54 protein-coding genes and 1 pseudogene are annotated in these 56,792 nt (G+C 63.5%); 21 read left to right on the top strand and 34 right to left on the bottom strand.

Translation table 11 applies throughout. The features are described 5' to 3' along the window. Positions 1–21: 21 nt before the first annotated feature. Positions 22–303 (bottom strand): DUF7696 family protein, encoded by a 282-nt coding sequence (locus tag ACTJK6_RS00275; protein WP_232040369.1) that lies wholly within the window; start codon positions 301–303, stop codon positions 22–24. 524 nt (positions 304–827) lie between these two features. Between ACTJK6_RS00275 and ACTJK6_RS00270 the strand changes: the two genes are divergently transcribed. The 4 genes from ACTJK6_RS00270 (at position 828) to ACTJK6_RS00255 (ending at position 7,056) form a co-directional block, all read left to right on the top strand. Beyond that, positions 828–2,822 (top strand): CocE/NonD family hydrolase, encoded by a 1,995-nt coding sequence (locus ACTJK6_RS00270; protein WP_440838096.1) that lies wholly within the window; start codon positions 828–830, stop codon positions 2,820–2,822. 525 nt (positions 2,823–3,347) lie between these two features. Next, positions 3,348–4,910: a methyl-accepting chemotaxis protein gene (locus tag ACTJK6_RS00265; RefSeq protein WP_440838763.1), complete on the top strand. Its 1,563-nt coding sequence runs from the start codon at positions 3,348–3,350 to the stop codon at positions 4,908–4,910. Positions 4,911–5,234: 324 nt separating this feature from the next. Then, positions 5,235–6,248: a hypothetical protein gene (locus tag ACTJK6_RS00260; RefSeq protein ID WP_232040371.1), complete on the top strand. Its 1,014-nt coding sequence runs from the start codon at positions 5,235–5,237 to the stop codon at positions 6,246–6,248. A 4-nt stretch (positions 6,249–6,252) separates the two neighbouring features. Next, the gene (locus ACTJK6_RS00255; protein ID WP_440838095.1) at positions 6,253–7,056 is read left to right on the top strand and encodes a bestrophin-like domain; all 804 of its coding nucleotides are present in this window, start codon (positions 6,253–6,255) and stop codon (positions 7,054–7,056) included. Positions 7,057–7,179: 123 nt separating this feature from the next. On the opposite strand, the gene ACTJK6_RS00250 is transcribed toward ACTJK6_RS00255, so the two are convergent. Together ACTJK6_RS00250 and acs are read right to left on the bottom strand one after the other, a co-directional pair. Next, positions 7,180–9,243 (bottom strand): sodium:solute symporter family protein, encoded by a 2,064-nt coding sequence (locus ACTJK6_RS00250; RefSeq protein WP_322016867.1) that lies wholly within the window; start codon positions 9,241–9,243, stop codon positions 7,180–7,182. 22 nt (positions 9,244–9,265) lie between these two features. Continuing rightward, positions 9,266–11,248, bottom strand: coding sequence for an acetate--CoA ligase (gene acs, locus ACTJK6_RS00245; RefSeq protein ID WP_232040374.1), 1,983 nt, complete (start codon positions 11,246–11,248; stop codon positions 9,266–9,268). A gap of 203 nt (positions 11,249–11,451) precedes the next feature. Between acs and ACTJK6_RS00240 the strand changes: the two genes are divergently transcribed. From ACTJK6_RS00240 to murI, 4 genes are all read left to right on the top strand, one after another. After that, complete coding sequence (locus tag ACTJK6_RS00240) at positions 11,452–12,423, top strand: DMT family transporter (RefSeq protein ID WP_342455351.1); 972 nt, start codon at positions 11,452–11,454, stop codon at positions 12,421–12,423. A 90-nt stretch (positions 12,424–12,513) separates the two neighbouring features. Then, positions 12,514–13,053 (top strand): TIGR00645 family protein, encoded by a 540-nt coding sequence (locus ACTJK6_RS00235; RefSeq protein ID WP_232040375.1) that lies wholly within the window; start codon positions 12,514–12,516, stop codon positions 13,051–13,053. A 189-nt stretch (positions 13,054–13,242) separates the two neighbouring features. Next, on the top strand, positions 13,243–14,766 hold the full coding sequence (locus ACTJK6_RS00230) for a fumarate hydratase (RefSeq protein WP_004634356.1): 1,524 nt from the start codon (positions 13,243–13,245) through the stop codon (positions 14,764–14,766). Positions 14,767–14,780: 14 nt separating this feature from the next. After that, positions 14,781–15,629, top strand: coding sequence for a glutamate racemase (gene murI, locus ACTJK6_RS00225; protein WP_232040376.1), 849 nt, complete (start codon positions 14,781–14,783; stop codon positions 15,627–15,629). Between the two features lie 58 nt (positions 15,630–15,687). Here murI and ACTJK6_RS00220 read toward each other — a convergent pair whose 3' ends face one another. Further along, the gene (locus ACTJK6_RS00220) at positions 15,688–16,965 is read right to left on the bottom strand and encodes a dicarboxylate/amino acid:cation symporter (RefSeq protein WP_440838094.1); all 1,278 of its coding nucleotides are present in this window, start codon (positions 16,963–16,965) and stop codon (positions 15,688–15,690) included. A 371-nt stretch (positions 16,966–17,336) separates the two neighbouring features. Between ACTJK6_RS00220 and ACTJK6_RS00215 the strand changes: the two genes are divergently transcribed. The 5 genes from ACTJK6_RS00215 to ACTJK6_RS00195 all read left to right on the top strand — a co-directional run bounded on the left by ACTJK6_RS00215 (position 17,337) and on the right by ACTJK6_RS00195 (position 21,409). After that, the gene (locus ACTJK6_RS00215) at positions 17,337–17,678 is read left to right on the top strand and encodes a DHCW motif cupin fold protein (RefSeq protein ID WP_232040378.1); all 342 of its coding nucleotides are present in this window, start codon (positions 17,337–17,339) and stop codon (positions 17,676–17,678) included. A 136-nt stretch (positions 17,679–17,814) separates the two neighbouring features. After that, on the top strand, positions 17,815–19,878 hold the full coding sequence (locus tag ACTJK6_RS00210; RefSeq protein WP_440838093.1) for a ribonucleoside triphosphate reductase: 2,064 nt from the start codon (positions 17,815–17,817) through the stop codon (positions 19,876–19,878). Then, the gene (gene nrdD, locus ACTJK6_RS00205) at positions 19,875–20,051 is read left to right on the top strand and encodes an anaerobic ribonucleoside-triphosphate reductase (RefSeq protein ID WP_316871375.1); all 177 of its coding nucleotides are present in this window, start codon (positions 19,875–19,877) and stop codon (positions 20,049–20,051) included. Before ACTJK6_RS00210 ends, nrdD begins: the two co-directional genes overlap by 4 nt. Next, positions 20,014–20,727: an anaerobic ribonucleoside-triphosphate reductase activating protein gene (locus tag ACTJK6_RS00200; protein WP_440838092.1), complete on the top strand. Its 714-nt coding sequence runs from the start codon at positions 20,014–20,016 to the stop codon at positions 20,725–20,727. The genes nrdD and ACTJK6_RS00200 overlap by 38 nt, the downstream gene beginning before the upstream one ends. Positions 20,728–20,731: 4 nt before the next feature. Further along, positions 20,732–21,409, top strand: a complete 678-nt coding sequence (locus ACTJK6_RS00195; protein WP_440838091.1) for a Crp/Fnr family transcriptional regulator — start codon at positions 20,732–20,734, stop codon at positions 21,407–21,409. A 20-nt stretch (positions 21,410–21,429) separates the two neighbouring features. Here ACTJK6_RS00195 and ACTJK6_RS00190 read toward each other — a convergent pair whose 3' ends face one another. The 6 genes from ACTJK6_RS00190 to ACTJK6_RS00165 all read right to left on the bottom strand — a co-directional run bounded on the left by ACTJK6_RS00190 (position 21,430) and on the right by ACTJK6_RS00165 (position 27,886). Continuing rightward, entirely contained in the window at positions 21,430–21,819 is a 390-nt protein-coding gene (locus ACTJK6_RS00190; protein ID WP_112184419.1) for a putative zinc-binding protein, read from the bottom strand. An 11-nt stretch (positions 21,820–21,830) separates the two neighbouring features. Next, positions 21,831–22,256, bottom strand: coding sequence for a ubiquinone anaerobic biosynthesis accessory factor UbiT (gene ubiT, locus ACTJK6_RS00185; RefSeq protein ID WP_260802276.1), 426 nt, complete (start codon positions 22,254–22,256; stop codon positions 21,831–21,833). Further along, positions 22,253–23,137, bottom strand: a complete 885-nt coding sequence (locus tag ACTJK6_RS00180) for a U32 family peptidase (protein ID WP_232040382.1) — start codon at positions 23,135–23,137, stop codon at positions 22,253–22,255. The genes ubiT and ACTJK6_RS00180 overlap by 4 nt, the downstream gene beginning before the upstream one ends. 10 nt (positions 23,138–23,147) lie before the next feature. After that, entirely contained in the window at positions 23,148–24,164 is a 1,017-nt protein-coding gene (gene ubiU / locus ACTJK6_RS00175) for a ubiquinone anaerobic biosynthesis protein UbiU (RefSeq protein ID WP_253540058.1), read from the bottom strand. A 45-nt stretch (positions 24,165–24,209) separates the two neighbouring features. Further along, the gene (locus ACTJK6_RS00170; RefSeq protein ID WP_440838090.1) at positions 24,210–25,490 is read right to left on the bottom strand and encodes a hypothetical protein; all 1,281 of its coding nucleotides are present in this window, start codon (positions 25,488–25,490) and stop codon (positions 24,210–24,212) included. A 74-nt stretch (positions 25,491–25,564) separates the two neighbouring features. Beyond that, positions 25,565–27,886 (bottom strand): AAA family ATPase, encoded by a 2,322-nt coding sequence (locus ACTJK6_RS00165; protein ID WP_440838089.1) that lies wholly within the window; start codon positions 27,884–27,886, stop codon positions 25,565–25,567. A gap of 516 nt (positions 27,887–28,402) precedes the next feature. Between ACTJK6_RS00165 and ACTJK6_RS00160 the strand changes: the two genes are divergently transcribed. From ACTJK6_RS00160 to hemP, 4 genes are all read left to right on the top strand, one after another. Continuing rightward, positions 28,403–29,059, top strand: coding sequence for an energy transducer TonB (locus tag ACTJK6_RS00160; protein WP_260802272.1), 657 nt, complete (start codon positions 28,403–28,405; stop codon positions 29,057–29,059). A gap of 49 nt (positions 29,060–29,108) precedes the next feature. Further along, positions 29,109–29,837 carry a MotA/TolQ/ExbB proton channel family protein gene (locus ACTJK6_RS00155; protein ID WP_045203291.1) on the top strand — a complete coding sequence of 243 codons (729 nt, stop codon included), beginning with the start codon at positions 29,109–29,111 and terminating at the stop codon, positions 29,835–29,837. A 9-nt stretch (positions 29,838–29,846) separates the two neighbouring features. Continuing rightward, positions 29,847–30,257 (top strand): ExbD/TolR family protein, encoded by a 411-nt coding sequence (locus tag ACTJK6_RS00150; protein ID WP_024975369.1) that lies wholly within the window; start codon positions 29,847–29,849, stop codon positions 30,255–30,257. Between the two features lie 223 nt (positions 30,258–30,480). Further along, complete coding sequence (hemP, locus tag ACTJK6_RS00145; protein ID WP_232040387.1) at positions 30,481–30,762, top strand: hemin uptake protein HemP; 282 nt, start codon at positions 30,481–30,483, stop codon at positions 30,760–30,762. A 206-nt stretch (positions 30,763–30,968) separates the two neighbouring features. Here hemP and ACTJK6_RS00140 read toward each other — a convergent pair whose 3' ends face one another. The 5 genes from ACTJK6_RS00140 to ACTJK6_RS00120 form a co-directional block, all read right to left on the bottom strand. Then, the gene (locus tag ACTJK6_RS00140; protein ID WP_024972523.1) at positions 30,969–31,382 is read right to left on the bottom strand and encodes a GlcG/HbpS family heme-binding protein; all 414 of its coding nucleotides are present in this window, start codon (positions 31,380–31,382) and stop codon (positions 30,969–30,971) included. Between the two features lie 309 nt (positions 31,383–31,691). Continuing rightward, a complete protein-coding gene (locus tag ACTJK6_RS00135; protein ID WP_414560775.1) occupies positions 31,692–31,979 on the bottom strand; it encodes a hypothetical protein in 288 nt (95 codons plus the stop codon). 245 nt (positions 31,980–32,224) lie between these two features. Beyond that, entirely contained in the window at positions 32,225–32,554 is a 330-nt protein-coding gene (locus ACTJK6_RS00130) for a hypothetical protein (RefSeq protein ID WP_440838088.1), read from the bottom strand. A 151-nt stretch (positions 32,555–32,705) separates the two neighbouring features. Next, on the bottom strand, positions 32,706–32,945 hold the full coding sequence (locus tag ACTJK6_RS00125) for a hypothetical protein (RefSeq protein ID WP_232040390.1): 240 nt from the start codon (positions 32,943–32,945) through the stop codon (positions 32,706–32,708). A 260-nt stretch (positions 32,946–33,205) separates the two neighbouring features. Then, positions 33,206–33,715 (bottom strand): phasin family protein, encoded by a 510-nt coding sequence (locus ACTJK6_RS00120; protein WP_260802269.1) that lies wholly within the window; start codon positions 33,713–33,715, stop codon positions 33,206–33,208. Positions 33,716–33,905: 190 nt separating this feature from the next. Between ACTJK6_RS00120 and ACTJK6_RS00115 the strand changes: the two genes are divergently transcribed. The 4 genes from ACTJK6_RS00115 (at position 33,906) to ACTJK6_RS00100 (ending at position 36,610) form a co-directional block, all read left to right on the top strand. Next, positions 33,906–34,316: a PRC-barrel domain-containing protein gene (locus tag ACTJK6_RS00115; protein ID WP_260802268.1), complete on the top strand. Its 411-nt coding sequence runs from the start codon at positions 33,906–33,908 to the stop codon at positions 34,314–34,316. A gap of 138 nt (positions 34,317–34,454) precedes the next feature. After that, positions 34,455–34,655: a glycine zipper 2TM domain-containing protein gene (locus ACTJK6_RS00110; RefSeq protein WP_004634401.1), complete on the top strand. Its 201-nt coding sequence runs from the start codon at positions 34,455–34,457 to the stop codon at positions 34,653–34,655. Between the two features lie 159 nt (positions 34,656–34,814). After that, positions 34,815–35,777 carry a nodulation factor ABC transporter ATP-binding protein NodI gene (gene nodI / locus ACTJK6_RS00105; RefSeq protein ID WP_260802267.1) on the top strand — a complete coding sequence of 321 codons (963 nt, stop codon included), beginning with the start codon at positions 34,815–34,817 and terminating at the stop codon, positions 35,775–35,777. 11 nt (positions 35,778–35,788) lie between these two features. Continuing rightward, the gene (locus tag ACTJK6_RS00100; protein ID WP_232040394.1) at positions 35,789–36,610 is read left to right on the top strand and encodes an ABC transporter permease; all 822 of its coding nucleotides are present in this window, start codon (positions 35,789–35,791) and stop codon (positions 36,608–36,610) included. Between the two features lie 69 nt (positions 36,611–36,679). Here ACTJK6_RS00100 and purF read toward each other — a convergent pair whose 3' ends face one another. The 19 genes and pseudogenes from purF to sdhB all read right to left on the bottom strand — a co-directional run. Further along, positions 36,680–38,215, bottom strand: coding sequence for an amidophosphoribosyltransferase (gene purF / locus ACTJK6_RS00095; protein ID WP_232040395.1), 1,536 nt, complete (start codon positions 38,213–38,215; stop codon positions 36,680–36,682). A gap of 98 nt (positions 38,216–38,313) precedes the next feature. Beyond that, the gene (locus tag ACTJK6_RS00090; RefSeq protein WP_343661024.1) at positions 38,314–38,811 is read right to left on the bottom strand and encodes a CvpA family protein; all 498 of its coding nucleotides are present in this window, start codon (positions 38,809–38,811) and stop codon (positions 38,314–38,316) included. Between the two features lie 90 nt (positions 38,812–38,901). Continuing rightward, positions 38,902–39,762 (bottom strand): SPOR domain-containing protein, encoded by an 861-nt coding sequence (locus ACTJK6_RS00085; RefSeq protein WP_232040397.1) that lies wholly within the window; start codon positions 39,760–39,762, stop codon positions 38,902–38,904. A 13-nt stretch (positions 39,763–39,775) separates the two neighbouring features. Then, a complete protein-coding gene (gene folC / locus ACTJK6_RS00080) occupies positions 39,776–41,074 on the bottom strand; it encodes a bifunctional tetrahydrofolate synthase/dihydrofolate synthase (protein ID WP_440838087.1) in 1,299 nt (432 codons plus the stop codon). A 92-nt stretch (positions 41,075–41,166) separates the two neighbouring features. Beyond that, a complete protein-coding gene (accD, locus tag ACTJK6_RS00075; protein ID WP_232040399.1) occupies positions 41,167–42,039 on the bottom strand; it encodes an acetyl-CoA carboxylase, carboxyltransferase subunit beta in 873 nt (290 codons plus the stop codon). Between the two features lie 30 nt (positions 42,040–42,069). Continuing rightward, a complete protein-coding gene (trpA, locus tag ACTJK6_RS00070) occupies positions 42,070–42,867 on the bottom strand; it encodes a tryptophan synthase subunit alpha (protein ID WP_232040400.1) in 798 nt (265 codons plus the stop codon). 14 nt (positions 42,868–42,881) lie between these two features. Beyond that, positions 42,882–43,703 carry a DNA-methyltransferase gene (locus ACTJK6_RS00065; protein WP_440838086.1) on the bottom strand — a complete coding sequence of 274 codons (822 nt, stop codon included), beginning with the start codon at positions 43,701–43,703 and terminating at the stop codon, positions 42,882–42,884. Positions 43,704–43,719: 16 nt separating this feature from the next. Beyond that, the gene (gene trpB / locus ACTJK6_RS00060; protein ID WP_440838085.1) at positions 43,720–44,913 is read right to left on the bottom strand and encodes a tryptophan synthase subunit beta; all 1,194 of its coding nucleotides are present in this window, start codon (positions 44,911–44,913) and stop codon (positions 43,720–43,722) included. Between the two features lie 95 nt (positions 44,914–45,008). Then, a complete protein-coding gene (locus ACTJK6_RS00055) occupies positions 45,009–45,728 on the bottom strand; it encodes a phosphoribosylanthranilate isomerase (RefSeq protein WP_440838084.1) in 720 nt (239 codons plus the stop codon). Beyond that, the gene (gene truA / locus ACTJK6_RS00050) at positions 45,725–46,549 is read right to left on the bottom strand and encodes a tRNA pseudouridine(38-40) synthase TruA (protein ID WP_440838083.1); all 825 of its coding nucleotides are present in this window, start codon (positions 46,547–46,549) and stop codon (positions 45,725–45,727) included. The genes ACTJK6_RS00055 and truA overlap by 4 nt, the downstream gene beginning before the upstream one ends. Before the next feature lie 83 nt (positions 46,550–46,632). Further along, the gene (gene tapV / locus ACTJK6_RS00045) at positions 46,633–49,548 is read right to left on the bottom strand and encodes a FimV/HubP family polar landmark-like protein TapV (protein WP_440838082.1); all 2,916 of its coding nucleotides are present in this window, start codon (positions 49,546–49,548) and stop codon (positions 46,633–46,635) included. Positions 49,549–49,936: 388 nt separating this feature from the next. Then, positions 49,937–51,040, bottom strand: a complete 1,104-nt coding sequence (asd, locus tag ACTJK6_RS00040; RefSeq protein WP_004634424.1) for an aspartate-semialdehyde dehydrogenase — start codon at positions 51,038–51,040, stop codon at positions 49,937–49,939. Positions 51,041–51,122: 82 nt separating this feature from the next. Next, positions 51,123–51,299: a hypothetical protein gene (locus ACTJK6_RS00035; RefSeq protein ID WP_232040405.1), complete on the bottom strand. Its 177-nt coding sequence runs from the start codon at positions 51,297–51,299 to the stop codon at positions 51,123–51,125. Between the two features lie 81 nt (positions 51,300–51,380). Next, complete coding sequence (gene leuB / locus ACTJK6_RS00030; protein ID WP_440838081.1) at positions 51,381–52,451, bottom strand: 3-isopropylmalate dehydrogenase; 1,071 nt, start codon at positions 52,449–52,451, stop codon at positions 51,381–51,383. A gap of 29 nt (positions 52,452–52,480) precedes the next feature. Further along, the gene (gene leuD / locus ACTJK6_RS00025; RefSeq protein WP_260802259.1) at positions 52,481–53,131 is read right to left on the bottom strand and encodes a 3-isopropylmalate dehydratase small subunit; all 651 of its coding nucleotides are present in this window, start codon (positions 53,129–53,131) and stop codon (positions 52,481–52,483) included. A gap of 23 nt (positions 53,132–53,154) precedes the next feature. Then, on the bottom strand, positions 53,155–54,564 hold the full coding sequence (gene leuC / locus ACTJK6_RS00020; RefSeq protein WP_260802258.1) for a 3-isopropylmalate dehydratase large subunit: 1,410 nt from the start codon (positions 54,562–54,564) through the stop codon (positions 53,155–53,157). Positions 54,565–54,781: 217 nt separating this feature from the next. Then, positions 54,782–56,083, bottom strand: a complete 1,302-nt coding sequence (gltA, locus tag ACTJK6_RS00015; protein WP_232040409.1) for a citrate synthase — start codon at positions 56,081–56,083, stop codon at positions 54,782–54,784. Between the two features lie 122 nt (positions 56,084–56,205). After that, a complete protein-coding gene (locus ACTJK6_RS00010; protein WP_232040410.1) occupies positions 56,206–56,493 on the bottom strand; it encodes an FAD assembly factor SdhE in 288 nt (95 codons plus the stop codon). A gap of 71 nt (positions 56,494–56,564) precedes the next feature. After that, positions 56,565–56,792, bottom strand: a pseudogene (sdhB, locus tag ACTJK6_RS00005) (succinate dehydrogenase iron-sulfur subunit); the annotation flags it as partial.

The raw sequence follows: 56,792 nt of genomic DNA, 5'->3' as shown, positions 1-56,792 counted from the left end.
GCCGGCATCCCCTCGCGTAACTCAATGCAGCGTGGCTGGCGTCTCGTTCGTCAGCAGCGTCTGCGTGACCTGATCGCGAATCGACTGCGCTTTGAGCAGCAGGCGCAGGGCAATATCGGCACCGCGGGCGTTGGCCACGTGCTCGATAAAGGCGTTACGTGCGCGTTCATTCAATGTGGCGACATGAGCGGCTTCTGACCACACCCGCCACGCGGCGGGCTGACCAACAAACTGCTCGCGGCGGCGGAGCAGGTCCGAGTCGATGGCAGCGGCAATTTCGACGTCTTGAACGGTGCGATTCATGATGGGCCCCTTGCTGTCTGTGCTGTTGTTGCGCTCTTCGTGTGGCGCCCTGTGCCGGGCGCGCAGCCTGAATACGCAACGTCCATGCCAACACCGATGAGCCGGTCCACACGCACTTTTTGCATGCACGCGTTGTCGTTTTGATCTGTATGAAACGCCCTGTGGACGGGGCTTGGCGGGCAGCATCCCTCCGTTGGTGGGGTGCGAATTTCTCATCTGAAAACGGCGGCATCAGGCCCCTCGTTACGCGGAACGTTACGTAACGCCGGTAGCGTTCCGAGACCCAACAGGCGTGCCACACCGCCATACAGCGCCATCTGCGGGTATCGCGCCGTGGGCATGCTTGGTGCTTTATCCGTGCGCCCAAGCCCGCTGGCGCGCGGTCGGTCGTGTCACCCACCCCTCTTCTGCGCCGGCCTCTTCGCTTGCTCCGCTTCCGAACCGGAAGCGATCGGCCGCGTGCCGCCACCCTCGGCACGCCGCCCCCCCTACACACAACAAAAGCATTCAAGAGGAGACACCCCATGCAAATGGGTAACCCACACGTGCGGCGCGGCCGCATGCTGATGTCGGCGCTGCTGTGCGCGGCCCTGTCACTGTCGGGCTGCGGCGGCGGTGACGGCTCGACCGTCGCCAACAGCATCGCCGCAGATTCAAACACCACGCAGCCGGTGCCGCCAGCCGCAGTCAACTGGACCACGCTGGGTACGCGTGCCACACCGGCGCAACCGGGAACATCCATCAAGAGCAACGCGGGCGCGAAGTGGGTCGACTACAACCCGCCCATGCTTTACGCGGGCGTCGCGCGCCAGGCCACGCAGTACATCACCATGCCCGACGGAACGAAGCTCGCGGCCTATGTCACCTTGCCGGCCGACGCATCGGGCAACGCCGCCGCCGGCCCGTTCCCCACGGTGCTGGTGCAAACCTCGTACAACGGTGGCAACGCGCAATACGAAGCCTCGATTGGCGCTGCGCTCGGCGCGGCCGATCCGTACATCGTCCAGCACGGCTACGCGACGGTGGTGGTGGACGTACGCGGCACAGGCCAGTCGCAAGGTACATGGGACGCCTTTGGCGCCGATGAGCAAAGCGACTATGGCCGCGTGGTCGACTGGGTGACCCTGCAGTCGTGGAGCAACGGCGCCATCGGCCTCTACGGCGTGTCGTACCTCGGCATCACGACGGTCATCACGGCGGCGCAGAACCATCCCGCGGTCAAGGCGGCCTTCCCTATCGTGCCGATCGGTGATGGCTACCGCGACATCGTCTTCACGGGTGGGCAGACAAACCTGACCTTTATCCCGGCGTGGTTCGGTTTGGTATCAGTGCTTAGCCTGACCGATCCGACGCTGGTGACTGACCCCACGATCGGTTTGCCGGCCGTGCTGCAGCACTTGGTGTCTGCGGTCACGACGTTCCAGTTGCCGACCATGCTGCAGGCGCTGCTCGGCACGACGGCCACAGCCTATGACGGCGCATTCTGGGCGACGCGTTCGCCGCTGGAAAACGACGGCAAGATCAAGGTGCCGACCTTCGTGGTGGGCGGCCTGCACGATCTCTTCCAGCGCAGTGAACCACTCACGTACGAGAGCATCAAGACGCAGGCACCGGCCAAGCTGCTGATCGGCCCGTGGACACATCTGCAGGCCGCGTTGGGAAGCGGGTTGCCGGTCGATGGCGTGCCGCCGCTGAACCACATTCAGTTGCAATGGTTCGACCAGTACGTCAAAGGCATGAACGTGGGCGCCGATGCGCAGCCCAACGTCACGCAATACGTGAGCGGCCTCGCCCACTACGCCACCGCTACAGACTGGCCGCATCCGCAGGTGCAGGCGCAGCAGCTCTTCCTGCGCGGCGACAAGAGCCTGTCGGCCACCGCGCCTGCGGCAAACGAAGCGTCCAACACGGTCGCACAGCTGCCACTGAACGGCGCATGTTCGATCAGCCTGTCGCAATGGACGGCTGGATTGACGGGTTTCCTCCCGCTGCCATGCCAGACCGACGACACCATCGCCGAAGCCGCCGACGTGAAGTTCGAGACGCCACCCATGCCGGCGGATGTCTACCTCAACGGGCCGATTGAGGCCGATGTTTGGATCTCGACCACCGCTCTGGATGCCGGCGTCTCGGTCCGCATTGACGACGTGGACGCGGCGGGGAACGTCACGCCACTCACCGATGCGCTTCAGACAGCCTCGCTTCGCGCGGTGGACGCCAGCCGTTCCCGCACGATGAATGGTTTGATGATCCAGCCATGGCATCCGTTCACCCCAAGCTCCGTGCAGGCACTCATGCCGGGCCAGGCCGTCATGGTGCCGGTGGAGGTGTTCCCGACGAGTGCGCTCATCGCCAAGGGCCACAAGCTGCGGGTGGCCGTGGGCGCCAGCAACCTGCCGCAAGGCGTGCCGCCACTGCCCACGCTGCTCAACTCGCTCGTCGGCGTGCTGACGATCTACAGCGATGCGGCCCATCCCTCCAAGGTTGTGCTGCCCGTGGTGCCGGCCACGGCGCTGTAGCAAGCGCCCGTCCGCGGTGATCTGACGGCCCGCTTCGCGGGCCGTTTTCTTTGGATATCGGGCACCACCAAAATATGTAATCCGCCAATTGCATCCGTAAAACCGCGCATCGCGAATACTGTAGTGAAAATATCAACATCTGAATATAAATAACGCAAATAGAGTAGGAAAACGTTGGCGCCATCCAGCCTGCATAATCCGTCTCACGATTCGAAAAAATGGCGCCCAGGCCTTGCCAGGCAAGGTTTCACCGGCAAAACAAAGGCCCACAATTTGCATTAAGTGAAAACGCTCAGAAAGAATGTTATTCAGGATTTTCTTTTCAATGCCGATAACCCGGTGAAGCTCCAAAAATCCGACGCATACAAATCGGTCATACCGTGACATAACCTGCACCTTTCTCAAGTACGCAGTCGTTGCACATAACAACGTGGTCGCCGACCGTCTTTCTTTCTAAGCCGCTCCGGTGCCCGACCACATCTCAACCCATTCAGCAAACCGGAGGACGCAGTGAACCTTTCTCAGATGACCATCAAAGCCAAGCTCACAACGGGCTTTGGCGTGCTGGCAGCCATTGTTGTCGTGGTATCGGGCATGTCGCTGCGGGCGCTGTCCGAATCGACGGAAGGGTTCTCGAACTACGTGCACGGCATCAGCGCCCGCGCAGATGTGGCAAACGACGTGCGCACGGCGGTGGATCGCCGCGCCATCGCCGCACGCAACCTGGTTCTCGTGGTCACGCAAAAAGACCTGGATCTGGAGAAGGCCGACGTCTTTCAGGCGCACGACGATGTGAAGAACAAGCTCAAGCAGCTCAACGACATGATTGCGGGCGCCAAGGACACCAGCGACCGCGCCCGTAAGCTGGTGGAAGACATCAACCGCGTGGAAGCACAGTACGGCCCGGTGGCGACCGACATCGTCGGGCTGGCACTGGCGGGCAAACGCGACGAAGCCATCCAGAAGATGGACAACGAGTGCCGCCCGCTGCTGGCCGCCCTCATCAAGACCACCGACGCGTATGCCACGTACACGCACGAGCGCCAGGAGCAGCTCGTGCAGGCGTATGAGGCGCAGTACGTCATGCAGCGCAATCTGCTGGCCGGCCTGTCGATCGGCGCGGTGCTGCTGGCGCTGATTGCCGGGATCATCATCACGCGCTCGATCACGCAGCCAATCCGCACCGCTGTGGATGTCGCGCGGACGGTGGCACGCGGCGACCTGAGCAGCCGCATCGAGGTGCAAGGCAAGGATGAGACAAGCTACCTGCTCTCTGCCCTGCGCGACATGAACGGCCGCCTGACCGAGATCGTCGACAAGGTTCGCGACAGCAGCACCAGCGTGGCCGGCGCAGCCAAACAGATCGCGGCGGGCAATGCCGACCTGAGCCAACGCACGGAAGCACAGGCATCGTCGCTGCAGGAAACGGCAGCCAGCATGGAAGAGCTGACGTCCACCGTGAAGCAGAACGCCGACAACGCCCAGCACGCCACCGCGCTCGCCTCCACTGCGTCCGAAGTGGCGCTCAAGGGCAGCACGGTCGTCAGCCAGGTCGTATCGACCATGCAGGACATCAGCGACCGTTCGAGCAAGATTGCCGACATCACCGGCATCATCGAAGGCATCGCGTTCCAGACCAACATCCTCGCGCTGAATGCCGCCGTGGAAGCCGCACGCGCAGGCGAGCAGGGCCGCGGCTTTGCAGTGGTCGCCAGCGAAGTGCGCAGCCTGGCGCAACGCTCGTCAACGGCGGCCAAGGAGATCAAGGAACTGATCGCCTCGTCGGTGGAGCGCATTCACGATGGCTCCACGCTGGCGGGCCAAGCTGGTGAGACCATGACGGAGGTCACGCAGGCCGTGGCCCGCGTCACGCACATCATGGAAGAAATTGCCGCCGCCTCGGTCGAGCAGAAGCGCGGCATTGAACAGGTCAACCAGGCGATCTCGCAAATGGATGAAGTCACGCAGCGCAATGCGGCGCTGGTGGAAGAAGCCGCAGCCGCATCGCAATCGCTGCAGGACCAGGGACAAGAGCTGAACGCTGCGATGTCCTTCTTCCGCGTCGATCCGCACGCTGCACACGCCTGAGCCAGGCACTGTCACCGTAGTAGTTGTCATCTCCAAGCTGTCATTGCGCCCGCCGCCGAAAGGCCGCGGGCGTTTTCTCTTGGTGTCCTGTGTCTTTCGTTAGGCCGTCGTTCGTGACTTCCGCTGCATTGGCGGGCTTGCATGCACGACGCAAAGTGAACTTGCTCCACTCGACATTCACGGCGGAGCAAGCCGGGGCCGCGCACGGCCCACCTTGCCGACGAAGGCCACCATGCAAGCGAAGACACCAGACTCGCGGCGCAGTCTGTCCAGCGCCGTCATGCCGCGCATGTCACCCAAGCAATGCCATGACGAGAGGCCGGCATGATCCCACTTGCCTTCACACGGCGGCTGCTGTCGCGCACGGCGCCGCAGCCGCAACCGACCCCGGCCCTCGCTGAACAGTTGCGTGAAGAGTGCGCAGCCATGGCCCGCTATGCCCTGCACCACGGCTTGCCGGTTGCGCCGGAACTCATCGCCCAGCTGGGCGCGCTCATCGACCGGCAGATGCCGCCACAGGCCACACCGCACCATGCACTGGCGGCCATCCACCGCAAGCTTGCTGCGGCCATCGCACCGGCCACGCCTCAGGCGGTCACACTGCTCGACGCGCAGCATCGCAGCGAACATCCGTTCGCGTGGCTCGGCCCTGTGCCGCTGATCCGGCTGCTGACCGGCGCTGCAATCGTCTTCCTGATCGCAGTGATTGCCACCGGCATGTCGCCCGACGTGTCGAGCGCAAACATCGACCGGGGCTTCCTGGATTCGGACGGCGCGCCCCTGCTGTGGAACACGCTGTTCCTGCTGTTCTGCGCGGGGCTGGGCGCGTCGTTTGCCACGCTGTTTCAGGCGCATCGCTATGTGGCCGCTTCTACGTACGATCCGAAGTACGACGCCTCCTACGGCGCGCGGTTGATCCTCGGCGTGATAGCCGGGCTGATCCTGGTCGAGATGCTGCCAGCGCAATTGTTCGACCACGGCAGCATGCACAACTTCGGCAAACCGGCACTGGCGATGCTGGGTGGTTTCTCTGCCACCGCTGTGCACCGGCTGCTGCAGCGGCTGGTGGATGCGCTCGAAACACTCGTACGCGGTGACCGCTCGGCAGATGCCGACGCAGCCATGCAGACCTACCGCGCGCGTGCCGCCGGCGAGCGCACGCAATGGCAGAGCGAACTCGCCGCCAACCTGATCGATCTGCAGCAGTCGTTCGACAGCAATGCCTCTCCCGAGGCGATGCGCCAACGCCTGGCCGACTTCACGCGCGCCATGCTGGCCGCCACCGATGCACCCGCCTCTGCGCCTCCCTCTGCCTCCAACCGGCCATCCAAGGAGTGACCTCATGCTGTTCCTCTACAACATCCCCGCATGGGCGATGGGCGCTGTCATCGTCTTTGCCACGCTGTTCGTGGCATTGGGCGGCTACGCGCTGTTCCGCCGCGCGTTTCCCGTCACGCTCGACGCCGAACAGCGCAACATGACCATCGCCATGATGACCGCCGTCACCACCATCAACTCGTTGCTGGTCGCCTTCTCGGCCATCTCGGTATGGGGTGCGTATCAGGCCGCCGCCGATATCGTGGCCGCCGAAGCCGCATGCGCGACGGAACTCGCACGCGATCTGTCGGCGTTCTCACACCCGAGCGCTACAAACGCGCGGAGCGAACTGATCGCCTATCTGCAGCACGTCGTCCGTGACGAATGGCCGAGCATGCAGCAACAATCGCGTCCTGATGCGGACACTGAGGCTGCGTTCGACAGCATGTTTGCCACGGCCAACCGCATCACACCCCGCGACGACCGCGAGCGGGTGCTGCTGATTGAAGTGCTCGCCCGCGTCAACGAGATGGTGAAGTACCGGGAGAAACGCCTGCAGAACCTGGAAGCCGCCATGCCCGGCACGCTCTGGGGCGTGATGCTGATCGCCAGCGGCCTGTCGTTGTTGCTGCTCTATGCGCTGCCGGCCACACGCTTTCATATGGCGCTGGTGGCGGTGTGGGCGACCACGCTGGGCCTGGCGTTCTTCTTTGTGCTGGCCGTGGACCGGCCCTTTGCAGGCGAAGTCAGCGTCAGTGCGGCGCCGCTGGAGCGGGCCATCCAAACGTTATCGAACGACAGACCGCAGACGCACCCCTCACCCGCCTGAGCCCGCGCCGCCTCGCCGCGCTGCCTCACTCGCGTTGTGGGCTGGCGGGAGAGGTCAGCCCTGGGGTCGGAGTCCCCACATTCCGGCCCCGCCCTTTGCCGGCTCGTCGGGAGCCGGTTTTTTTTACTGCGGATCGCGAATGTAGCCAACAAGTTTGTCGACCACCGGCCGGTTCGGTCTGGTGAGCAGGCTCACGACAATCGCCGCGACAAAACCCGCTGGCACGCCGAACGCACCCGATGCAATCGGGTCGACGCCGAACCACGGCTGGCCAAGCACGCCCGTCATGCGCGTGAAGAACGGGTAGTTGGCGATGATGTAGTACACGCTCACAGCCAGCCCCGTCAGCATGCCCGCGATGGCACCGGCACGATTGGTGCGCTTCCAGAACACGCCCAGCACCAATACCGGAAAGAAGCACGAGGCCGCCAATGAGAAAGCCGCCCCAACCAGGAAGAGGATGTTGCCCGGCTTCAACGACGTCACATACGCGGCCAGCAACGCTACGCCCAGCAGCACCACCTTGGCGCTCGTCACGCGCCGCTGGTGGCTGGCCGTGTTGTCGATCATGTGGAAGTACACGTCGTGCGATAAGGCGTTGGCGATGGTCAGCAAAAGACCATCGGCAGTCGACAGCGCGGCCGCCAACGCACCCGCCGCAATCAACCCGGACAACACGTACGGCAGCCCCGCAATCTCGGGCGCGGCCAGCACGACCATGTCCGGCTGCATCATCACCTCTGCCCACTGCACGATGCCGTCGCCGTTGATGTCATGCAGAGCAAACACGGCCGGATCGACCTTGCGCCACGGCACGATCCACTGCGGCAGGTCGGCAAACGGCGCTCCGACCAGATGCTGCAGCAGATCGAGCTTGACGAGCGCCGCCAGCGCTGGTGCCGAGACATACAGCAGCGCCACGAAAACCAGCGTCCAGCTCACGGAGTTGCGTGTCTCGCGCACCGACGGCGTGGTGTGAAAGCGCGTGAGGATGTGCGGCAGACTGGCCGTGCCCACCATCAGGCAAAACACCAGGAGCACGAAGTTCAGCCGCTCGGTGCCGCGCTCGTTTTCCGAAGCAGACGGAAATGGCTCGATGGATGGCGGCGCCATGCGGCTGCGCGCCAGCGCGTCTTCGCGCTGCTGGTTCCACAGGATCGACGCGGCGGTCGCATCCGGCGGAAACTCCTCGCGCTGGCGCTCCAGAGCCTTGATCTCGCGCAGCGGCGCATTGCGTTCACGTGCAAGCTTGAGCTGCGTGTTCAGTGTTTCCCGCGCCTGCTCGAACGACTGCGGAAGCTGCGAGATGCGCTCCTGCAGCGCCTGCGCCTCGCTCAGAAACTGGTCGCGCACGTGCTGCTCTGCTGGGTCGTGCGCGATGCGCTGTTCCTCTTTCTCGATTTGCAGCAGCAGGCGGCCCGTCGACAACTGCGGCACCGGATCGTGATACCGATGCCAGCCGATGATCGACACCACGCCCAGGAACGACACGATCATGATGATGTACTGCGCCACCTGGGTCCACGTCACCGCACGCATGCCACCCAGGAACGAACACACCAGAATGCCCGCCAGCCCGAAGAACACGCCCACCGAAAACTCGACGCCGATAAAGCGCGTGACCACCAACCCCACACCCTGGATCTGCGCGACGAGATAGACGAACGAACACAGCGTCGCGCCCAGCACCGCGATGCCGCGCACGACAGAACTGCCGCCGCGCTCGCCGTTGCCATAGCGGTTGGCCAGGAAATCCGGCACCGTGTAGCCACCGAACTTGCGCAGGTACGGCGCGAGGAGGAAAGCGACGAGGCAGTAGCCGCCCGTCCATCCCATCACATAAGCGAGGCCCTCATAGCCCGAGGCGAACACGATGCCGGCCAGGCCGATGAACGAGGCAGCGCTCATCCAGTCGGCCGCCGTGGCCATGCCGTTGAAGAACGCCGGCACGCGGCGCCCCGCCACGTAATACTCGGTCAGATCGGCCGTGCGGCAGATCAGCCCGATACACGCATAAATGGCGATGGTGACGAACAGGAACACATAGCCGAGCCACACGCCTGGCCCGCGCACGCGTTCAATCGCGCCCATCATCACGATGAACAGCAGCAGCCCTACGGTATAGAGCCCGTAATACAGAAACAGCCGCTTGCGGAAGCGGCTGTCTTGTTGGGAGTCGGCGGCCAAGGTTGGCGACCAGCGCTGGCGGTTAGCGCGTTTCCTTCAGTTGATCGAGGATGGCCGGGTTCTCAAGCGTGGACGTGTCCTGCGTGATGTCCTCGCCCTTGGCCAGCGAACGCAACAAGCGACGCATGATCTTGCCCGAGCGCGTCTTGGGCAGGTTGTCGCCAAAGCGGATGTCCTTCGGCTTGGCAATCGGCCCGATTTCCTTGCCGACCCAGTTGCGCAGCTCGTTGGCGATCTGCTTGGCTTCGTCGCCATCGGGGCGCGAGCGCTTGAGCACCACGAAGGCGCAGATGGCTTCGCCCGTCATGTCGTCGGGGCGGCCCACCACGGCGGCTTCGGCCACGATCGGATTGGCCACCAGCGCCGATTCGATCTCCATCGTGCCCATGCGGTGGCCCGAGACGTTCAGCACGTCGTCAATGCGGCCCATGATGGTGAAGTAGCCGGTGTCCTTGTCGCGGATGGAGCCATCGCCCGCAAGGTACAGCTTGCCGCCGAGCTCTTCCGGGAAGTAGCTCTTCTTGAAGCGTTCCGGGTCGCCCCAGATGTTGCGGATCATCGACGGCCACGGACGCTTGACGACCAGGATGCCGCCCTGCCCGTTCGGCACGTCGTGCCCGGTTTCGTCAACAACGGCAGCCATGATGCCCGGCAGCGGCAGCGTGCACGAACCCGGCACCAGCGGCGTGGCGCCCGGCAGCGGCGTCATCATGTGGCCGCCCGTTTCGGTCTGCCAGAACGTATCGACGATCGGGCAACGGCCGCCGCCAATGTTCGTGTGGTACCACATCCAGGCTTCCGGATTGATCGGCTCGCCCACGGTGCCCAGCAGGCGCAGGCTGGAGAGATCGTACTGCTTCGGGTGGACCTTCTCGTCTGCTTCGGCGGCCTTGATCAGCGAGCGGATCGCGGTCGGCGCGGTGTAGAACGTGTTGACCTTGTGACGCTGGATCATGTCCCAGAAGCGGCCGGCGTTCGGATACGTCGGCACACCTTCGAACACGACCTGCGTGGCGCCGGCAGCGAGCGGGCCGTACGCAATATAGCTGTGGCCCGTCACCCAGCCGATGTCGGCGGTGCACCAGAAGATGTCGTCCGGTTTCAGGTCGAACGTCCACTGCATGGTGAGCAGGGCCCACAGCAGGTAGCCGCCCGTGCTGTGCTGCACGCCCTTCGGCTTGCCCGTCGAACCCGAGGTGTAGAGGATGAACAGCGGGTGTTCCGCACCCACCGGCGTGACTTCGCAGGTGTCGGGCTGGCCGGCTTCGACCTCGTCCATCGCGCGGTCGCGGCCTTCCACCCAGTTCACGTTGCCGTTGGTGCGGCGATAGACGATCACGTGCTTGACGGCGTCGGTGCCTTCCATGGCGAGCGCCTCATCGGCGATGGCCTTGAGCGGCAGCGCCTTGCCGCCGCGCATCTGTTCGTCGGCCGTAATGAGCGCCACGGCGCCCACGTCGACAATGCGTTCCTGCAGCGACTTGGCCGAGAACCCGCCAAACACCACCGAGTGCGTCGCACCGATGCGCGCGCACGCCTGCATGGCGACGATGCCTTCGATCGACATCGGCATGTAAATCACCACACGGTCGCCCTTCTTGATGCCCAAGGCCTTCAGGCCATTGGCGAAGCGGCAGACGCGTGCATGCAATTCGCGATACGTGACGCGCGATACCTTGCCATCGTCAGTCTCGAAAATGATGGCGACCTTGTCGGCGTTGCCGTTTTCAAGGTTGCGTTCGAGGCAGTTGTACGAGGCGTTGAGTTCGCCGTCTTCAAACCACTTGTAGAACGGTGCGTTGGACTCGTCCAGCACCTTGCTGAAAGGCTTGTGCCAAAGCAGGTGCTCGTGTGCGAGGCGCGCCCAGAAACCCTCGTAATCTTTCTCGGCTTCGGCACACAGCGCACGGTACGCATCCATGCCGGCGATGTTTGCCTGTTTAACAAAGGATTCGGGCGGGTTGAACACGCGCGTTTCCTGCAGGACAGATTCAATGCCAGCCATGGTGTCTCCTGATAGCGATGTCTGTTGTCGTTTTGCGGCGAATCTAAGGGGCTGACCTGACTCCAGCCTTACGCATTTCTGCACCGCAAGCCGACGTGAAGGGCACTACTATAATGCGTCACTTCACGTTACGGCACGCATCGCAACGCAACATGGCCGGCTACAGAGCCGCGCCCCATGCCGGTTTCCACTGATTCCTCATCGTGCCCATCCACGCCCTTTTCCTGATTGCTGCCATGGCATTGGTCGGCAGCAACGTCGGTTTCGGCAAGTCGATCGTCGCCGTCATGCCGGTGATGCTGTTTGCATTGCTGCGCTTTCTGATTGCCATCGTCTGCATGGCGCCCTGGTACAAGCCGTCGCGCATGCGCCGCGTGACGCGTGGCGAGTGGACCAACCTGTTCCTCCAGGCATTCTTCGGCACGTTCGGCTTCACGCTGCTCATGCTCAACGGCGTGCGGCTGACCTCTGCGCTGGCTGCGGGCATCATCACGAGCACGATTCCGGCCACGGTGGCGCTGCTGTCTTGGCTCGTGCTGCGCGAGAAGCCGTCGGGGCGCACGTTGGTGTCGGTGGCGCTCGCGGTGGCGGGCGTCGCCATTCTCAACGCCTATCGCGGGGGTGAATCTTCAGGCGCTGCGCCCGCCGATACGGCGCAAGCGCTGCTGGGCAATGCGCTCGTGATGGGTGCGGTGCTCTGCGAATCGATCTACGTCATTCTGTCGCGGCGGCTGACGCAAACATTGCCCGCCATCGAGATCTGCGCATACACGCACCTGATCGGCGGCCTGCTGATGCTGCCGCTGGGGCTGATGCCGCTGCTCACCTTCAATGTGTCCAGCGTGCCGCTGCCCATCTGGGGCCTGGTGCTTTGGTATGCACTATCGGCCAGCATTTTCTCGTTCTGGCTGTGGATGAAGGGCATCCGGCATGTGCCCGCCCACCTTGCAGGCGTATTCACCTCGGTGCTGCCGATTGCGGCCGCAACGTACGGCATCGTGGCGCTGGGCGAAACGCCGGGCTGGCCCCACGGCATCGCGCTGGCATGCGTGGTGGCGGGCATTCTGGTAGCGAGCTGGCCAGCGCGCCCGCGCCAGAGGATGCAGCGGGGCCGACAGCGTGGCCGTGTGAGCGATCCGCTCGACCCGCTGGACCCGTCGTTGGATCGCGAATGAGGCGCGCCGCAAGCGTTTTCCTGTAAGCAAAATTCTCATCGCGGAACGCTACAATCACGCGGTTTTTCCTCCACCCGCTCCGTTCCGCCCATGAAGTCGCCCATCGCCCCGCTGCGCCCGATTCCGCGCCTGATCTTCTTTTCCCGCTGGCTGCAACTGCCGCTTTACCTGGGACTGATCATCGCCCAGGCAGCGTATGTGTATCTGTTCATTGTCGAGGTCTGGCACCTGGTGTCACACCTGGGTGACCTGGACGAAACCAAGATCATGCTGGCCGTCCTGGGCCTGATCGACGTGGTGATGATCTCCAACCTGCTGATCATGGTGATCATCGGCGGGTACGACATCTTCGTGTCCAAGCTCGGCATCGAGGGCCATGAAGATGAGCCCGAATGGTTGGATCACGTCAACGCGGGCGTGCTGAAAGTGAAGCTGTCAATGGCGCTGATCAGCATCTCGTCGATCCACCTGCTCAAGACGTTCATCGATGCGGCCCAGAAGGATACGCACACGATCCTGTGGCAGGTGCTCATCCACGTGGCGTTCCTGGTGTCTGCGCTGGTGATGGCGTGGGTGGACCGCATCGTTTCGCACGCGCATCCGCACGGCGAGGCTGCCGACGCACATTGACGCTGCGCCCTTGTTGGCGCGGCGATTCCGACGAACGCGATCGGACAATCCGCGCCCGACATTGGGTGTATGATCTCAGGCTGTTCTGAGCCTGCGGCGCCCGCCGTCCAGGCCACAGGCAGGGAGTGAAGGTCACCGACCGCTGCCCTGCCGCACCGGCTTTTCATTCCTATACGTTGGTCCCCCACCATGACCGTCATTCGTCAAGAAGACCTCATCCAGAGCGTCGCCGACGCCCTGCAGTACATCAGCTACTACCACCCGATGGACTACATCACTGCTCTGGGCCGCGCCTATGAGCAGGAGCAGAGCCCGGCCGCCAAGGATGCCATCGCGCAGATCCTGACCAACAGCCGCATGTGCGCTGAAGGCAAGCGCCCGATCTGCCAGGACACCGGCATCGTCACCGTGTTCCTGAAGGTCGGCATGAACGTGCGCTGGGACGGCGCCACGATGAGCCTCGAAGACATGGTCAACGAAGGCGTGCGCCGCGCGTACAACGACGTCGACAACAAGTTGCGCGCGAGCGTGCTGGCCGATCCGGCCGGCAAGCGCACCAACACGAAGGACAACACCCCGGCCGTGATCAACATGTCGATCGTGCCGGGCGACACGGTGGACGTGATCGTCGCGGCCAAGGGCGGCGGCTCCGAAGCCAAGTCGAAGTTCGTGATGCTGAATCCGTCCGATTCCATCGTCGACTGGGTGCTCAAGACCGTGCCGACCATGGGCGCCGGCTGGTGCCCCCCCGGCATGCTGGGCATCGGCATTGGCGGCACGGCTGAAAAGGCCATGCTGCTGGCCAAGGAAGCCCTGATGGAGCCGATCGACATTCAAGACCTGATCGCTCGCGGCCCGAGCAACCGCGCTGAAGAACTGCGCATCGAGCTGTACGAGAAGGTCAACGCGCTGGGCATTGGCGCGCAAGGCCTGGGCGGCCTGGCCACCGTGCTCGACGTGAAGATCCTGGACTACCCGACCCACGCGGCCAACCTGCCCGTGGCGATGATCCCGAACTGCGCCGCCACGCGCCACGCACACTTCACGCTGGACGGCAGCGGCGTTGCCAAGCTTGAAGCGCCGGACCTGTCGCAATGGCCGAAGGTCGAGTGGGCACCGAACACCGAGACCTCCAAGCGCGTCGACCTGAACACGCTCACGCCGGAAGAAGTTGCCTCGTGGAAGCCGGGCCAGACGCTGCTGCTCAACGGCAAGATGCTGACGGGCCGTGACGCCGCACACAAGCGCATCGCCGACATGCTCGCCAAGGGCGAGAAGCTGCCGATCGACTTCACCAACCGCGTGATCTACTACGTCGGCCCGGTCGATCCGGTGCGTGATGAAGTCGTTGGCCCGGCAGGCCCGACCACGGCCACGCGCATGGACAAGTTCACCGAGACGATGCTCGCCCAGACGGGTCTGATCGCCATGGTGGGCAAGGCCGAGCGTGGCCCGGTCGCCATCGAATCCATCAAGAAGCACAAGTCGGCTTACCTGATGGCCGTGGGCGGTGCCGCTTACCTGGTGTCGAAGGCCATCCGTGGTTCCAAGGTGCTGGCATTCGAAGACCTGGGCATGGAAGCCATCTACGAATTCGACGTGAAGGACATGCCGGTCACCGTCGCCGTGGACAGCTCGGGCACGTCGGTCCACAAGACCGGCCCGGCGGAATGGCAGGCGAAGATCGGCAAGATTCCCGTCGCAGCAGGCTGATCCGTTCATCCAATATGACGACACGCGCGCAGGCACCGGTCGGGGTCTTTGATTCCGGCCTCGGAGGGCTCTCCGTCCTGCGCGCGATTCGCGCCGAACTGCCGGCCGAATCGCTTCTCTATCTGGCGGATTCCCGCCATGCCCCGTACGGGGAAAAATCTCCCGAATACATTGCCGATCGCACGCTGCGCGTGTGCGAATGGCTGGTCGACCAGGGCTGCAAGGCGTTGGTGATCGCGTGCAACACCGCCACGGCGCAAGCCGTGCACGTGCTACGCGAAAAACTCGCGGTGCCGGTGATTGGCGTCGAGCCGGGCCTAAAGCCAGCGGTTGCCACGTCGAAGAGCCGTGTGGTTGGCGTGCTCGCCACCGAAAGCACGCTGCGCAGCGAGAAATTTGCACGCCTGCTGGCGGCTGCCTCCGGCGATTGCAAGGTGCTGAGCCAACCCGGTTACGGCCTCGTCCCCCTGATCGAGCGTGGCGATACCCACTCGCCTGCGGTGCTGGAGCTGCTGCGGGCGTATCTGCAACCGATGCTGGACGCAAACGCCGACACGTTGGTGCTCGGCTGCACGCACTACCCGTTCCTGGAAGACGCCATCCGCGAGATCGCGGGCGATCGTCTGACGTTGATCGACACCGGCCACGCCGTCGCGCGCCATCTGGGCCGCACGCTTGCGGCGGCGGGATTGCAGGCAGCGGGCCCAGCCGCATCGCCCCGCTTCATGAGCACCGGCGACGTGCTTCCGCTGCAAGCCATGGTGGCTGCGTTGCTGGGAGAGGCACCGATGGCACAGCGTGTCGACATCGGCGATGCGCCCCTGAGCCCGGCCGTGGCATCGCTCGCTTCTCAACCGGAATAACGCCGCTCAGATACAACAACGCCGCCCTGAAAGGCGGCGCTGTCGTCTTGGCTTAAAGTCAGCCGACCTGCGGCTGCACTGCGGGTTCTGCGGTCTCTTCCACCGCCTCCTCTTCAGCTGGCTCATATTTCGCCACCACGGCCGTGGCCAGGCTGTTGCCGATCACGTTGGTGGCCGTGCGGCCCATGTCGAAGAACTGGTCGATGCCGATGATCAGCAGCAGACCGGCTTCGGGCAGATGGAACATCGGCAGCGTGGCTGCCACCACCACCAGCGAGGCACGCGCCACACCGGCCATGCCCTTGCTCGTGAGCATCAGGACCAGCAGCAGCGTCAGTTGCTGCGTGAAGCCCATCTCGATGTTGTAGGCCTGCGCGATGAACAGCACCGCAAACGCCTGGTACATCATCGAGCCATCGAGGTTGAACGAGTAACCCAGCGGCAGCACGAAGCTCGAAATGCGCTTGGGCACGCCAAAGCGGTCCAGTGCCTCGATCGTCTTCGGGTAAGCGGATTCGCTGCTCGCCGTGGCGAACGCCAGCAGCGTCGGCTCACGAATCAGCCCCAGCAGACGGCCCAGCGAACGACCCAGCAGCAGGTAGCCGACAAAGAACAGGATCGCCCACAGCAGCGCAAGGCCCAGGTAGAACTCGCCGATCAGCTTGCCGTACGTCCACAGCACGCCCACGCCTTCCACCGTGATGGCGGCGGCCATGGCAGCAAACACGCCCAGTGGGGCGAAGCGCATCACGTAGTCGGTAATGCGGAACATCAGCTTGGTCAGCTCTTCCAGGCCACGGCCGATCACGCTGTCCATCGGGTTCTTCATCGTCGACAGCGCGGCGCCGAAGAACAGCGAGAACACCAGGATCTGCAGGATCTCGTTGGTGGCCATGGCCTCCACGATGCTGCGCGGGAACACGTGCGTGATGAAGGCCTTGAGGGTGAAGTCACCGGTCTTCAGGCCCGACGTGGCCGACACATCCGGCAGCGCCAGGTTCATGTGCACACCCGGCTGGAAGAAGTTGACCAGCAGCATGCCCAGCGCAAGCGACGTGGCCGACGCGCACACAAACCAGATCATCGCGCGCAGGCCCACGCGGCCCACCGAACGGCCGCCGCTCATGCTCGCCAGGCCGGTCACCAGGGTCGAGAACACCAGCGGTGCAATGATCATCTTGATCATGCGCAGGAAGATGTCGGTGATGATGCTGAAGTACGAAGCGATATCCTTGGCCGCCGCGGCGTCCTTGGCATATTCGTGGCAACCCCAGCCGACGGCAATGCCCAGCAGCATTGCCAGCCCGATATGGGAGGTCAGACGTTTGGTGTTCAAGACTTTCTCCAAGGAATATCGTGGCCGGAGGGACGGCGCGCGACAGACGCGGATCTCATGGGGCCAAGGGCTGGCCCAACTTCGTCACGCTTTGTAAAAAGCGACGATATTAGAGAAGCGCATGGCGATCGTTATGTCGATGTTGCATGGCACCATGCAATTTCTGCATACATTGATATGGCGCCGTTGACGCCTTGCTGCGATGCCGCACGGGCAGTGGAACGAGCCCCTCCGAAGCGGATTATTGAGCCGCACGCAATGCCGTCACGGCGTACCAACAAGCGCCGCTTCAAGCACATGAAATGCGACGCATGGACCACGTAAGCCGCTGATACCATCATGGGCTTACGTCACCTACCCGGAGTCCCGCGATGAAAATGGCGCCCTTCGCCTTTGGCACGACCGACTGGTCCGCCGTTGAACCTACCGAGCACACCGGCGAGACCGGCATGGCGATCTGGCGCACCCGTTACTTCGGGGACGAGTCAAACCGCATCCGTGTACGCATGGTCGAGTACACCCCCGGCTACTTGGCTGACCATTGGTGCAAGAAGGGCCACATCCTGTTCTGCCTGGATGGCGAATTGGAAACCACGCTGGAAGACGGCCGCAAGTTCACCCTCACGCCGGGCATGAGCTATCAGGTGGGCGACGACGCTGAAGCCCATCAGTCCTACACCAAGAACGGCGCCAGGCTGTTCATCGTCGACTGACAGCGACACGACCATTCTGCGTCGCAAATGGCCCCGGTTGACCGGGGTCAAGCGATTTAAAAATCAAGGTCTTTAGGGCTCACCGACCACAATATGTAGTGCTAGTCTGACTCCATACCACTAGATGGAGTACCTCATGACGGGCACACAGGTCACCAGGCAAGTCACCAAGCGCGACGGTTCATTGGCCCCGTTTGACGCGCAAAAGATCCGCCAGGCCATCGCGGCAGCCGGACAGGCCACCGGCGAATTCGACACCGTCGAAGCGCAGCGCCTGACCACGGGCGTGCTCGAGCATCTCGCCTCGCTCCCCAGCCCCGGTATCGAAATCATCCAGAACTGCGTGGAAGAGGTGCTGGTCGACGCCGGCTATTGGCGCACCGCGCGTGCCTACATCGTCTACCGCGAGCAGCACGCCCGGCTGCGTTCGCTCAAGCACACGCTGGTGGAAGTCGCGAGCACGATGGACGAATACCTCGAGCAGCGCGACTGGCGTGTGAATGCCAACGCCAATCAGGGGTACAGCCTCGGGGGCCTGATTTTGAACGTGACGGGCAAGGTCACCGCCAACTACTGGCTCTCGCATGTCTACAGTCCCGAGGCGGGCAACGCGCACCGCGAGGGCGACATCCACATCCACGATCTCGACATGCTGTCGGGCTACTGTGCAGGGTGGTCGTTACGGCAGTTGCTGAGGGAGGGATTCAACGGCGTGCCGGGCAAGGTAGAGGCGACGCCGCCGCGGCATATGTCCGCAGCCATCGGGCAGATCGTCAACTTTCTCGGCACGCTGCAGAACGAATGGGCCGGCGCGCAGGCGTTCAGTTCGTTCGATACGTACATGGCGCCGTTCATCCGCCGCGACGCGATGTCGTATGCGGCGGTCAAGCAGTCCATGCAGGAGCTGATCTACAACCTGAACGTGCCCAGCCGCTGGGGCACGCAGACGCCGTTCACCAACCTCACGTTCGACTGGACTTGCCCGGCGGACCTGCGCGAGCAGGTTCCGTACATCGGCGGCGAAGAGATGCCCTTCACCTACGGCGACCTCCAGCCCGAGATGGACATGATCAACCGCGCGTACATCGAGGTCATGATGGCCGGCGATGCAAAGGACCGCGCGTTCACGTTCCCGATTCCCACCTACAACATCACGCCCGATTTCGATTGGGAACACCCCAACACCACGCTGCTGTTCGAGATGACGGCACGCTACGGGCTGCCCTACTTCCAGAACTTCCTCAATTCCGATCTCGAGCCGCACATGGTGCGCTCGATGTGCTGCCGCTTGCAGCTTGACCTGCGCGAACTGCTCAAGCGCGGCAACGGGTTGTTCGGTTCGGCCGAGCAGACCGGCTCCATCGGGGTGGTGACGGTGAACTGCGCGCGATTGGGACACCTCTACGCGGGCGATGAGGCGGCGCTGCTGGCGCGGCTCGATACGCTGCTCGCACTCGGCCGCGACGTGCTGGAAGTCAAACGCAAGTTCGTCCAGCGGTTGATCGACCAGGGGCTGTATCCGTACACGCGGCGCTACCTGGGCACGCTGCGCAACCACTTCAGCACGCTCGGCGTGAACGGCATCAACGAGATGGTGCGCAACTTCACGCACGATGCCGACGACATCACCACGCCATTCGGCCACGCCATGGCGGTGCGCCTGCTCGACCACGTCCGCCAGCGCATGACGGAATTCCAGGAGGCCACGGGGCATCTGTACAACCTCGAGGCCACGCCCGCAGAGGGCACGACTTACCGCTTCGCCCGTGAAGACCGCAAGCGCTGGCCAAACATACTGCAGGCCGGCACGACCGCCCAGCCGTACTACACCAACTCCAGCCAGTTGCCCGTCGGCTACACCGACGACCCGTTCGAAGCACTGGCTCGCCAGGAAGCGCTGCAGAGCAAGTACACCGGCGGCACGGTGCTGCACCTCTACATGAACGAAGCGATCTCCTCGCCGCAGGCGTGCAAGGAACTCGTGCGCCGCGCGCTGGCGAACTTCCGCCTGCCGTACATCACCATCACCCCGACGTTTTCAATCTGCCCGAAGCACGGCTACCTGTCCGGCCATCACGCGTTCTGTCCGAAATGCGATGCAGAACTGCTGGCTCAGCAGCCTCATGGCAAGTGCGGCTGCACAACGGCGGACACCCCAGGTTCTTCCACCCACCTCCATCACGAAGGAGCCTCCGTATGACTACCGCTGCACACACCGCCAACCACACCGCTGTACTCGACGACAACCAGCGCACACGATGCGAAGTCTGGACCCGCGTGATGGGCTATCACCGGCCCGTCAGCTCGTTCAACATCGGCAAGCAAGGGGAATTCTGTGAACGCCGCTTCTTTGTTGAAGACCGCGCCCGCTGAGCCACCGCACTGCCCGCCGCCGGCCATCGGCGGCCTGGCGCCGTTTTCCAGCGTCGACTGGCCGGGGCAGCTTGCGGCGGTGGTATTCGTGGCCGGCTGCCCGTGGCGCTGTCATTACTGCCACAACCCGCACCTGCAAACGCGGGCGCGCACGCTGGATTGGGACGATGTCTTCGCGTTTCTACAGCGTCGCGCGGGCCTGCTTGATGCGGTTGTCTTCTCCGGCGGTGAACCGCTGAGCGAACCGCATCTACCGCAACTGATGCGCGACGTGCGCGCGCTCGGCTACAAGATTGGCCTGCACACCGGCGGTATTTATCCGGCGCGCCTTGCCGACGTACTGCCGCTGGTGGACTGGGTCGGGCTCGACATCAAGACGAGCGCACCGCGCTACGACGCGCTCACAGGCCGCCGCGGGAGTGCTGCGCCGGTCGAAGCATGCCTGGATCTTCTGCTGCAGAACGGCGGCGCATTCGAGTGCCGCACCACGTGGCACCCCGATTGGCTGCCAGAACCCGAACTTCTTGCGCTGGCGCAAAACCTCAGCCGGCGCGGCGTGAAACACTACGCACTACAAGCCTACCGAAGTGCCCCCGGAACCCCGGCCATCACGCTGCCCAGCGAGGGCACCCAGCGCGCATTGGCCGCCTGTTTTTCTTCTTTCTGTTGCCGGTGACACCATGCACGACCCCCTCGATGTGGGCGCTCTGCTCAAGCACAGCCCGCTGTTCCTGGATTTTGACGATGATGACATGGCCGTGCTTACGCGTGACAGCCACGCAGTGCGCGTGTCGCGGCACGACTTCGCGTTTCACCGCGGCGATCGAGCCGATGGCTTCTACGTCGTGGTGGTCGGTGCGATCAAGCTTGTGTTGCCGGGTGCGCACGGCCAATGCAAGGTCATCGAATTCTTTGGCCCGGGCGCGTGTTTTGGCGAGCCCTTCATGTTCCTGAACCGCCCTTACGCGGCAGATGCGCAAGCCATGGAAGACAGCCTGCTGGTCTGGATCGACAAGCGCGCCATCGACGATGCACTGCACGTGCATCCGCGCCTCGCGCGAGAAATGCTGGCAGGGCTGTCCGCGCGACTGCACACGTTGATGTGCGACATCGAAACCGTGAACCTGCAAAGCGCCAATGAACGGTTGATCGGGTATTTGCTCTCGCTGCCGCGCAAGTTTGACCGCACGCGGTTTCCATGCAGCAAGAGCCTGGTCGCGTCCAAGCTGGGGCTGGCGCCGGCCACGCTTTCCCGCACGCTGCGTCAGTTGATTCGCGACGGACTGATCCGCGTGGAAGGCCGCGAGGTTGTCATCCCGAACACCACGGCGTTGCAGCGCCAGCTCATCGCGGGATAAAAGCAGGCAATCGACGCAGATCAATCGCCTGCGGTATCAAGGCGATGCTGGAGCGTGTTGACTGCGTCATCGACCAGCGCAGCGGCGGCACTCAATTCGTCGTCACTGCAATCTGCGTGATAGCGCTTCTTGGCGCCGCACTGGTTGAGCACGAGGTGAATATCCGGCGCCACGCCCGCCGTCGCCAGGCAGGCCTTGACGCACGCCAGTGCGCAACCGTCGAGCGCGAGAATGGGCCGCCCGCTGCGTGCTGTCTTGACGAGCGCCCGCACCCCGCCGCCGACACCGCTGATGCAGGACATCTCTGCCCTGCCTGCACGGTCCAGATCGACGGCCAAACGATTTGCCGCCTGCGCCACGCTTGAACAACCAGAGCATGCATAGACGAGCGGCAATGCACGTGATGACATGGCGCCCCTCGCTATCGCGATTGCCAGCGTGCAAGCCACGCCGGGCGTGCAGCCGCATCGAGCCAGTTCTTGACGATCAGCCCAAGCTCCGTGTCGCCTGCGATCTTGAGGCGGCGCTGGAAAAACAGCGTATCTGCGTCGGCAGTGCCCCGAATGAGCGCAACGAAATCACCCACACCGGCACGCAACTCCAGCTCCGGTTCGGGGCTTGAAGCGGAAAGCGTGTGGAACGCTCCACCGCGGCAGCAAAAGCAGGCGCGCAGGCCGAGGTCCTCCACGGTGATGGCAAAGCGCCGCCCTTCCAGTTCCGGGGGCGGCGTGAGCCACGACAGGCGCCGGGCCAGATCGAGCCCCATCACAAAGGGGAACGACGTGAGCGGCACCGGCAGGCTGCGCGCCATGCGGACGAACATTTCGGGAGGGCGTAAGCGTGTCATTGCGGCGACTCCAACCATTCAATGCCGGACTGCCCGTGCCAATAACCATTGCAGCGCCCAATGCCCTCCGGAGGCTGCACTTCCCGCGCAGGCAGACCAAGGCGCAGGGCATCCAGTGCCGCCAGGGCGTCCAGCGTGCCTTGCGATTGTGGGCTGACACGCAGCACCTTCACGCCCAGTGCAGACAGCGCGGGCGCCTGATCGAGAATGTCGAGGCATTGCCCCGATTGCGTCTGGATACCGTTGATGGCGAGAAACTCCTGCCCTTCGCGCGTGCGCACCGCCAGGCCATCGGGATGCTCGATGCAGCGGAAGCCGCAGTCGTCCTTGTTGAGGCGAAAGTGCCGCGCCGTAAAGCAGCGTGCAGAAAACGCCAATGGCAAGCGTCCCCACACCATCGCTTCGATCGCCAACTCGGCAGGCTTCTCGCGCATCAGCTCGGCCAGTGTGGCCTGGCTCATCTCCAGCGGCATGACCGCACGCACCGCGCCCAGCCCCGCCAGCCACGCCAGCGTCGCGCCGTGATATGCGTTGCAATGCGGCCCGGCAACGAATGGCCGACCGTTCAGCAACCGCACAGCGCCAAGCTCGCCGGCTTCGACCATCCAGTCGTCCTGCTGACATTGCTTGCGCAACGCCTGCGCCTCGGCACTGGTTTCGATGAGCGTGCGCGTCGACAGCACCACCGATTTGCCGGCCTCGCGCAGCATGGCCGCGATATCGAGCCAGTCGTCCGCCCGCAATTCGTGGCGACGGCTGCAGACCGTCTCGCCCACGTAGACGATGTCGACAGGGCTGGCGGCGACCTCCGTGTAAAAGTCGAATGTCTGTAGCCGCGGCCAGTAATACAGTAGCGGACCAAGCGAAATTTCGTAAGACATGATGTGCCTTCTATTTCCAGGGCCGATCAAACGCGCCTTGCGTGACATGCGCGCCTTCTGCGTGGCGCACGAGTGCCGCCTGCCAGTCGGGCTTGACGGAGAAGCGCGCCGGGTCTGCCTGTGCCGCATCCAATGCGGCGCGCAATGTGGCCACCACCTGCGCAACGTAAGCCGGACTGCGCTGGCGCCCCTCGATCTTGATTGCCGACACGCCCATGGCGATCAGCCGGGGCAAAAGGCTGAGCGCATTGAGGCTCGTGGGCTCTTCCAGCACGTGGTCGACTTCGCCGTCGACAAGAAAGCGCCCCTTGCACAGCGTCGGGTACCCAGCCGGTTCGCCCGGTGCGTATTGGTCGATCATGATGTTGTTCAGGCGTGCATCCAGGCTGCCGTCTCGCTCCACCCAGCGCACAGCATGCGCAGGCGAACACACGCCCTTGTTGTTGGGCGAATCGCCCGTGGCATACGACGACAACAGGCAGCGCCCTTCGGCCATCACGCACAGGCTGCCAAAGCCGAACACCTCGATCTGCACCGACGTCTGCTGGATCACGCGTTCAACTTCGGTCAAGGTCAGCACACGCGGCAACACAGCGCGGTGGATGCCGAACTGCTCGCGCATCAGCTCGATGGCGCCGGCATGCGTGGCCGAACCCTGCACCGACAGATGCAGCCGAAGATTCGGATAGCGGTCGCGCGCATAGGCCATCAACCCGGGGTCGGCCAGGATGACGGCATCGGCGCCCAGCATGTAGGCGGCATCGACGGCCATGCGCCACTCGATGGCACGGCCAGGCTGCGGAAACGTGTTGATGGCAAACAGCACCTGGCGCCCTTTCCGATGCGCAAATTCGACCCCGGCACGGATGTCGTTCTCGGTAAAGTTCAGGCCGGCGAAGTTGCGCGCGTTGGTCGCGTTCTTCAAGCCGAGGTAGACGGTATCGGCCCCGGCCTCCACCGCCGCCTTGAGTGCGGCCAGGCTGCCTGCGGGCGCCACCAGTTCAATGGGGGAAGCGTTCTGTGTCATGGCGGCCAGTCTGCGACTTGTCCGCCATTGTGGTTTTGCGTTCCGTCAACCGGGCGCAAACGCTCGCGAGACACGGCGAAACGTCAGCAGCGCCCGGCACAGCATCGCACCCAGCCACGCGTGCGACAGCGCGAACAGCACGCCGGCAATCACCGCCATCCGCTCAGGCTGCAACGGCACCAGCAATAACGCCAGCAATACGAGCAGCAGCAAGCGCGCGTGCCAATGCTGCTGCCGCTCGCCGATCAACGTTTGCATGGCCGGCAGCCGCACATGCCGCGGCACGCGTCTGCGCAAGTGCATCCAGATCATGAACGGGATGATCTTGCCGAGCATCGCGTTGACAGGCAGCACGCCCCCGCCCACCAACGCCAACACGCCCATCTCCCACGCGATGGGCCAGTCTGCCGGCAACCACGATGCGGTCAGACCCAACAAGGCAACCACCAGCCAAGCAACGGCAGCCGCCAGCCACAGCCGCCAGCCCGGATCGTGCCGACGACGCGCGCTGCACACGGCGCGCACGCCCGCCATCGCCAGCGCTGCCAGCGCGAGCCATCCCCATGTCTGCCAAAACACCGCACCGCCCGCCCCGCCGGACAGACTCCCAATGATCAGCGGCGCCCACAGCCACCACGGCATCAGCCGATGCCAAGACGCTGGTAGACGCGGTGTCTGCCAGAACATCGGCAGCACGGTCGAGGCCACGCCCGCAACCAACGTTGCCAGCCAGCCGCCGAGGCCCCACCCGGCATGCAAAGCCAGCAGCCCGGGGGATGGCGCGAACCATCCGCTGGCCAATGCCGTGGCGAGCGTTGCACCGCTCGCCAGCGTTGCCAGCAAGGCCCAGCCGATGCGGCGCAGTGTTCGCACCGTCGCGTGCGTGGCGCGCGTCTGCACCACGCGCATCCCCGCGACGGCGATCAACGCAGCGGGCACAGCCAGCAGCGGCGCTCCCAACCATGCAGCCAGCACGAACGCGCGATGGCTTGCGCCCAGGAAACCCGTTGCCAGCGCCGATGCCGTTGCCACGCACCACAAGGCCACCCAAGGTGACACCCGTCTAGCGCCACGGACTGGCACGCCGGCCACCACGGGCAACAATTGAAATAGCGCACCGAGCATTGCCGGCAAGAGCATGCCAACGGCCAAGGCGTGCACCAGCGCGAGCGACAGCGGAGCGAACCGGTCAGGCAAACCCGCAGATGGCTCCAGCGCCAGCAGAAGACCGGCCGCTGAGCCCATCCACGGCACCGGCAGCAGGCAGCCGAACACCACGCCGGCGGGCGGCATGCGTTCGTAGAACAGCGTGGGGGCGGTTGGCATCTGTCAGTCGGACATCTATCCAGCCGACCACGTTAGCGCAGACGCGTGGACCTGCGCTTGATGTGCGTTAAGCGTCAGCGCGGTGTGAATCCGATGGAGCGCCGCTCACGCAGTTCCGGCTTGATGGAATGCTCCTGCCGCAGTTGCGCAAGGAAGGCCTCCGGGTCAAGCGTCTCGCCCAGCAGCACAGACTGCTGCTTGACCACCGCAAAGTCGCCGGGCGTGAGCATGTCGAGCGACGCCAGCATTTCGCGCCACACCGGCTTGAGCGCCTCGGCCTTGCCGCCTAGCGCCTCGGCAATGAACATCTGCTCACGCTGGGCACGTACGAGCGGCTTGAAGCGGATCTTGAACGCAAACCGCCGCAGCGCCGCTTCGTCAATCCGATCAAACAAGTTGGTCGTGCAGACGAAGATGCCGTCAAAGCGCTCCATGCCCTGCAGCATCTCGTTGACTTCCGACACTTCGTAATTGCGCACCGCGCCCTGGCGGCTCTGCATGAAGCTGTCCGCCTCGTCGAGCAGAAGCAATGCGCGCTCTTCTTCTGCTCGCGAGAACATCGCAGCAATCTGCTGCTCGGTTTCGCCAACGTACTTGCTCATCAAGTCCGACGCGCGGCGAATCATCAACGGCATGTCGAGCTGCGCCGCAATGTGCTCGGCCAGCACCGTTTTGCCCGTGCCCGGCGGCCCGTAGAAGCACAGCGTGCCGCGTCGCCGTGCGCGCAGCGCTTCGATGATGCGCTCGACGGAAAACCGTGTCTCGAGGTTCAGGTAATCCAGCTTGTATTCGGTCACGACGCGGTGCGCCTGCACGTCCGGGCGCAAGCCCATCGCCTGATCGGCGTGGTCCAGCTGACGCTCGATCAGCGATTCGGCAGGCTCTTCCATTGCCGGCTGCGTCAGGCGCGCAAAGCGTGCGGCAGAATCGATCTGCGCAGGCGTGAGCGTCTTGCGCGCCGCCAGCTTGGCCATGAACGCGTCCGACACCTCCAGCCCTTCCAAATGCTTGCGGATGATGCTTTCGCGCACCGTCGGCGGCGGCACCTTCAGCTCAAGGTGGAACTGGAAGCGGCGAAGATATGCCGGATCGATCTGGCGGATCGAATTCGACACCCAGATCACCGGCACAGGGTTCTGCTCCAGCGTCTGGTTCACCCACGCCTTGCCGTTGACCGAGCCACGCGGCTCCTCGTGGCCGAAGAGGCTCATCAACTCGCGCGTCGGGCCGGGGAACACGTCTTCCACTTCGTCGAACAGCAGTACCGCACCGGGCCGCCCGCGCAGGAACGCCTGCGACACCTGCAGCGAGCGATAGCGGTCTTTGCCCGTGAGGCTGTTGCCGTCCTTGTCGAGACAATCCACCTCGTACAGTTCGCAACCAGCGTCACGTGCCAGTACGCGGGCCAGTTCCGTCTTGCCGGTGCCAGGCGCGCCGTACAGCAGGATATTGACGCCCGAGGCACGCTGCTGCGACGCGTTCTCCAACAGCGCGGTCAGGTAGCGCGCATCGGTTTCCACATGCGGGTAGTCGGACTGCGACAGCGTGGTCGACGGGGCAGGCCGCGTGAAGACGGCCATCATGTCCGCCTCGCTGGCGTAGTCGCCCAGCAGCACATGCAGCAGGCGGTCGGAGATGCGCATCAGATCGCCCAGGTCGGTGACGCTGTTCTCCGGCAGAGGCGGCTCGATGAGACCCAGCGTCTCCAGTCGCGAACCGGGCCGCAATGACGCGGCAACTTCGGACGTGCTCGCCCCCGCCAGACTGGCGAGCAGTTGGAACGCTTCCTGGCTGTGCGCAACCTTGCAATCGACCATCACTGCGCGCAGGTCGCGCTTGTACTTCACCAGGGAGGCAAACAACAGCAGCGCGCGTTCGTGCGGCGGCAGGCCGAGCACGCGGGCCAACATGTCGATGTTGCCGACGAGCAGGACACGTTCACCGGACAATCGCTCGCCCAGCGCATCGCACGACGCGCCAAACACGGTGAACATGTCCTTGGCGTGATGCTTGACGTACTCGTCGAGGTAATAGAACAGCGAGCCTTCATCGAAGGCGCTGCTCCACTGGCCGTGGCGCTCCATGAAGGTGGGCAAGTCGAGCTTGCCGACCGCACGCCAACCCGGCATATCGGCGCAGCGCGCAGACAGAAAACGCTGCAGCCGCTGGATGACCGTGACGGGCCAGATCAGCTCCGGCGCGCAAACGGTGAGAATGTCATTGATATTGGTGCGCAGGTTGAAGCGCAGGCCCATCGCACAGACCGTGCGCAGCGCAAACTGTGCGCACATGGAATCGAGCGAGGACAACAGCAGCGCCTGCGGCTGCCTGCCGCCCGTGGGGACGAACGTGCCATCGTCGTCAGCGTCGTCCATGTTGAGGTTGGCTTCATCCATGGTCGCCCCCTTCTTCCCCGTTTCACGGTTGGCCGGCCGGTCACCGTGTTTGAATGGTTTTCATCCTAGCGCGTTTGCGCACACAGCGTACCCCGGGTGGACCCGTGTCTTTGCAAGTTGCGCGCCCGCAGCGCCTTGAATGGCCAACCGCCTGCACAGGCAGTTTCCCGCCATCGGCCGTCTGGACGTGAGTCCCACCCCACGAAAGAGAGGGAATTTTGTGCGCAAATAGGAATCATTATCGTTTATACTTTGCCTATCGGCCCAATAGACTGAACGCAAACTCTGTTCGGTTGTCGCAACACTGTTGCACTTGCAGGCCTACAATACCTGTCACGCTGGCGACGGCCGGCTGGCTTCAACGCTAGGCGCCATGGAATTGCTCCTGAGTCTGCTCATCAGCATTGGGGTTTCACTGATCGTCTTCGGCAAGCGCTGACGCTACGCCGCTTTCGTCGTTCATCCCACCACCATCGCATCGCATTCCTTTTCTCTGCTTTCGATTCACGGTCGTTGATGATTCACCCTCGTACTCTCAAGATCCTGGTGGTCGTGCTGTTGCTGCATGCGGGCGTGCTGATGCTGATTCAGCTTGGCCTGATCGCGCCGCGCCCGACTGTCGAAGAACCACTGGAAATCCAGGCGCACATCATTCCGGCCGCGCCTGAGCCGATCAAGCAGCCGGAGCCGCCCAAGCAGCAGCCGGTCAAGCAAGAGGCGCCCAAGCCCGTCAATATCGTCAAGCCGGTCGCGCAACCCAAGCCCACGCCGATGCCGACGCCCACGCTGCCGCCGTCGGATAATGCCCCCGTGGTGCCCGCCGCACCGCCCACGCCGCCGGCACCGGCTCCGGAACCTGCGCCCGCGCCGGCCCCAGTTTCGTCTGGCCCGATCAGCGTCGGCATCAACGACATTCAATGCAGCGATCCGCCGCTCGTCTATCCCAGCATGTCGCAGAAGATGGGCGAGGAAGGCCGCGCCATGGTCAAGATTTCCATTGGCACGGCGGGTGAAGTCACCAACGTGACGGTCACCTCGTCGTCCGGCTCGCCGCGCCTTGACCGTGCCGCCACCGATGCCGCGCGCGCCATCAAGTGCAGCCCTTACAAGCAGAACGGCCACGCCGTGCCCGTGGTGGCCAGCAAGCCGTTCGTCTTCAAGCTCGATAACTGATTCGATCCCGCTTCTCGCTTAGCCTCTCGCTCAATTCAGGACATTCATCATGCAGGAACTCGGTCTTTCCCATCTCTGGACACAAGGCGATATCGTTACCCGCGCCACGGCAATTCTGCTGCTCATCATGTCGCTCGCCTCGTGGATCGTCATCTTCACCAAGGCATGGGACATCGTGCGCCTGAAGTCGATGGCGCAAGGCGCTGAAAAGCGTTTCTGGCACTCGGATGACTTCGATCACGCCATGCAGACGCTGGGCTCAGCCAAGGACAACCCGTTCCACATGTTGGCGCAAACCGGCCGCGAGGCTGCACAGCACCATCGCGCCAGCCAGCCGCAGCTGCACGATGTGATGGACATCTCCGACTGGATCACGCGCTCGCTCAAGAGCGCGATCGACGAGTCGGTGGGCCAGATGCAATCGGGCTTGGCCGTACTGGCATCGGTCGGCTCAACCGCACCGTTCGTCGGTCTGTTCGGCACGGTGTGGGGCATTTATCACGCCCTGCTCGGCATCGGCGCCGTGGGCGTTCCGACCATCGACAAGGTGGCCGGCCCCGTGGGCGAATCGCTCATCATGACCGCCTTCGGTCTGGCCGTGGCCATTCCCGCGGTGCTCGGCTACAACGCCCTCACGCGCGGCAACAAGGCCATCATCGCCAAGCTCAACCGCTTTGCGCACGACCTGCACGCTTACTTTGTGACCGGCGCACGCCTGCGCCCGGGCACTTCGCGTGACGACGCCGGCGTGCGTCTGGCGGCGGTCAAGCAGCAGTAAGGAGAGGCCATGTCCTTCGGATCTTTCGACAGCGACGACGAGGTGATGAGCGAGATCAACATGACGCCGCTGGTCGACGTCATGCTGGTGCTGCTGATCATCTTCATCATCACCATTCCGGTGATCAACCACGCGGTGAAGATCGACCTGCCGCGCGCGTCCAACAAACCCGACGACGCCAAGCCGCAAAGCGTGAACGTCGAGATCAACGCAGACGGCCAGGTGTTCTGGAATAACCAGCCGGTCGACGAGGCCACGCTGCAGGCCGACATCGCCCAGGCCGCACAGCAGCAGCCGCAGCCGGAAATGCACCTGCGCGCTGACCGCAACGTGCGCTACGAGCGCGTGGCGCAGGTGATGGCCTCCATCCAGCGTGGTGGGCTTTCCCGCATCGGCTTCGTGACGGAGCCGCAGCACTAGGCGGCACGCATCACCGTGCCCAACGAACCTCGTCTTCGAGGGTTCGTCGCTTCAGAACCTAACGCAACCGGGCCACGCGCCCGGTTTTTTTTTTCGAGCACGGACCAGCGCATTCTCAGATCACGCTTGTAGTGATAACGATTCTCATTTACTCTATCTGGAATTCGCTGGGCTGACTTCAGCCAGCGCCCCAGCCTCGTTTTTCGCTCGCCAGGACATTGCTATGAATGTTGCCGAACACCAAGACGCAGGACGTACCGTGACGCGTCGTCGTCACGTCATCGTGGCTCGCAAACGCCCCGCCGATCTGAATGCCGCGCCCGCAACGGAGGCCGCATCAGCGGCACCCGAAGCCGTGCGGGATATTCCGTCTGCCATCGGTGACACGCGGGTGATGACTTCCGAGCAACTCTTTGCCGGCCAGAATGCCGTGGCCATCCGTCACAACGGCGCGATCTACACGCTGCGCGTCACGCGCTTCGGCAAGCTGATTCTGACCAAGTAACACCGCAACAGGTACCGGCTTTTGTGGGGACGTCTCTCTCAGGAGACATTCGGCCCTAGCCAGCCGTCGTCGCTTCGCATGGCTGTTTCGCATGGCCAGACGACCGCCAGCCACGCCGCTCTTTCCCTGCATCGCGCGCCCAAAGAAAAAGGGCGCGACCACTGCCGCGCCCTTCCCTTTGCTGATTCGTCCAGCGTGATTGCGTATCAGCAGATCACGTTCACAGCGGCAATGCCCGCCTTGGCGATCACCACATCTTCCGTGGACTTCACGCCCGACACACCCACCGCACCGGCGCACACGCCTTCCACCATCACCGGCACACCGCCTTCGAGCATGCCCTGCAGATGCGGCGCCGACAGGAACGAGATACGACCGTTATTGATGATGTCTTCGTAGATCTTCGACTCGCGACGGCCCAGCGCTGCGGTACGGGCCTTTTCCGGGGCGATGTACGCCGAGATGGTGGCGCAGCCGTCCATGCGGCGCAGGCCCATCAGATGGCCGCCGTCGTCCACCACGGCGATCGTCACGTTCCATTGGTGCGCGCGCGCTTCTTTCTCGGCAGCGTCCAGGATCTTGGTGACATCGTCCTGGCACAGGCACGGTTTCGTTTTCATGACGTTCTCCTTGGTGGTTGTAATGCAAAGGCGCAAGGGCTGTGTAAAGCCCGTATCAGGCAAAAGTATGCCATCGGCAGTGAGCGCTTCCACAGCATGATCCCGCACCCATGACGCAAAAGAGCCGATACATTCCTGCGCTTCAGTATCGTCGAGTATCGTTGCGCTTGCGCCGTACGCCAGCGTTTCCTGAGTCCCTGGGGAGCCTACGTTAACACGCGGCATGCATCATAAAGATGCACAAAGAAAAAGCCCGGGTATGGCCCGGGCTTGATGTTGCGATGCGGCAGCAACCCTGCCGCTCTCGGTTTATGACGGACGGCCGCTGCAAGCGCCATCGGTGTAGGGGTCGGCGCGCCCCATCTTCGCCCCGTCGGTATAGGGGTCGGTGCGGCCCATTTTTGCGCCATCGGTGTAGGGATCAGCACGGCTGACCTTGGCCCCATCGGTGTAAGGATCGGCGCGGCTCACCTTGTGGGTGGCCTGATACGGATCGCTCGAGCCGGCGTGCGCGACCGCCGCGCCTAGCGCCAGGGCCAAGCCGCTTGCGGCTGCAACCAAGGTGCGCGTTGCAAAGCGTTGCGTGGTGACTTGCATGAGGACTCCTTCGGTCAGGACACTGCGAACATGACGTGCGCCGCTGTGACACACGTGTCCGCGTAATTCACGCGGACGTCATATCGACCGGGTGAGCGAGGCGCCAGTTCTCCACCGCGCTGCTTTGTCACGGGGCTGGCTACTCGATTACCCGTCATCCAAATTGACGCACGTGCCATGCCACCGGGGCTCGTGCCGCCAAAGAAAAAAGCTCCCGAAGGAGCCTTCTCTTGGCAGATGCCCGCTTAACGCCAGTGGCGCCAGTGACGGCCGTCGTACCAGCGATAGCGAGGACCCCAACGGTACCAGCCGGGGCCCACCACAACCGGGGCCGGGCCATACGCAGGCGGACCGTAATACACAGGCGCCGGGGCGTAATACGCCGGAGGCGGCGGGGGCGGGTAGTAGACCGGAGGCGGCGCCGGATAGTACACCGGCGCAGGTGCCACATACACAGGCGCCACCGGCACGCCAAACCCGATGCCGACGCTCACATGCGCCGACGCCATCCGCGGCACGGCCAGCACTGCCAGTGCGGCTGCACCTGCAATCCACAGCACATTGCGTCGAATCATCTTGATCACCTGCAGCTAGAGCGCCGAGCGAGTCCGTAGCCGGCGCGGAATACGGTATCTGTATTGTATTCAGGGCCGCTGACACAGGTGATACGGCGCTGGCGAATTAGTAACAGAACGTAACGCCACTCCGCGCATCACGCTCGCCTCATCAGTCCAGCGCGGGGCTGCAGTCGAACTCGCCTGCGGCGATCATCGCTTCGGCATACGCTCGCGCGGCTTCCAAGGCTCTGGCGGCGCTCGAATACGTGTTGGCGGATTCGCGCACGGTGGTGCGGGCTAACAGGGTCTCACCGTTACTGGCGCGCAGGATGCTCACTTCTGCGCGCCATGCTTGCGGTGAAAGCTCATAGGCGGATACCTCGATTTTGCAGTCGTCTCGGAAAGTCATGTGGCCTCCGGTTCGTATTGGATAGGTCGAGCTCCGTGTCAATGCACGAAGAGCCAGATCACCAGCAACACAAGCGCGGGAACACCCAAGAGCCACGCAACGAGATAGGGCATGAGAACCTCCCACATGTTGATAGGCATGTAGGAAGTGTAGAGACGCGCGCACCGGCGGAGTGTCGAGTTCCGCCCGCGCCGTTTTGTAGGACTGTACCGAAATGACTGTCGGCCCACGCCGACGCTTCTCACCCGTACAGAGGAGGCCTAGTGTGCAGTGCCGTCCTTGGCGGTTACGTCACTTGGGCTCAGGATCCGGCTCGTACCGGCATCTTCAGCCGCCTCTGCGGCGGCCACCTCCAGGCCGACCGATGCTTTGAAAAAATTCACGGCCGCCTCGGCACCAGGAGGCGCGGCGTCCACAAGGTTTTCCGCGAGGAAGCCCCATTGGCGGCGCACTTCGTCACCGTGGCGTTGCAAGGCGCGGGCAATTCCGTTCTGTGTCTCGACGCCGATTTCAACAAAGTTGCGGGTATAGCCAGAGACACGTTCGCCAGCCGGTTGCAGATAACGCGCTTGTGCGTTCCACCATTCGCCGGCGTCGTGCGCACCGGCGGCGTCGTGCAGGCAGTGCTCCGTTTCGCCAAGACCGGTCTTGAGGGCCTGCAGATTGAGCCCGATCAAGCGATTGACGCCGTTCACGGCCTCTTCCGTGACCGCCATCCAGGTTTCGAGCTGCGATCGTTGCAGAACGCCGAGTTGCTCCAGAGTCATCATGTCGGTTACTCCCTCGTGAGATCGGTGAATACGTCCAGCATGTGCCGGGCGTTTCAGTGTAGCCGCGCAGGATGCCGATTTCCTTGACCTCAACCGTTTGTCCTACAGGTGTTTCGGACGCCATCGCCTGCGGTGCCGGCCATGTGCGCGTTAGAGTGAATCGCATCCTTCACCAGACCACGGAGTCACGATGAAACGTCTCGCCGCCGCCCTGATCGCTGGCGCCACCATTGCCGCCACACCGCAGGCTTTCGCGCAGGTCGCGGGCCACGCCGCGCTAGGGGTATCCGTTACTGAACTCGATGCCGTCATCAAGGGCGTGAGTGTGAAGAAGCAGGTGCTGGGCAAGCCGGTCTACAACGAGGCCAAGGAGAAGGTCGGCAATGTGCAGGACTTGATCGTGACGCCGGAAAACGCCGTGTCGTTTGCCATCGTGGGGGCGGGCGGCTTTGTGGGCCTGGGCCGGCATGACGTGGCCATTCCTGTGAATCAGTTCCAGTACGATCAAGGCAGAATCGTGCTGCCTGGCGCGACCAAAGACGCCATCAAGGCGCTGCCGGAATTCAAGTACGAGCGTCAGCAAAAGCCGGCCAAGGCCTGACGAGCCGGGGAACTTTGTCCTCTGCAGCCACGCTGAAGGTGTGGGAATCGGCTGACAAGCCTTTCAGGCAACCTGCCCTGCACATAGCGGCGTGCATGCTCTTGAATGAAGTTACACAGACGACAAAAGGAGTTTGTTATGCGTGCCTTCGTATCCTTGATTCTGGCGGCCGCATTGGCATCCGTCAGCGGATGCGCGGACATGACGCCAAAGCAGCGCAACACTGCGCTAGGCGCAGCCGCAGGTGGTGTCGCCGGGGCGGCCATCTGGGGCGGTCCGGGCGCCACGCTGGGTGGTGCGGCACTGGGTGGCGTGGTCGGTAACGCCGTCACCAAGTAACCCCGCCAGAGCGCGCAGTGATGCGCGCGCTGCAAGCTCGGGCCAGGCATGTCGCCTGGCCCTTTTTGTTGCCTGAGAGCCGCGCAATGTCGTCGCAGATTCCCCTCATACGCATATGCGGATGCCGGCGCATAATCGGCGTTTTGCAACGGAGGCAATGTGCGATACGAGCAAGAAGGTTTTGGCGTGAGCAGCACACCGATCCTCAGCGTCGAAGGCTTGCGCAAACGTTACGGCGACCAGACTGTCGTCGACAACCTGAGCTTCAGCGTGCGCCGCGGCCAGTGCTTTGGCCTGCTCGGCCCCAACGGTGCCGGCAAGACCACCACGCTGCGCATGCTGCTCGGCATGACGATGCCCGATGCGGGCAGCCTGAGACTGTGCGACGAGCCCGTCCCCGAGGCCGCGCACCGCGCGCGCATGCGTGTGGGCGTCGTGCCGCAGTTCGACAATCTCGATCCTGATTTCTCCGTCTCGGAAAACCTGCGGATCTTTGGGCGCTACTTTGGCCTCTCGTCTGCGACCATTCGCGAGCGCATTCCTACCCTGCTGGAGTTCGCGCGGCTCGAACAGAAGGCCGATGCGCCCGTACGCGCCCTCTCGGGCGGCATGAAGCGACGGCTGACGGTAGCGCGCGCGCTGATCAACGATCCCGACATCCTCGTCATGGACGAGCCCACCACGGGGCTCGACCCGCAAGCGCGACATTTGATCTGGGAGCGCCTGCGCTCATTGCTCGCAGCAGGCAAGACCATCTTGCTGACCACGCATTTCATGGAAGAAGCCGAGCGCCTGTGCGATGAGCTCTGCGTGATCGACAACGGCCGGAAGATCGCGCAAGGCAAGCCACAAGAACTCATCGCACGCGAAATCGGCTGCGACGTCGTAGAAGTCTACGGCGACGACCTCAACGCCCTGCGCGCGCTGCTGACACCGCTCGCTGATCGCGTCGAAACCAGTGGCGAGACGCTCTTCTGCTATGCACGCGATCCGCAGCCGCTGGTGGCCGCGCTGCGCACGCAGGCAGAAACGCACACCATGCCCGGGCTGCGCTATCTGCACCGCCCGGCCAATCTCGAAGATGTGTTCCTGCGCCTGACCGGCCGCGAAATGCGCGACTGAGAGAACCGCCCATGTCCACTGAAACCGCACTCACCCCAACGCAGAAACGCGCCTTTCCGCAGCCCCTGCTACCACTGAACTTCCGCAACTGGCAGTACGTCTGGCTGCGCAACTTCATGGTGTGGCGCAAGCTGGCCATTCCGTCGATGGCCGGCAATCTGGCTGACCCGATGATTTACCTGTTCGGCCTTGGGCTCGGCCTGGGCCTGCTGGTCGGGCGCGTCGACGGCGTGTCGTACATCGCATTCCTGGCAGCCGGCACGGTGGCGTCCAGCACGATGATGTCGGCGAGCTTCGAGGCGATGTATTCCGCGTTTTCGCGCATGCACGTGCAACGTACCTGGGAAGCAATTCTGTACGCGCCGCTCAGCCTGGGTGACGTGGTCCTTGGGGAGCTGCTCTGGGCCGCCAGCAAGTCGGTGCTCTCGGGCCTGGCGATCATGCTGGTTGCCGGTGCTCTCGGCTATGCGTCGATGCCGCAAGCACTGCTCGCCCTACCCGTTATCGTGCTGACCGGCTTTACCTTTGCCTGCCTGGCGATGAACATGACGGCGCTCGCGCCCAACTACGACTTCTTCATGTTCTACCAGACGCTGGTGATCACGCCGATGATGCTGCTCTCGGGCGTGTTCTTTCCGCTCTCGCAACTGCCGGCGCCCGTGCGCGCAGCGACGAGCGTGCTGCCATTGCCGCACGCGGTAGACCTGATCCGCCCGCTGATGCTGGGCCGCACGCCGGAGAACATCCTGCTGCACCTCGGCGTGCTGCTTCTCTACGCCGTTGGCGCGCTGCTGCTGTGCCTGTGGCTGCTGCGTCGTCGCATGCTCAAGTAAGGCGCGATCGCAACGCCCAACAAAAAAGCCCGTCGCGATGACGGGCTTTTCTTTTGCTGCGCTCGAGATTTACTCGTTCACGGCAGAGCGCTGCAGATGCAATTGCGTACGCGGATCATCGTTCTGCGCATTCTCACGATCGGCCTTGGCCGAGTTGTTGCGCGCAGCCTCCAGGCGATCAAGGTAAGCCTCGTCAATGTCGCCGGTTACGTATTTGCCGTCAAAGCATGACGCATCGAAATCCTTCAGCGCCGGATTGACGTCGCGCACGGCGCGCTTCATGTCTTCCACGTCTTGGTACACGAGCTGGTCGGCGCCGATGATCTTGGCAATCTCTTCGTGCGTGCGGCCATAAGCCACCAGTTCGCCGCGCGTCGGCATGTCGATACCGTACACGTTCGGGAACTTCACCGGCGGCGCGGCCGAAGCGAAGATCACCTTCTTCGCACCGGCATCGCGCGCCATCTGCACGATCTCCGACGAGGTCGTGCCGCGCACGATGGAGTCGTCGACGATCAGCACGTTCTTGTCCTTGAACTCGATCGCCATGGCGTTGAGCTTCTGACGCACGGACTTCTTGCGCACCGCCTGGCCCGGCATGATGAAGGTACGGCCAACGTAGCGGTTCTTGAAGAAACCTTCGCGATACGGCACGCCCAGGTGGTTGGCCACTTGCATTGCGGCCGGACGCGATGAATCCGGGATCGGCATCACCACGTCGATCTTGTCGGTGACCTCGCGCTTGATCTTCTCGGCCAGGTAATCGCCCATGCGCAGGCGCGCGTCGTACACCGACACGCCATCCATACGGGAGTCCGGGCGGGCGAGATACACGTATTCAAAAATGCAGGGCGAAAGCACAGGGTTGGCGGCGCATTGCTTGGTGTGCAGCTTGCCCTCGAGGTCGATGAAGATGGCTTCGCCCGGGGCCACATCGCGCTCGAACTTGAAGCCGATGCCTTCCAGCGCCACGGACTCCGAAGCGACCATGTATTCGATGTGGCCCTCCGGCGTTTCCTGGCTACCAAGTGCGAGCGGGCGGATGCCAAACGGGTCGCGCACAGCCAGCACGCCGTAGCCGGAAATCTCGGCAGCGATGGCATACGAACCGCGCACGCGGCGGTGCAGGCCTTCCACGGCCGTGAAGATGGAATCGCGATTCAGCGGGATGTCGTTGCTGGCGCGTTGCAGCTCGTCGGCCAGCACATTGAGCAGCACTTCCGAGTCAGACTGCGTGTTGATGTGGCGGCGGTCGCGCCGGAACATCTCGTCGCGCAGCTGATCGGAGTTCGTCAGGTTGCCGTTGTGTGCCAGCACGATGCCGAACGGCGCGTTGACATAGAACGGTTGGGCTTCTTCTTCGCTGGAGGAACCCGCGGTCGGATAGCGCACTTGGCCGATGCCGCTCGTACCCGGCAGGCCGCGCATGTTACGGGTGCGGAACACGTCCCGAACCATGCCGTTGGCCTTGTGCATGTGGAAAGTGCTGCCTGATGCGGTGGCAATGCCCGCCGCGTCTTGCCCCCGGTGTTGCAGGAGCAACAGACTGTCGTAGATCAGCTGATTGACGGGCGTGGCTGAAACCACCCCAACGATACCGCACATGTCGAACTCCAGCGAGAACGTATTTGGTGGCGCCCACACCCGTTGCGGGCGCCGAAAAAGCTTTCCGGATCGCCTAGCTCGTGGCCAGGCGCTCCAGATCAATAGTGAACATACTTCGCGACGTCCGGGGGCAACAACGGCTTGGCCGCTTGTGCTGCCTGCTCCGCATAGGGTCGCGTAATCGCCTCGCGCCAGAACGGTTGCTCAGGCAGACTGGTAAAGCCGGCCACCGTCATCAACACGAGGATGATCACGCCACCGCGTGCCAACCCGAACACCATACCCAAACCGCGATCTGCCGGCTTGAGCCCCGCGCTCGCCAGGGCCGCCGAAAGCAGTGCGCCCACCAGCGAAGTTGCAATCACCGTCACGATAAACAGTAGGACGAAACCGAGAATGGTGCGTGCCACCGGCCCACCGGGCAGCGATTCCGGCATCCAGCCCGCCGCCACACCAGAAAACGTGTACGCCACCCACGCGGCAAACAGCCACCCCAGCAGCGCCAGCACTTCGCGGATCAGCCCCCGAAACAACCCAATCAGCGCCGATGTGACGATGATGAACAGCACACCGTAGTCAAAGAAAGTCGGTTGCATCGGGCAGCGGCTTGGATTGACTGTGGCGGAGTGCGGGGTGATGAATCAGCAAATCTGACGAGCGCGCTGAGTCCACGTTCGGTCGCATCATCATTGCTGCACGAGTTTGGGCGTCAGGCCAATCTGCTCTGCACGCTTCTGCGCCGCTTCCGCAGACGCACGATCGTTGAACGGCCCCGCTCGCAGCAAGGCCAGATCGCCCTTCTCAGGCACCTTCTTGTGTTCGATGTAACCCGGAATCTTCTCGCCCTTGAGCTTGCCCAGCCAATTGCGGGCGCGGTCCTCTGAAGCGAATGCGCCGATCAGGAGAATGAACTTGCCGCCGTTGGCATCGGTGCTCGGTGCAGCCGCTTGCTGTGGGGGCTGGGCGGCCGGTTGGGCAGGTTTCGCTGCGGGCTTGGATTCAGCAGGTGGCGTCGGACTGGCGACGGGCTTGGGCGGTGTCGCGGGCTTGGCTGCAGCCGGCGGGTTCTGGGCTGCGGGCGGCGCGTCATTGCTTGCGACAACCTCTTCGCCCTGGTCAAGCGCCTGCGCCTGATCCGTCGACGAAACTGCGGGACGCGACGCGGAACGCCGGCTGGCGACCTTCGGCTCGTCGGTCGAGGCCTTGGCGCCACGATCGACCGGCTGATCCTGGATCTGCACGGCCACGGCATCGGTCACGGGGCGCGGCTTGGAATCAAACACGAGGGGCAGCACGATCACGGCGGCGCCAACCAGCACCACGGCACCGATCAGCCTGCGGCGAGCGCGTTGTTTTTGCGGGAGTTCAGGGTCAAGACCGTCGTCGTCATCGTCGGTGCGACGGGAAGCGCGGCTGCGAGCATTCGACGATGCGCGCGAACCCCGCACCGCATCGCGAGCCACATCGGCAGCACTACCGGCGGCTGCGCCGCGTGTGCGTTGGCCTTCAGCGTTCTTGCGGGAGGAAAAGATGGAAAACAGTCCCATGAGGGCCCCGGTTTTAGTGCGCGCGACTCTTGCGCTCCGCCAGCACGCCGGCAACGGTGTAGAACGATCCGAAGACCACGATTCTATCATCCTCGGTGGCCCGCTCCATGGCGTTGCGATAGGCTGTGGCGGGATCGCTGAATGTGCTCACGCTTGATTCCTTGCCTGCGCGGAAACCGGCGTCGGCCAGCACCTGCGCCAGGCTTGCGGCAGTCGCCGCGCGCGGCGTCGGCAAGTCGGTCAGGCACCAGTGATCGACCTTGTCGAGCATGTGCCGGAGCACACCTTCGATGTCCTTGTCCTGCATCGCACCGAACACCGCGTAGGTGTAGCGGTAGAAGCCCATGTTCTCGAGGTTCTGGCCCAGCGCGGCCGACGCGTGCGGGTTGTGTGCGACATCCAGGATCACGGACGGACGCCCCGGCAGAACCTGGAAGCGCCCCGGCAGCACCACCTGCGACAGCCCCAGACGCACGTCCTGCGCCGAGATCGGCAACCGATCGCGCACTGATTCCAAAGCAGCCAGCGCCGCCGACGCATTCAGCAGTTGGTTCGCCCCGCGCAATGCGGGATAGCCCAGGCTCGACCAACGGCGCCCGCGGCCGCTAAAGCCCCACTGCTGCTTGTCGCCCTGGAAGTTGAAATCGCGACCGATCAGCCAGAGATCTGCGCCAATGGCCTCGGCGTGTTTCACTAGGGAGATCGGCGGCACCGGGTCAGAGCAGATCGCCGGCTTGCCTGCACGGAAGATGCCGGCTTTCTCAAAGCCGATCGCCTCGCGGGTATCGCCCAGGTAGGCCATGTGATCGAGATCGACGCTGGTGATGATGGCGCAATCCGTGTCGACAATGTTGACCGCGTCCAACCGGCCACCCAGGCCGACTTCGAGGATCACCGCATCAAGACCCGCGTTGGCGAACAGATGCATGATCGCCAGCGTGGTGAATTCGAAATAGGTCAGGCTGACGGGCTCAGGGAAGCTGCAGCGCGCGCGCTCTACGGCCGCGAAGTGCGGCAGCAGCATCGCGTCGGTGGCGATCTCTCCATTCACGCGAGCGCGCTCGTTAAAATCGATCAGGTGTGGCGAGGTATGGCAACCGACCTTGTAGCCGGCGGCCAGCAAGATCGCCTCGAGCATCGCGCAGGTCGAGCCCTTGCCATTGGTGCCGCCCACCGTAAAGACGACTGACTTGAATTCCAGCCCGAGCGCATCGCGCACGCGACTGATGCGGGCCAAGCCCATGTCGATGCCGACCGGGTGTGCGGTTTCCAGGTGGGCCAGCCAGTCGGGCAGCGTGTCGAATGTAGGCATGCGAAATAGGTGGCGCGGCTTCAGGAAACGGGCCGCGCAAAAACAAGAAGCGCGGACTCACGCCCGCGCTTCGGTTCAACAGATGTGCTGCATCAGGCCAGTGCGTCGGCCGGTTGCTTCTGCAGGAGCGCAAGAAGCTCTGCGATCTCGCGGCGCATGTTGCGGCGGTCGACAATCATGTCGATGGCGCCCTTCTGCAGCAGAAACTCAGCGCGCTGGAAGCCTTCCGGCAGTTTCTCGCGAACGGTCTGCTCGATCACACGCGGACCGGCAAAGCCGATCATTGCCTTGGGCTCGGCGATCACCACGTCGCCCATGAAGGCGAAGCTGGCGGACACACCGCCCGTGGTCGGATCGGTCAGCACGCTGATGAACGGCAGCTTGGCTAGCGCCAGCTTCTGGACCATCGCAGTGGTCTTGGCCATTTGCATGAGCGACAGCAGGCTTTCCTGCATGCGCGCACCGCCCGAGGCCGTCACACAGATGAACGGCACCTTCTGTTCCAGCGCCATCTGCGCACCACGCGCGAAACGCTCGCCCACCACCGAGCCCATCGAGCCCGTCATGAATTCGAACTCGAAGCAGGCCACCACCACCGGCAATGCATGGATGGCGCCGCCCATCACGACCATCGCATCGGTCTCGCCGGTGTTGTCCATGGCGGCCTTGATGCGGTCGGGGTACTTTTTGCTGTCCTTGAACTTGAGCGCGTCGACCGGGAGGATCTCCTGACCCAACTCATAGCGCCCTTCGGCGTCCAGCAGCGCGTCCAGGCGAGCACGGGCTCCGATACGCATGTGGTGGTCGCACTTCGGGCAGACGTGCAGGTTGGCCTCGACGTCGGTCCGATACAGCACCGACTCGCAGGCCGGGCATTTGACCCAGAGGCCCTCCGGAATGCCCTTGCGTTGCGACGGGTCGGTCTGTTGGATCTTGGGCGGAAGCAGTTTGTCCAGCCAGCTCATGCGTGCTCCTTGAATGCGGTGTCGCCGAGATCAGGCGTCGAGCGCCTGGCGAATCTCCGCGATGAAATCAGTCAAGTATTGTACCGCTTGTTCGCGAGGTGCTTCTTCAAGCAATTGCACAATGCGGGATCCGATGACCACCGCATCCGCCACACCGCTGATCGCACGTGCCGTTGCAGCGTCACGAATGCCGAACCCGACGCCCACCGGCAGCCGCGCGTGCTGGCGGATTTGCGGGATGCGTGCCGCCACAGCGTCGAGGTCGATGGTGGCCGCGCCTGTCACGCCTTTGAGCGACACGTAGTAGATGTAGCCACTCGCCACGCGCGCGATCTGCGCGATACGCGCTTCGGTGGACGTGGGCGCCAGCAGGAAGATCGGATCAATGCCAGCGGCGCGCATGGTGTTGGCAAAAGCCTCGCACTCTTCGGGCGGATAGTCGACCACGAGGACGCCGTCCACGCCGGCTTCGGATGCAGCTTTGGCAAACGCCTCCACGCCCATGCGCTCGATCGGGTTGGCGTAGCCCATGAGCACCACGGGCGTCGTTGAATCGGTGGTGCGGAATGCACGCACATACTCCAGCACCGTGCGCAGACCGACCTTTTTGGCCAATGCGCGCTCCGAAGCACGCTGAATAACTGGGCCGTCCGCCATCGGGTCGGAGAACGGTACGCCCAGTTCGATGACGTTGGAACCGCCCTTGACCAGCGCGTGCATCAGGTCGACGGTCATCTCGGGGTACGGATCACCCGCCGTGATGAACGGAATCAGGCCCTTGCGGCCCTGTGCGGACAACTGCGAAAAAGTTTGAGCGATGCGGGACATAGGGGGATCAGGTTTCAGGCGACCTTGATAGTCTCAGGCGCCTGCGATTCAGTCGGTTGGACGTTGGCGGCAGCGGCGGCATGCACAGCAGCCACCCGCTCGCGCGCCACGCGGCAATAGTCGGCATTGATCTCGAAGCCGGCGAAGCGGCGGTCAAGCCTTGCACACGCGGCCGCCGTTGTGCCGCTGCCCAGGAACGGGTCCAGCACCAGACCGCCCGGCGGGCAGCTTGCCAGAATCATGCGTTCCACCAGTTCCAGCGGCTTTTGGGTTGGATGCTCGGCGCGCTCCGGGTCTTGCCGGTGCAGGCGCGACACGCTCCACACGTCCTTCGGGTTGTAGCCGACTTCCAGCCACTTCTTGCCCTCGAAACGCTTGCGGCTGCGCGCTTTTTTCGTCTCGGCATCGTACGGAATGCGCACGGCGTCGACATCGAAGTAGTAATCGCGTGAAGCGGCAAAAAAGCCGATGTTGTCGTGCACCGACGAGAACTTGCGCGTGCTGCCGCCCATACTCGGCACTCGGCGGTCCCAGATGATCTCGTTGACCATCGTGAGGCGCCGCTTGAGCATCACGAACAGTTCCGGCGCGTATTGCCACGTGCAGAACAGGTAGAGCGATCCGTTGCGCGCCAGCTTCGGCCGCACCGCATCGATCCAGCGTTCGGACCAGGCGAGGTATGCATCGCCCGACAGCTTGTCGGAGTCGTTGCCGTAATCCTTGCCCAGCCCGTACGGCGGATCGGCGATGACAAGGTCCACACTGCCGTCGGCCAGATGCCCGACCCCGGTAATGCAGTCCTCGTTGAAGATGCCGTCGATGGCGCGCTCGGTCATGCGTGTGCCAGTGCCGTTAGAGTTTGATACCGGAGAATTCGGCGACGGTATGCATATCCTTGTCGCCACGGCCGGACAGGTTCACCAGCAGGATCTTGTCCTTAGGCAGTGTCGGCGCCAGCTTGCACGCATACGCCAGCGCGTGGCTCGATTCCAGCGCCGGGATGATGCCCTCCATGCGGCACAGGTCGTGGAATGACTGCAGCGCCTCCTTGTCGGTAATGCCGACGTATTCCGCGCGCCGCACATCCTTCAACCAGGCGTGCTCCGGACCGACGCCCGGATAATCGAGCCCGGCCGAGATCGAATGCGTCTCGATGATCTGGCCGTCTTCATTCTGCAGCAGATAGGTGCGGTTACCGTGCAGTACGCCCGGTGAGCCGCCCGTAAGCGACGCGGCGTGGCGACCGGTCTCGATGCCCTCGCCCGCTGCTTCCACGCCGATCAGCTTCACGTCGGTGTGGTCAATGTACGGATAGAAGATGCCCATGGCGTTGGAGCCGCCGCCCACACAGGCGATCACCGCGTCCGGCTGGCGGCCGGTCATCTCCGGCATCTGCACTTTGCATTCCTCGCCGATCACGGCCTGGAAGTCGCGCACCATCATCGGATACGGGTGCGGGCCTGCCACCGTGCCGATGATGTAGAAGGTGTCGGCCACGTTGGTCACCCAGTCGCGCATCGCTTCGTTCAGCGCGTCCTTGAGCGTGCGCGAGCCCGACTCCACCGGCACCACGGTCGCGCCTAGCAGCTTCATGCGGTAGACGTTGGCGGCCTGGCGGCGCACGTCTTCGCTGCCCATGTAGACGACGCACTCCATGCCGTAGCGCGCGGCAATCGTGGCGGTGGCAACACCGTGCTGGCCGGCGCCCGTTTCGGCAATCACGCGTGGCTTGCCCATGCGGCGCGCGAGCAGCGCCTGGCCGATCACGTTGTTCACCTTGTGCGCGCCGGTGTGGTTCAGGTCCTCACGCTTGAGGTAGATCTGCGCGCCACCGCAGTGTTCGGTCAGGCGGCGTGCGTGATAGATGGGCGACGGCCGACCGACGAAATGCTTCAGCTCGTATTCGTATTCCTTGATGAACTCGGGATCGTGCTGATAGCGCGCATAGGCGTCGCGCAGCTCATCCAGCGCGTGGGACAGCGTTTCGGCAACGAAGGTGCCGCCGTAGGGGCCGAAATGGCCGTGGGCGTCGGGCAGGTTGTACATGGCAATCTCTCGAGGCGTCCGCCGAGGTCAGGGTGAAGCCCTGTCGGCGGAAATATTCAGGAAGGCGTGCGTCGCGAAAGACCTGCCGGATCGGCTCAGGCCTGAACCGATGCGCCCAGGGCTGCATCGGCCTCGCGGACCGCACGCACAAATGCGGTCATCCGGGCGTGGTCTTTCACGCCCCGTGCGGCCTCGATCCCGCTGCTGACGTCAACAGCGTATGGCCGCACGCGTTCAATCGCGCCAGCGACGTTTTGCGCGCTCAACCCACCACTCAAAACGAGCCGAGGAGCGGCGCTTGTGGTTGGCAAGGATGGCGATTGCGGGAGCCATTGCGAAGGAATGAGAGTCCAGTCGAAGACGTGGCCGCCGCCGCCATACCCCTCAACAAATGCGTCGAGCAGCAGGCCTTGAGCAGCGGCAAACCGATTGCCGAATTCTACCAAATCGGCCCCGGGCTGAACACGCAGGGCACGCAGCCACGGCAGCCGCACCTTCGCTGCAATCTCGGCGCACAGCTCTGCCGGCTCGTCACCGTGGAACTGAAGCAGCGTAAGCGGCACTTTGTCCAGCACGCGCGCCACGTCGTCCGCGCTGGCGTTGACGAACAGGCCCGTCACGGTGACGAACGGACCGGCGCGGCGAGCCAGCTCGGCAGCGCGTTCGGTGGCGACGTAACGCGGGCTGGGCGGATAGAAGACGAGCCCGATCGCATCGGCGCCGAGTTCGACGGCGTGGTCGACGTCGGCCGGCTGGGTCAGGCCACACAGCTTGATACGGGTACGGTGCAACGGCATGGTGGAAGCGGAGTTCACGGGCCGACGTATTCGTCGAACACGCCACGAAACAGGCTGGACGATGCCGGAGATGCCGGCAACGAGAAGACATCAGGATAGCCGACCTCGGCCAGATACAACCCGTCGGGCATGAAGGTCGGGGCGGCGGCGACGCGGCTGCGTGCTGCCAGCACATCGCGCATCCAGGAAGATGGCTGCCGGCCCCGCCCGATCGCCACCAGGCAGCCCATGATGTTGCGCACCATGTGGTGCAGGAATGCACTGCCACGAATACGGACGAATACCCACTCGCCCTCGCCTCGCACCTCGATCGAGTACATCGTTTTGACGGGCGACTTGGCTTGGCATTCGGCCGCGCGGAACGACGAGAAATCGTGCTCACCGACCAAGACCTGCGCAGCCTCGTTCATGGCTGCCACGTCAAGCGCTTGGCCAGGCGGCAGCATCACGTAGCCCGCCTTATCTTCGAGCAACGGTGCGCGCGTCGGGCCGAAGGTCAGCGCGTAGTAATACGTGCGGCGATGCGCGGAGAAGCGCGCGTGGAAGTCCTCCGGCATTTCCTGCGCCCATCTCACGGCCACCGTGGGGGGCAGAAACGCGTTGGTGCCGCGCACCCACGAAAACGGCTCGCGCACGAGGTCGGTATCCAGGTGGACGACCTGGCCCAGCGCATGCACACCCGCATCGGTGCGGCCGGCCACCGTGGTCGGGAGCGCCACGCCGGCAAACTGTCGCAGGGCCGCCTCCAGTGCGTCCTGCACGGTGTTGCCGTGCGGCTGCGATTGCCATCCCGAAAACGCGGCACCGTCGTACTGAATGCCAAGCGCGATGCGCGTCATGCCGTGTGAATCCTCATGCGGAAAGAAAAACGCCGGCAGGATACCACCCTGCCGGCGCTGTCGATGGCGTAAAACGCGTTGCGTCAGCCGATCTGGCGCATCAAGGCTTGCGCCTCGGCGTGGAACGACGGATCGCCCAAATCCAGCACTTCCTGCAGCAGTTCGCGTGCGCCTTCCTTGTCGCCAATCTCGATGTAGGCCTTGGCCAGATCGAACTTGATCTGCAGATCGCGCACACCGTCGGCACCGTGCTCACCGGACAGCGTGTGCGGCAGGTTGGTGTCTAGGCGGATAGCCGATTGCGGTTCGTCGTTCGCGACTTCAGCGTGCTCCGCGTGGTGCGGCTCGGATTCGAAATGCATCGGAGCCTGCGACAGGTCGGTCGGCTGAGCCCAGCTCGGCAGGCTTTCCTCCCCGGCAACCGAGGCTGCCGGAGCAGCCGTTTCTGCGGCAGGCGGCGTCGGGTTCAGATCCAGCGACAAGTCCGACAAGTCCATGTGCAGCGGGGGCGCGGCGACGGGCTGATAAGCCTCGCCAGCGTGCGCGTTGAACTGGGGGAGATCCGCTTCAGGTTCTGCATGCACCTTGAAGATGTCCGATGCTTCTTCCGGCGCGGTGATCGGCTCGCCTGCTGCCGGCGCCGGGAACGACTCCAGCGGCAGATCGAAATCGGCCAGTTGCGGCGCTTTGGTCGACGGTGCGGACGGGTCCAGATCCGGAGACAGCGTGGTCCAGTCGTCCCCGCGACGGGTGGTTTGACCGGTCACCGTCGGGCTGAAGGCCTCGGCAGCCACTGCGGCGCCCACACCGGCCAGGGCAGCGGCACCTGCCACTGCGGCGCCAGCGTGGCTCGGTTCCGCATGGGCTTCGGCACCAACATGGCTCCCATCACCCTGCACCGTCAGGTACAGCGGGTTGGCGGGATCAAACTTGCGGCCCATCGCAGCCGCCTCTGCCCATTCCGACGAGGCCGCGCCGACTTGCGCCAGCATCTCTTCAGCAATGGTCTGGAAGCCATGGGCGTCCTGACGATTGGCGTAAATTTCCATCAACTTCAGACGAATGGCTTGGCGCTCCGGATGCTGCTCCAGAGCCTCGCGCAGGATTTCTTCGGCTTGTACGTCGCGGCCGTAGGCGATGTAGACATCGGCCTCGGCAATCGGGTCGACTTCATTGCTCTCGTTGCCGCCACCAATGCGGAAATCCGCACCGAACACGCTGTGCTGCGAAGTGTCGACGCTTTGACCACCGGCCGCGCCAAACAGCGAGTTGGCACCCGCCATCACAGTGCTTTCCTGCGACAGCAGGCTGTCCTGGAAGCCATGCGCCTGCTCAGGCTTCTGCTGGCGACGGCGATACACCACCAGACCACCCAGCAGGGCGACCACCAAGCCACCCAGGCCCAGAGCCATCGGGTTGCCCAGCAGCGACGAGAGGAACGATTCTTCCTGGATCGGCGGCGGCGGGGCCACAACTACGGGCGCCTTCTTCGGCGCGGCAGCGGGAGCCGACGCAGCAGCAACCGGTGCGCTGGCAGTTGCTTGCGGTGCAGAGGCTGCCGCCAACGGCGCCGATGCGGCCTCCGGTGCGGAAGCCGACGCTGCAGCCGTCGCCGACGAAGCCGGGGCGGCGGCCGTTTCCGCCGGCGCAGCGGCAACAGGGGCCGGGGCAGACGTGGACGCTGCTGCCGGTGCGGGAGCGGGCGCATTGGCCGCCGCCACTGCCGGAGCCGCCGTCGACGGTGCAGCACCAGCGGCCGGCTTGGCAGCGCTGGCGGCCTTGGCCAGTTCAGCGTTCTTCAATTCAACCAGGCGTTGCATGTCAGAGAGATTCTTCTCCAACTGTGCAACGCGTGACTCCATCTCCTTGAGCGCGCGCTCCTTGGCGACGAGTTCCTCGTCGCGGGCGGCTGCCGCGCCAGCCTTGCCGGCACGGTCAGCCTTGGACAGACGCAATTCGTCACGGCCGCTGGCAGCGGGCGTAGCTTGATCCTGCACACGGGCCGACACGCTGCCGCTTTGCTGGCGGGCGGAATCGGTATCCGTGGCCGCGTTGGCTTCCGCTGCCGTTGCGAGGCGATTGCGGTAGCCGGCGAAGCCGGACGTTTGCGCAATGACCTCGCGGCGTGCTTCACGCGCAGGCGTTTTCTGCGCTTCGGCCTGCGACGGCACTTTCAGCACCGAACCGGTACGCAGCCGGTTGATGTTGCCGCCAATGAAAGCGTTGGGGTTGTTACGGTACAGCGCCAGCAGCATCTGGTCGAGCGACACGGCATCCTGACCCTGAGCGGCCGTCGATGCCACGTCATACAGGCTATCGCCGCGCTGCACGGTGTACGAGCCACCAGGCGTAGCGTCCGGCGCGGCAGCAGCAGGAGCAGCTTGCTGGGCACGCGCGGCTTGGCGAGCAGCACGGGGCTGGCGTGCCGGTGCCGGCGCAGCCGCAGTCGGGGCTGCAGCTTGCGGTTGAGCTGCCGAGGCAGCCGACGTCGATTCAGCGGCGCCCGGCGTGGTGGCCTGCACCACCGGCGTCGGCGCGAAATTCTGTGCAGTATTGCTGGAGCCCACCGGGTCCAGCAAGAACGTATAGGCGCGCGAAACGTGGCCGCTCGCCCAGTTCAAGTCGACCAGAACATCAACGAACGGCTCGGCGACGGGCTGCGTCGAGCGCAGACGCACCACGTAGTTACCATTCGACTGGCGCTCCAGCGAGGCACGCAGCGAGGAGACGATCGGGTTGTAGGTCAGGCCGGCACGCGAATAGGCATCCGGCGCGGCCAGTTTGGCGACCAGGTTTTGCGCCTCTTCGGGCGTCACGCCGGTCAGATCGATTTCGGCCTGCAGCGGCTGGCCGAGGCTGGAACGCACGTGCAGCGCGCCGAAACCGGCCGCTTGCGCAGCGGGCTGAATCAGCAGCAGGCTCGCCGCAGCAAACGCGACGGCCGACCAGCGAGGACTGCGATGGGACGATTCTCTCCGGCGGTATTGGCTCACCCTCACCTTCGACTCCGTTATCTTTTAATGTGCAAACGAACTTAACATCAACGAGTTAGCGCAGCAAGTTCACCCAAAAAGTGAAATGCTGGATAAGAACCGCCGTCAATCTTTATGAAAACGACACAATTGGCGAGATTCTGAAGCACCCGACGTACCCCCCCGGAATGCGTGTGCTTCATGTGGCGCTAACCCTTCCCCGTGCCCCGTCCACCCCACGAATGGGCGGACAGCGTTCCGGCCGCTATTGTGTACCAACGTTACAGACCGTGGGCGTCCAGATGGCACAACGCCGCGCAGGCCGCGCGGCGTTGGTAGAAAAAGCGCACTTTCTGTTGTCAGGCCGCAACGACAGCCGTCGATGCCCGGCCTGACAAGGAAAGCAAAGGCCGAATCACTTGCCCAGCAGGATACGCAACGTACGGCGCAGCGGCTCGGCGGCGCCCCACAGAAGCTGATCGCCGATCACGAAGGCGCTCACATACTCGGGCCCCATGTTCAGCTTGCGCACACGGCCCACGCCGATTTCCAGGCCACCCGTGATGGAAGCCGGCGTCAGTTCCTTCTCGGTGATGCTGCGGTCGTTCGGCACCCACTTCACCCAGGGGTTGCCCGAGCGGATGATCTGCTCGATTTCGTCGAGCGGCAGGTCGCGCTTGAGCTTGAGCGTCAGGCCCAGGCTGTGGCAGCGCATCGCGCCGATCCGCACGCACAGGCCATCAACCGGAATCGTCTGCGCCGTGCCCAGGATCTTGTTGACCTCGGCCTGACCCTTCCACTCTTCCTTGGACTGACCGTTGTCGAGCTGCTTGTCGATCCACGGGATCAACCCACCAGCCAGCGGCGCCGGGAAGAATTCGGTCGGCACGTCTTCGCGGATGGTCTTGGCAACCTTGCGGTCGATGTCCAGGATGGCAGACGCCGGGTTGGCCAGCTCATCGGCCACAGCACCGTGGATCACGCCCATGCCCTTGAGCAGTTCGCGCATGTGGTTTGCACCACCGCCCGAGGCTGCCTGGTAGGTCATCGAGCTGACCCATTCGACCAAGCCTTCGCGGAACAGACCGCCCACGCCCATCAGCAGGATGGAGTTGGTGCAATTGCCACCGATGAAATTCTTGGTGCCGGCCGCCACCGCATTCTTGATGAGCGACAGGTTGACCGGGTCCAGCACGATCACGGCATCGTCTTCCATGCGCAGCGTCGAGGCGGCGTCGATCCAGTAGCCATTCCAGCCGGCAGCGCGCAGCTTCGGGAAGACTTCGGTCGTGTAGTCGCCGCCCTGGCACGTGATGATCGTGTCGCATGCCTTCAGCGCTTCGATGTCGTTGGCGTCAGCCAGGGGCGCATCCGTCTTGGCGAATGCGGGTGCCTTGCCGCCAGCGTTGCTGGTGCTGAAAAACACGGTGTCGATCAGGTCGAAATCCTTTTCTTCCTGCATGCGCTGCATCAGCACGCTACCGACCATGCCGCGCCAACCGACGAGACCTACCTTCATGATTGTGAACCTCTAGTGATTTTCCCCGCCTCGGTCGCCCGGCGTGACCGCGCGGGGAAGGCGAACGGGCACGACGGACGATCTACGAGATCGTTTTTTTGGTAATGATTTTCGTGGTCGTGCGAATCTCGACAGGCGTCATGCGAGTGCGCGCGGCGGTGCCCTTGGCGGCGATAGCCAGGGTGCCCAGAATGCCCAGTACGAGGACGGGGAGCGCGATCGAGATCATCTGCAAAAATATACACGATTTGGCGGCCACACAATGCACTGCAACATGTGTCCGCCCAAAAAACGACGATTGCGGTGCCGCGTGTGACGGCACCGCAACGCACGCTTTGATTTACAGGGCAGCGACCACCGCGTCGCCCATCTCCACAGTGCCGACCTGCTTGCAGCCCGGCGTCAGGATGTCGCCGGTCCGGTAGCCCTGCGCCAGCACCTTCTTGACGGCAGTTTCAATGCGATCAGCCTGCTCGGCCTTGTTCAGCGAATAGCGCAGCATCATCGCCGCCGACAGGATCGTCGCCAGCGGGTTGGCAACACCCTTGCCAGCGATGTCCGGCGCGGAACCGTGCGACGGCTCATACAAGCCTTTGTTGTTCGCATCGAGCGACGCCGACGGCAGCATGCCGATCGAGCCCGTCAGCATGGCAGCCTCGTCCGAAAGGATGTCGCCGAACATGTTGCCGGTAACGATCACGTCGAAGTTCTTCGGGGCCTTCACGAGTTGCATGGCCGCGTTGTCGACGTACATGTGCGACAGCTCGACTTCCGGATATTCCTGGTGCACATCGGTGACGATGTCCTTCCAGAACTGGAACGTCTCGAGCACGTTGGCCTTGTCGACGCTGCACAGCTTCTTGCCGCGCTTGGCGGCAGCCTGGAAGGCGACGTGCGCGATACGGCGGATTTCCGGCTCGCTGTAGCGCATGGTGTCGAAGCCTTCGCGCGCGCCGGCGAACACACCGTCAGGTGCTGCTCGCACGCCGCGCGGCTGGCCGAAGTAGATATCGCCAGTCAATTCGCGCACGATCAGGATGTCGAGGCCGGAGACGATCTCAGGCTTCAGGCTCGACGCGCCGGCCAGTTCCGGATAGCAGATCGCCGGACGGAAATTGGCGAACAGCTGCAGGTGCTTGCGCAAGCCGAGGATGGCCTGCTCCGGGCGCAGCTCGCGCGCCAGCGTGTCGTACTTCCAATCGCCCACGGCGCCGAACAGGATGGCGTCAGCCTCCTTGGCGAGCTTGAGCGTGTCTTCCGGCAGCGGATGGCCCTTGGCCTCGTAACCGGCGCCGCCCACCGGGGCGAATTCCATCTCGAAGGGCTCGCCCAATACCTTGAGCACCTTCACGGCCTCGGCGACGATTTCCTTGCCAATGCCGTCACCCGGCAACACTGCAATCTTGGTCATGTAGTTGTCCTTGTTGTTCTGGTATCCGCTCAGCCGACGAGCTTGTGCGCGAGCCACGGCATCCTGGCCAAGCGCTGCGCTTCGTAAGCCTTGATCTGGTCGGCGTAGCGCAGGGTCAGACCGATGTCGTCGAAGCCGTTGAGCAGGCAGTATTTGCGGAACGCCGTGATGTCGAATGGGTACGCCGTACCGCCCGGCGTGACGACGATCTGCTTGTCCAGATCGACAGTCAGCTGGTAGCCGGTAAAGGCTTGCGTCTCGTTGAACAGATGGTCGACTTGCGACTCTGTCAGCACGATCGGCAGCAGGCCGTTCTTGAAGCAATTGTTGAAGAAGATGTCGGCAAAGCTCGGCGCGATGATGGCGCGGAAGCCGTACTGCTGCAGCGCCCACGGCGCGTGCTCACGCGAGCTGCCGCAGCCGAAATTCTTGCGCGCCAGCAACACCGAGGCGCCCTTGTAACGCGGCTGGTTCAGTACGAAATCCGGGTTCAGCGGACGCTTGCTGTTGTCCTGCCCAGGCTCGCCGACGTCCTTGTAGCGCCACTCGTCGAACAGGTTCGGGCCGAAGCCCGTGCGCTTGATCGATTTGAGGAATTGCTTCGGGATGATGGCGTCGGTGTCGACGTTTTCGCGGTCGAGCGGCGCCACGAGGCCGGTGTGGATGGTGAATTGTTCCATGATTGCTCTCTCTATCCTGCCGCTCAAGCGAGCTTGCGCACGTCAACGAAGTGGCCTTCCAGCGCAGCCGCAGCCGCCATCGCCGGGCTGACCAGATGGGTGCGGCCGCCCGCGCCCTGACGGCCTTCGAAGTTGCGGTTGGACGTGGATGCGCAGCGCTCGCCCGGGTCGAGGCGGTCGGCATTCATTGCCAGACACATCGAGCAACCCGGCTCGCGCCATTCAAAACCCGCCGCCTTGAAGATCTTGTCGAGCCCTTCGCGCTCGGCCTGCTCCTTCACGAGACCCGAGCCCGGCACGACCATCGCCAGCTTCACGTTCGAGGCAATGCGCTTGCCCAGCTTCTGCACGACCCACGCGGCAGCGCGCATGTCTTCGATGCGGCTGTTGGTGCACGAGCCGATGAACACCTTGTCGATGTTGATGTCGCTGATGGCGACGTTCGGCTGCAGGCCCATGTATTCGAGCGCGCGCTCCATGGCGTTGCGCTTGTTCGGGTCTTTTTCCTTTTCAGGATCTGGCACGCGGTCTTCAATGCTGACCACCATTTCCGGCGACGTGCCCCAGCTCACCTGCGGGCGAATCTCTTCAGCACGCAGCTCGACCACCTGATCGAAGTGCGCACCTTCGTCGGAATGCAGCGTGCGCCAATAGGCGACGGCCTGTTCCCACTCCACGCCCTGAGGCGCGAACGGACGACCCTTGATGTATTCGAGCGTGACATCATCCACGGCGACCATGCCGGCGCGTGCGCCGCCTTCGATGGCCATGTTGCACACCGTCATGCGGCCTTCCATCGACAGCGCGCGGATGGCCGAGCCACCGAATTCCATGGCGTAGCCCGTGCCGCCGGCCGTACCGATCTTGCCAATGATGGCGAGCACGATGTCCTTGGCCGTGCAGCCACGCGGCAGCGTCCCTTCCACCTTCACGAGCATGTTCTTGCTCTTCTTGGCGAGCAGCGTTTGCGTAGCCAACACGTGCTCGACTTCCGACGTGCCGATGCCATGCGCAAGCGCGCCAAACGCACCGTGCGTGCTGGTATGCGAATCGCCGCACACGACCGTCATGCCAGGCAGCGTCGCGCCCTGCTCCGGCCCGATCACGTGCACGATGCCCTGACGCTTGTCATTCATCTTGAATTGCGTGATGCCGTAGCTGTCGCAGTTGGCATCGAGCGTATCGACTTGCAGCTTCGAAACCGGATCGGCAATGCCGTGCGAACGATCGGTGGTGGGCACGTTGTGATCCGACACAGCCAGGTTGGCGCTGATGCGCCACACCGGACGCTCGGCCATCTTCAGGCCTTCGAAGGCCTGCGGGCTCGTGACTTCGTGCAGCAGTTGGCGGTCGATGTAGAGGACGGTCGTGCCGTCTTCTTCGGTATGAACGACGTGGTCGTCCCAGAGTTTGTCGTAGAGCGTCTTGGCCATGATGCGATCCGTGCACAACGCGCCCTTTCTTATTTCAGGGCCGCCGCGCGAGCAGTTTCGTGGGGAGTGATCGATTATGCCACCCGGTGCATTGGGCACCGGACGTGACTGACGAAAGGGGGTTTCGCCATTATGCGAAAGCCCTTCTGACAGCTGCGGGCAACAAAAAGCCCCGCTGGTTTCCCGAGCGGGGCTTCTGTAAAGCAAACAGCCAGGCTTAGCGCTTGTCGATCGACGGCACTTCGCGGGTTGCAGCACCGTTGAACAACTGGCGCGGACGGCCGATCTTGTATTCCGGATCCGTGATCATCTCTTCCCACTGTGCAATCCAGCCCACCGAGCGGGCCAGCGCGAAGATGCAGGTGAACATCGAAGTCGGGATGCCCAGCGCGCGCTGAACGATGCCCGAATAGAAGTCGACGTTCGGGTACAGCTTGCGGCTGACGAAGTACTCGTCTTCCAGCGCGATCTTTTCCAGCTCCATGGCCAGCTTGAACAGCGGGTCGTTGTGCAGGCCCAGTTCGTTCAGCACTTCATGGCAGGTTTCGCGCATCAGCTTGGCGCGCGGATCGTAGTTCTTGTACACGCGGTGGCCAAAGCCCATCAGGCGCACGCCGCTGTTCTTGTCCTTCACCTGCTTGATGAACTCGGGCACCTTGTCGACGGTTCCGATTTCTTCCAGCATGTTCAGCGCAGCTTCGTTCGCGCCGCCGTGCGCCGGGCCCCACAGGCAAGCGATACCGGCCGCAATGGCAGCGATCGGGTTGGTGCCCGATGAACCGGCCAGACGCACCGTCGAAGTCGAGGCGTTCTGCTCGTGGTCTGCGTGCAGGATGAAGATGCGGTCCAGTGCCTTCTCCAGCACCGGGTTCACCTTGTAGTCTTCGCACGGCGTGGCGAACATCATGCGCATGAAGTTACCCGTGTACGACAGGTTGTTCTGCGGATAGATGTTCGGCTGGCCGATGTTGTACTTGTACGCCATGGCCACCAGCGTCGGCAGCTTGGCGATCAGGCGGATCTGCGAGATTTCGCGCTCGCGCGGGTCGTTGATGTTGGCAGCGTCCGGATAGAACGCGCTCATGGCACCAACCAGGCCAGTCAGCACGGCCATCGGATGGGCGTCACGACGGAACCCGCGCAGGAAGAACTGCATCTGCTCGTGCACCATGGTGTGATTTGTCACCACATGGTTGAACTCTTCCTTCTGCTTGGCATTGGGCAGCTCACCCTTCAGCAGGAGATAGCAGATTTCCATGAAATCGCACTTGCTGGCCAGATCGTCGATGGCGTAGCCGCGGTACAGCAGCTCACCTTTGTCACCATCAATGTAGGTGATCTTGGAATTGCACGACGCGGTCGACATGAAGCCGGGGTCGTACGTGAACTTGCCCGTCTGACCGTACAGCTTGCGAATGTCGATCACGTCCGGGCCAACCGTGCCCTTGTAGATCGGCAGCTCGACGCTGGGCGAGCCATCGGAAAACGATAGGGTGGCTTTCACTTCGGACGGCGTCATGTCGGTTTCCTTCTCTGCTGTTTATAAAAATAAAGTCGGGAGACTCCCGCCAGACGGATCAAGGGGCGCCGGCCGGGGGCGGCTGGGCTGATTCGTCTTGCGGCAACCTCTCGCGCGCCGGTTTAGACCGAGCGCAGCAAGGTCAGGACGTGCTGGATGTGAGGCACGTCGAGGTCACCCTCCGGTTCCTTGCGTGCAAGCAGGAGATCCATCAGGTCGTTGTCGGGTAACTCGAACAACTGCGAGAGTGCGGCAACGTCGTCATCTGACAGCTCCGTCTCGTAGCGGTTGAAGAAGCGCTCGACGATGATGTCGTTCTCAAGCAGGCCGCGTCGGGCACGCCAGCGTAAACGGGCACGCTTGTGCGGATCGGACTGATGGGAGAACGTCGGAGTGTTCACAGCAACCATACTTCCTAAAAATGCGTCGCCGGAGAAACCGCTCCGGCGACACACAATGCCAAAGTGCCCTGACTCGCGCCTTACACCGCGCGGCGCACCATCAATTCCTTGATCTTGCCGATGGCCTTGGTCGGGTTCAGACCCTTCGGGCACACATCGACGCAGTTCATGATGGTGTGGCAGCGGAACAGGCGGTACGGATCTTCCAGGTTGTCCAGACGCTCGCTGGTAGCCTGATCGCGGCTGTCGGCGATGAAACGATACGCCTGCAGCAGACCGGCGGGGCCAACGAACTTGTCCGGGTTCCA

Origin of the sequence: Ralstonia sp. 22086, assembly GCF_052045975.1 — a bacterium.
GTDB classification, from domain to species: Bacteria; Pseudomonadota; Gammaproteobacteria; order Burkholderiales; family Burkholderiaceae; genus Ralstonia; species Ralstonia wenshanensis.
This window is presented reverse-complemented; position numbering and strand designations above follow the sequence as displayed.

Excerpts from the sequence above, each read along its gene's own strand:
- leuB (WP_440838081.1), bottom strand. The coding sequence starts at position 52,451 with ATGACCAAGATTGCAGTGTTGCCGGGTGACGGCATTGGCAAGGAAATC.
- ACTJK6_RS00260 (WP_232040371.1), top strand. The coding sequence starts at position 5,235 with ATGATCCCACTTGCCTTCACACGGCGGCTGCTGTCGCGCACGGCGCCG.
- ACTJK6_RS00120 (WP_260802269.1), bottom strand. The coding sequence starts at position 33,715 with ATGATGACTCTGGAGCAACTCGGCGTTCTGCAACGATCGCAGCTCGAA.
- ACTJK6_RS00275 (WP_232040369.1), bottom strand. The coding sequence starts at position 303 with ATGAATCGCACCGTTCAAGACGTCGAAATTGCCGCTGCCATCGACTCG.
- folC (WP_440838087.1), bottom strand. The coding sequence starts at position 41,074 with ATGCCTACATTCGACACGCTGCCCGACTGGCTGGCCCACCTGGAAACC.
- ACTJK6_RS00230 (WP_004634356.1), top strand. The coding sequence starts at position 13,243 with ATGACCGTCATTCGTCAAGAAGACCTCATCCAGAGCGTCGCCGACGCC.
- ACTJK6_RS00215 (WP_232040378.1), top strand. The coding sequence starts at position 17,337 with ATGAAAATGGCGCCCTTCGCCTTTGGCACGACCGACTGGTCCGCCGTT.
- trpA (WP_232040400.1), bottom strand. The coding sequence starts at position 42,867 with ATGTCCCGCATCGCTCAAACTTTTTCGCAGTTGTCCGCACAGGGCCGC.
- ACTJK6_RS00265 (WP_440838763.1), top strand. The coding sequence starts at position 3,348 with ATGACCATCAAAGCCAAGCTCACAACGGGCTTTGGCGTGCTGGCAGCC.
- ACTJK6_RS00195 (WP_440838091.1), top strand. The coding sequence starts at position 20,732 with ATGCACGACCCCCTCGATGTGGGCGCTCTGCTCAAGCACAGCCCGCTG.
- ubiT (WP_260802276.1), bottom strand. The coding sequence starts at position 22,256 with ATGACACGCTTACGCCCTCCCGAAATGTTCGTCCGCATGGCGCGCAGC.
- truA (WP_440838083.1), bottom strand. The coding sequence starts at position 46,549 with ATGACGCGCATCGCGCTTGGCATTCAGTACGACGGTGCCGCGTTTTCG.
- ubiU (WP_253540058.1), bottom strand. The coding sequence starts at position 24,164 with ATGACACAGAACGCTTCCCCCATTGAACTGGTGGCGCCCGCAGGCAGC.
- ACTJK6_RS00155 (WP_045203291.1), top strand. The coding sequence starts at position 29,109 with ATGCAGGAACTCGGTCTTTCCCATCTCTGGACACAAGGCGATATCGTT.
- ACTJK6_RS00125 (WP_232040390.1), bottom strand. The coding sequence starts at position 32,945 with ATGACTTTCCGAGACGACTGCAAAATCGAGGTATCCGCCTATGAGCTT.
- gltA (WP_232040409.1), bottom strand. The coding sequence starts at position 56,083 with ATGACGCCGTCCGAAGTGAAAGCCACCCTATCGTTTTCCGATGGCTCG.
- ACTJK6_RS00235 (WP_232040375.1), top strand. The coding sequence starts at position 12,514 with ATGAAGTCGCCCATCGCCCCGCTGCGCCCGATTCCGCGCCTGATCTTC.
- ACTJK6_RS00140 (WP_024972523.1), bottom strand. The coding sequence starts at position 31,382 with ATGAAAACGAAACCGTGCCTGTGCCAGGACGATGTCACCAAGATCCTG.
- ACTJK6_RS00090 (WP_343661024.1), bottom strand. The coding sequence starts at position 38,811 with ATGCAACCGACTTTCTTTGACTACGGTGTGCTGTTCATCATCGTCACA.
- accD (WP_232040399.1), bottom strand. The coding sequence starts at position 42,039 with ATGAGCTGGCTGGACAAACTGCTTCCGCCCAAGATCCAACAGACCGAC.
- ACTJK6_RS00110 (WP_004634401.1), top strand. The coding sequence starts at position 34,455 with ATGCGTGCCTTCGTATCCTTGATTCTGGCGGCCGCATTGGCATCCGTC.
- purF (WP_232040395.1), bottom strand. The coding sequence starts at position 38,215 with ATGTGCGGTATCGTTGGGGTGGTTTCAGCCACGCCCGTCAATCAGCTG.
- ACTJK6_RS00190 (WP_112184419.1), bottom strand. The coding sequence starts at position 21,819 with ATGTCATCACGTGCATTGCCGCTCGTCTATGCATGCTCTGGTTGTTCA.
- trpB (WP_440838085.1), bottom strand. The coding sequence starts at position 44,913 with ATGTACAACCTGCCCGACGCCCACGGCCATTTCGGCCCCTACGGCGGC.
- ACTJK6_RS00180 (WP_232040382.1), bottom strand. The coding sequence starts at position 23,137 with ATGTCTTACGAAATTTCGCTTGGTCCGCTACTGTATTACTGGCCGCGG.
- ACTJK6_RS00270 (WP_440838096.1), top strand. The coding sequence starts at position 828 with ATGCAAATGGGTAACCCACACGTGCGGCGCGGCCGCATGCTGATGTCG.
- leuC (WP_260802258.1), bottom strand. The coding sequence starts at position 54,564 with ATGGCCAAGACGCTCTACGACAAACTCTGGGACGACCACGTCGTTCAT.
- acs (WP_232040374.1), bottom strand. The coding sequence starts at position 11,248 with ATGGCTGGCATTGAATCTGTCCTGCAGGAAACGCGCGTGTTCAACCCG.
- ACTJK6_RS00160 (WP_260802272.1), top strand. The coding sequence starts at position 28,403 with ATGATTCACCCTCGTACTCTCAAGATCCTGGTGGTCGTGCTGTTGCTG.
- ACTJK6_RS00150 (WP_024975369.1), top strand. The coding sequence starts at position 29,847 with ATGTCCTTCGGATCTTTCGACAGCGACGACGAGGTGATGAGCGAGATC.
- ACTJK6_RS00085 (WP_232040397.1), bottom strand. The coding sequence starts at position 39,762 with ATGGGACTGTTTTCCATCTTTTCCTCCCGCAAGAACGCTGAAGGCCAA.
- murI (WP_232040376.1), top strand. The coding sequence starts at position 14,781 with ATGACGACACGCGCGCAGGCACCGGTCGGGGTCTTTGATTCCGGCCTC.
- ACTJK6_RS00130 (WP_440838088.1), bottom strand. The coding sequence starts at position 32,554 with ATGATTCGACGCAATGTGCTGTGGATTGCAGGTGCAGCCGCACTGGCA.
- ACTJK6_RS00100 (WP_232040394.1), top strand. The coding sequence starts at position 35,789 with ATGTCCACTGAAACCGCACTCACCCCAACGCAGAAACGCGCCTTTCCG.
- ACTJK6_RS00170 (WP_440838090.1), bottom strand. The coding sequence starts at position 25,490 with ATGCCAACCGCCCCCACGCTGTTCTACGAACGCATGCCGCCCGCCGGC.
- ACTJK6_RS00165 (WP_440838089.1), bottom strand. The coding sequence starts at position 27,886 with ATGGATGAAGCCAACCTCAACATGGACGACGCTGACGACGATGGCACG.
- asd (WP_004634424.1), bottom strand. The coding sequence starts at position 51,040 with ATGAAGGTAGGTCTCGTCGGTTGGCGCGGCATGGTCGGTAGCGTGCTG.
- hemP (WP_232040387.1), top strand. The coding sequence starts at position 30,481 with ATGAATGTTGCCGAACACCAAGACGCAGGACGTACCGTGACGCGTCGT.
- ACTJK6_RS00065 (WP_440838086.1), bottom strand. The coding sequence starts at position 43,703 with ATGACCGAGCGCGCCATCGACGGCATCTTCAACGAGGACTGCATTACC.
- nrdD (WP_316871375.1), top strand. The coding sequence starts at position 19,875 with ATGACTACCGCTGCACACACCGCCAACCACACCGCTGTACTCGACGAC.
- ACTJK6_RS00115 (WP_260802268.1), top strand. The coding sequence starts at position 33,906 with ATGAAACGTCTCGCCGCCGCCCTGATCGCTGGCGCCACCATTGCCGCC.
- ACTJK6_RS00010 (WP_232040410.1), bottom strand. The coding sequence starts at position 56,493 with ATGGTTGCTGTGAACACTCCGACGTTCTCCCATCAGTCCGATCCGCAC.
- leuD (WP_260802259.1), bottom strand. The coding sequence starts at position 53,131 with ATGGAACAATTCACCATCCACACCGGCCTCGTGGCGCCGCTCGACCGC.
- ACTJK6_RS00255 (WP_440838095.1), top strand. The coding sequence starts at position 6,253 with ATGCTGTTCCTCTACAACATCCCCGCATGGGCGATGGGCGCTGTCATC.
- ACTJK6_RS00135 (WP_414560775.1), bottom strand. The coding sequence starts at position 31,979 with ATGCAAGTCACCACGCAACGCTTTGCAACGCGCACCTTGGTTGCAGCC.
- ACTJK6_RS00210 (WP_440838093.1), top strand. The coding sequence starts at position 17,815 with ATGACGGGCACACAGGTCACCAGGCAAGTCACCAAGCGCGACGGTTCA.